At 70.4% G+C, this 44,050-nt stretch carries 37 protein-coding genes and 2 tRNA genes; 14 read left to right on the forward strand and 25 right to left on the reverse strand.

What is annotated here, in order from left to right; all coding sequences use genetic code 11:
- Window positions 1-81 precede the first annotated feature (81 nt).
- Window positions 82-1,290 carry a DUF445 domain-containing protein gene (locus ACWEF6_RS32410; RefSeq protein WP_449686411.1) on the reverse strand — a complete coding sequence of 403 codons (1,209 nt, stop codon included), beginning with the start codon at window positions 1,288-1,290 and terminating at the stop codon, window positions 82-84.
- 39 nt (window positions 1,291-1,329) lie between these two features.
- Entirely contained in the window at window positions 1,330-2,505 is a 1,176-nt protein-coding gene (locus tag ACWEF6_RS32415) for a DUF445 domain-containing protein (protein ID WP_449686441.1), read from the reverse strand.
- A gap of 161 nt (window positions 2,506-2,666) precedes the next feature.
- Here ACWEF6_RS32415 and ACWEF6_RS32420 point away from each other — a divergent pair, with 161 nt between their 5' ends.
- A complete protein-coding gene (locus ACWEF6_RS32420; protein WP_449686412.1) occupies window positions 2,667-3,593 on the forward strand; it encodes a hypothetical protein in 927 nt (308 codons plus the stop codon).
- Window positions 3,594-3,742: 149 nt separating this feature from the next.
- On the forward strand, window positions 3,743-4,393 hold the full coding sequence (locus ACWEF6_RS32425; protein ID WP_449686413.1) for a class II aldolase/adducin family protein: 651 nt from the start codon (window positions 3,743-3,745) through the stop codon (window positions 4,391-4,393).
- Here ACWEF6_RS32425 and ACWEF6_RS32430 read toward each other — a convergent pair.
- From ACWEF6_RS32430 to ACWEF6_RS32495, 14 genes are all read right to left on the reverse strand, one after another.
- Complete coding sequence (locus ACWEF6_RS32430) at window positions 4,390-5,043, reverse strand: HD domain-containing protein (RefSeq protein ID WP_449686414.1); 654 nt, start codon at window positions 5,041-5,043, stop codon at window positions 4,390-4,392. The genes ACWEF6_RS32425 and ACWEF6_RS32430 overlap by 4 nt on opposite strands.
- Window positions 5,044-5,116: 73 nt before the next feature.
- Window positions 5,117-5,755 (reverse strand): hypothetical protein, encoded by a 639-nt coding sequence (locus ACWEF6_RS32435; RefSeq protein WP_449686415.1) that lies wholly within the window; start codon window positions 5,753-5,755, stop codon window positions 5,117-5,119.
- Between the two features lie 2 nt (window positions 5,756-5,757).
- Entirely contained in the window at window positions 5,758-6,771 is a 1,014-nt protein-coding gene (locus ACWEF6_RS32440; RefSeq protein ID WP_449686416.1) for a hypothetical protein, read from the reverse strand.
- A gap of 183 nt (window positions 6,772-6,954) precedes the next feature.
- Window positions 6,955-7,536, reverse strand: a complete 582-nt coding sequence (locus ACWEF6_RS32445; RefSeq protein ID WP_449686417.1) for a transglutaminase domain-containing protein — start codon at window positions 7,534-7,536, stop codon at window positions 6,955-6,957.
- 73 nt (window positions 7,537-7,609) lie between these two features.
- Window positions 7,610-8,215 (reverse strand): histidine phosphatase family protein, encoded by a 606-nt coding sequence (locus ACWEF6_RS32450; RefSeq protein WP_449686418.1) that lies wholly within the window; start codon window positions 8,213-8,215, stop codon window positions 7,610-7,612.
- 182 nt (window positions 8,216-8,397) lie between these two features.
- Window positions 8,398-9,831 carry an MBOAT family O-acyltransferase gene (locus ACWEF6_RS32455; RefSeq protein WP_449686419.1) on the reverse strand — a complete coding sequence of 478 codons (1,434 nt, stop codon included), beginning with the start codon at window positions 9,829-9,831 and terminating at the stop codon, window positions 8,398-8,400.
- Between the two features lie 53 nt (window positions 9,832-9,884).
- Entirely contained in the window at window positions 9,885-10,841 is a 957-nt protein-coding gene (gene rlmB / locus ACWEF6_RS32460) for a 23S rRNA (guanosine(2251)-2'-O)-methyltransferase RlmB (RefSeq protein ID WP_449686420.1), read from the reverse strand.
- 29 nt (window positions 10,842-10,870) lie between these two features.
- Window positions 10,871-12,259 (reverse strand): cysteine--tRNA ligase, encoded by a 1,389-nt coding sequence (gene cysS / locus ACWEF6_RS32465; RefSeq protein WP_449686421.1) that lies wholly within the window; start codon window positions 12,257-12,259, stop codon window positions 10,871-10,873.
- 43 nt (window positions 12,260-12,302) lie between these two features.
- Complete coding sequence (locus ACWEF6_RS32470; RefSeq protein WP_449686422.1) at window positions 12,303-12,989, reverse strand: HAD family hydrolase; 687 nt, start codon at window positions 12,987-12,989, stop codon at window positions 12,303-12,305.
- A gap of 22 nt (window positions 12,990-13,011) precedes the next feature.
- Entirely contained in the window at window positions 13,012-13,407 is a 396-nt protein-coding gene (locus ACWEF6_RS32475; protein ID WP_449686423.1) for a PPOX class F420-dependent oxidoreductase, read from the reverse strand.
- A 10-nt stretch (window positions 13,408-13,417) separates the two neighbouring features.
- The gene (locus tag ACWEF6_RS32480) at window positions 13,418-13,813 is read right to left on the reverse strand and encodes a PPOX class F420-dependent oxidoreductase (RefSeq protein ID WP_310968961.1); all 396 of its coding nucleotides are present in this window, start codon (window positions 13,811-13,813) and stop codon (window positions 13,418-13,420) included.
- A 28-nt stretch (window positions 13,814-13,841) separates the two neighbouring features.
- Entirely contained in the window at window positions 13,842-14,309 is a 468-nt protein-coding gene (gene ispF / locus ACWEF6_RS32485) for a 2-C-methyl-D-erythritol 2,4-cyclodiphosphate synthase (RefSeq protein WP_449686424.1), read from the reverse strand.
- On the reverse strand, window positions 14,306-14,920 hold the full coding sequence (locus ACWEF6_RS32490) for an IspD/TarI family cytidylyltransferase (protein WP_449686425.1): 615 nt from the start codon (window positions 14,918-14,920) through the stop codon (window positions 14,306-14,308). The genes ispF and ACWEF6_RS32490 overlap by 4 nt, the downstream gene beginning before the upstream one ends.
- Window positions 14,921-14,977: 57 nt before the next feature.
- Complete coding sequence (locus tag ACWEF6_RS32495; protein WP_004559016.1) at window positions 14,978-15,469, reverse strand: CarD family transcriptional regulator; 492 nt, start codon at window positions 15,467-15,469, stop codon at window positions 14,978-14,980.
- 286 nt (window positions 15,470-15,755) lie between these two features.
- Between ACWEF6_RS32495 and ACWEF6_RS32500 the strand changes: the two genes are divergently transcribed.
- Window positions 15,756-16,445: a hypothetical protein gene (locus ACWEF6_RS32500; protein ID WP_449686426.1), complete on the forward strand. Its 690-nt coding sequence runs from the start codon at window positions 15,756-15,758 to the stop codon at window positions 16,443-16,445.
- 404 nt (window positions 16,446-16,849) lie between these two features.
- Entirely contained in the window at window positions 16,850-18,208 is a 1,359-nt protein-coding gene (gene radA, locus ACWEF6_RS32505; protein WP_310968947.1) for a DNA repair protein RadA, read from the forward strand.
- Here the strand turns inward: radA and ACWEF6_RS32510 are convergent, their stop codons facing one another.
- Both ACWEF6_RS32510 and ACWEF6_RS32515 read right to left on the reverse strand, forming a co-directional pair.
- Window positions 18,209-19,318 (reverse strand): CU044_5270 family protein, encoded by a 1,110-nt coding sequence (locus ACWEF6_RS32510; RefSeq protein WP_449686427.1) that lies wholly within the window; start codon window positions 19,316-19,318, stop codon window positions 18,209-18,211. It abuts the gene before it with no gap.
- Window positions 19,311-19,904 (reverse strand): RNA polymerase sigma factor, encoded by a 594-nt coding sequence (locus ACWEF6_RS32515; RefSeq protein ID WP_310968944.1) that lies wholly within the window; start codon window positions 19,902-19,904, stop codon window positions 19,311-19,313. The genes ACWEF6_RS32510 and ACWEF6_RS32515 overlap by 8 nt, the downstream gene beginning before the upstream one ends.
- 157 nt (window positions 19,905-20,061) lie before the next feature.
- On the opposite strand from ACWEF6_RS32515, the gene ACWEF6_RS32520 reads away from it, so the two are divergent.
- Window positions 20,062-20,655 carry a C39 family peptidase gene (locus ACWEF6_RS32520; protein WP_449686428.1) on the forward strand — a complete coding sequence of 198 codons (594 nt, stop codon included), beginning with the start codon at window positions 20,062-20,064 and terminating at the stop codon, window positions 20,653-20,655.
- Here the strand turns inward: ACWEF6_RS32520 and ACWEF6_RS32525 are convergent.
- From ACWEF6_RS32525 to ACWEF6_RS32550, 6 genes are all read right to left on the reverse strand, one after another.
- On the reverse strand, window positions 20,652-21,926 hold the full coding sequence (locus ACWEF6_RS32525) for an alpha/beta hydrolase family protein (protein WP_449686442.1): 1,275 nt from the start codon (window positions 21,924-21,926) through the stop codon (window positions 20,652-20,654). The genes ACWEF6_RS32520 and ACWEF6_RS32525 overlap by 4 nt on opposite strands.
- Window positions 21,927-21,974: 48 nt before the next feature.
- Entirely contained in the window at window positions 21,975-22,541 is a 567-nt protein-coding gene (locus ACWEF6_RS32530; RefSeq protein WP_449686429.1) for an ArsR/SmtB family transcription factor, read from the reverse strand.
- Between the two features lie 113 nt (window positions 22,542-22,654).
- Window positions 22,655-23,182: a hypothetical protein gene (locus ACWEF6_RS32535; protein ID WP_449686430.1), complete on the reverse strand. Its 528-nt coding sequence runs from the start codon at window positions 23,180-23,182 to the stop codon at window positions 22,655-22,657.
- A gap of 87 nt (window positions 23,183-23,269) precedes the next feature.
- Window positions 23,270-25,801: a trehalose-phosphatase gene (gene otsB, locus ACWEF6_RS32540; protein WP_449686431.1), complete on the reverse strand. Its 2,532-nt coding sequence runs from the start codon at window positions 25,799-25,801 to the stop codon at window positions 23,270-23,272.
- A gap of 36 nt (window positions 25,802-25,837) precedes the next feature.
- Window positions 25,838-27,280 carry an alpha,alpha-trehalose-phosphate synthase (UDP-forming) gene (locus tag ACWEF6_RS32545; RefSeq protein WP_310968938.1) on the reverse strand — a complete coding sequence of 481 codons (1,443 nt, stop codon included), beginning with the start codon at window positions 27,278-27,280 and terminating at the stop codon, window positions 25,838-25,840.
- Window positions 27,281-27,361: 81 nt separating this feature from the next.
- Entirely contained in the window at window positions 27,362-28,861 is a 1,500-nt protein-coding gene (locus tag ACWEF6_RS32550) for a threonine/serine ThrE exporter family protein (protein ID WP_449686432.1), read from the reverse strand.
- 180 nt (window positions 28,862-29,041) lie between these two features.
- Between ACWEF6_RS32550 and ACWEF6_RS32555 the strand changes: the two genes are divergently transcribed.
- Window positions 29,042-29,114: transfer RNA gene (locus ACWEF6_RS32555), tRNA-Thr, on the forward strand.
- Window positions 29,115-29,331: 217 nt separating this feature from the next.
- On the opposite strand, the gene ACWEF6_RS32560 is transcribed toward ACWEF6_RS32555, so the two are convergent.
- Window positions 29,332-30,474: a Fic family protein gene (locus tag ACWEF6_RS32560; protein ID WP_449686433.1), complete on the reverse strand. Its 1,143-nt coding sequence runs from the start codon at window positions 30,472-30,474 to the stop codon at window positions 29,332-29,334.
- A 228-nt stretch (window positions 30,475-30,702) separates the two neighbouring features.
- On the opposite strand from ACWEF6_RS32560, the gene ACWEF6_RS32565 reads away from it, so the two are divergent.
- The 8 genes from ACWEF6_RS32565 to ACWEF6_RS32600 all read left to right on the forward strand — a co-directional run.
- Window positions 30,703-31,281, forward strand: coding sequence for a hypothetical protein (locus tag ACWEF6_RS32565; RefSeq protein ID WP_449686434.1), 579 nt, complete (start codon window positions 30,703-30,705; stop codon window positions 31,279-31,281).
- Window positions 31,282-31,286: 5 nt separating this feature from the next.
- On the forward strand, window positions 31,287-33,296 hold the full coding sequence (locus ACWEF6_RS32570) for a flotillin family protein (protein ID WP_449686435.1): 2,010 nt from the start codon (window positions 31,287-31,289) through the stop codon (window positions 33,294-33,296).
- Window positions 33,293-38,149, forward strand: a complete 4,857-nt coding sequence (locus ACWEF6_RS32575) for a DNA repair ATPase (protein WP_449686436.1) — start codon at window positions 33,293-33,295, stop codon at window positions 38,147-38,149. The genes ACWEF6_RS32570 and ACWEF6_RS32575 overlap by 4 nt, the downstream gene beginning before the upstream one ends.
- A 308-nt stretch (window positions 38,150-38,457) precedes the next feature.
- Window positions 38,458-38,529 (forward strand) — tRNA-Glu (locus ACWEF6_RS32580).
- Window positions 38,530-38,699: 170 nt separating this feature from the next.
- Complete coding sequence (locus ACWEF6_RS32585) at window positions 38,700-40,802, forward strand: hypothetical protein (RefSeq protein WP_449686437.1); 2,103 nt, start codon at window positions 38,700-38,702, stop codon at window positions 40,800-40,802.
- 138 nt (window positions 40,803-40,940) lie between these two features.
- A complete protein-coding gene (locus tag ACWEF6_RS32590; protein WP_449686438.1) occupies window positions 40,941-41,804 on the forward strand; it encodes an alpha/beta fold hydrolase in 864 nt (287 codons plus the stop codon).
- Between the two features lie 590 nt (window positions 41,805-42,394).
- Window positions 42,395-43,792, forward strand: a complete 1,398-nt coding sequence (locus ACWEF6_RS32595) for an MFS transporter (RefSeq protein ID WP_449686439.1) — start codon at window positions 42,395-42,397, stop codon at window positions 43,790-43,792.
- A gap of 14 nt (window positions 43,793-43,806) precedes the next feature.
- On the forward strand, window positions 43,807-44,050 hold a 244-nt coding region (locus ACWEF6_RS32600), incomplete at its 3' end, for a TetR family transcriptional regulator (RefSeq protein ID WP_449686440.1).

Genomic DNA, 44,050 nt, shown 5'->3' on the forward strand with positions numbered 1-44,050 from the left:
ACTGCCGATTTCGGCCCCCCCCCCCCCCCCCCCGCCACATTGGGTGCGCTGGACGCACCCAACGCCACATTGGGGCGCTTGTCAGCCCAGCATCAGCAGGACCTGCAGCTCGCCGACCACGAACCCGATCACCCCGCCGACGGCGATCAGCTTCCACTCGTCCTGGCGGAACGCCGGCCGTAGCAACCCCTCGAACTCCAGCGGCGTCAACGCCAGCATCCGCTGCTCGATCACCTTCGCGACGTCCATCGCCTCGGTGAGGTACCCCTCGGCGTAGCGGGCCGTGTCCGGCAGCTGCTCCAGGGCCTTCCGCGCCGCCGCCTGCTTCATCTCCTTCAGCCGGGTGCCGCCGACGGTCCAGGCCAGGGGCATCTGCGCGTCGACCGTTTCCGACACCAGGTGCTCCACCCGGGCGGCCAGGCGGTCGGCGCGGGGGCCGCGCAGGATCGCGTCCAGCAGGTTCTGGACCGTGAGGACCTCCTTCGCGATCAGCTCGCCGTACTGCCGCGCGACCTCGGCGCGGCGGCGCTGGAACTTGCCCTGGAAGATCACCCGGCCCACCCGCACCGGCTCGCGGGGCACGAAGATCAGCTTGATGGCCAGCCAGTCCGTGCACAGCCCGATGACGCCGCCGAAGACCGGCAGCACCCACGGCTCGCGGGTGAACGCCCACACGATCGTCTGGACCAAGCCGAGCCCGAACCCGAAGTAGATCCCCATCCGGGCGATGAACGCCATCTCCGGGCGGGACGTCTCGCGGATCAGCCGGACCAGCAGCGCGCGGTCCCGGGTCAGCCGCTGGACCGTCATGTGCTGGACGTCGAGGACCTCGTCGAGGTTCTCGCGGACGTCGTCGAGGAACTCCCGGACCAGCCGCGGTGCCGACGCCTGGACCTGCTTGATCAGCATTTCCTGCGCCAGCGTCGGCAGGACCTCCCACAGCCGCGGGTGGTGGTCGGCCAGCACCTCGCGCGCGGTGTGGTCGACCGCGCGCAGCAGCGGCTGCTCGAGCTCGCTGGTGATGATGACGGGGTCGATCCGCTCGAGCACCTCCCGGAGGTCGAGCAGGTTCGCCGTGAGCAGCTCGGTCGCGACCGCGGCCATCCGCCCGCCGTGTTTCGGGACGACGCCCTGCCAGCCGAGCAGCGGCGGGAGCCCGACGAAGTCGAGGGGCCGGAACATCATCTCGATGGCCACGCGCTTGGTGACGTACCCGATCAGCGCGGCCACGAACGGCATCGCCGCGTAAAGCGGCCAGTGCAGGGCGAGGTCGTGCAGGACAGCGTCCATTCCGGCCTCCTCGCGATCCCGAGATCGAAACCGTACCGGCTACCCGAGCAGGGCGAGCACCTGCAGTTCCCCGACGAGCCCGCCGATCACCGCGCCGACGGCGATCAGCTTCCACTCGTCCTGCCGGAAGGCCGGCCGCAGCAGCTGCTCGAACTCGAGCGCGCTCAGCCGCTTCATCCGGTCGACGATCGTGTTGCGCACGTCGAGGGCGTTGACCGCGTAGTCCTCGGCGTGCCGGATCGTCTCCGGGACGCGCTCCGCGGCCTTCGCCGCCGCCGTCTGCTTCATCTCCTGGAACCGTTTCGTGCCGACGGCCATGGCGACGAACGGCTTGACGACGCTCGCCTGCGCGTCGATCGTCTTCTGCACCTCGCGGGTGATCAGCGCGAACAGCTTGTCGGACTTCGGGCCGCGCAGCACCGCTTCCAGGAGGTTCGGGATGGTGATGATCTCGCGCGCGATCATGTCGCCGTAGTCGGCGGCCACCTGGTCGCGCCGCTTCTGGAAGACGCCCTGCCAGGTGTAGAGGCCGAAGAACCGCTTCGGCTCGCGCGGCAGGAAGATCATCTTCAGGGCCAGCCAGTCGGTGAGCCAGCCGATGCCGAGGCCGAACAGCGGCAGCACGATCGGCGACTTCGTCAGCGCCCACACGACGAGCTGGACGCAGCCGAGGGCGAACCCGAACGCGAGCCCCGAACGGGCGATGAACCGCATTTCGGGCCGGGAGATGTCCCGGATCAGCCGGTTCAGCAGCGCCTTGTCGCGGACCAGGTTCGTCACGACCATGTGCTTGAGGTCGAGGACGTCCTCGATGTTGCCGGCGATCTCCCGCATGATCTTCGTGATCGCCTTCGGCGCCTCGGCCTGGACGCGCTTGAGCAGCAGCTGCTGCGCGCTGTTCGGCAGGACCTCCCACAGCCGCGGCTGGTAGGTCTCCATCACCTCGCGGGTGACGTCCTCGACGACCCGGAGCAGCGGCTGCTCGATCTCCTTCGCCACCTCGGCCGGGTCGAGCCGGGCGAAGATCTCCTTCGGGTCGACGAGGGTGGTCGTCAGCATCTCGGTGGCGGTGGCCGCCATCCGCTCGGCGTTCGCGGGCAGCACGCCCTGCCAGCCGAGGAACGGCTTGACGCCCACGAACTCGAGCGGCCGGAACATCATCTCGATGGCGACGCGCTTGGTGACGTAGCCGATCAGCGCCGCGATGACCGGCATGGTGACGTACACCTGCCAGTGCGTGCCGAAGTCCACGCGCGCACGTTAGCGGCTCGGTGCCAGGCCGGGTGGAATGCCATGCGTCACGACGGGTTACCGAAATCGTGATGCATCCTTTTGGCGGTACGCATCGAAGGTCCCCGGCTCATTAAGGTGGCCCGATGGTCGCGCCTGAGAAGCCCCAGTCCGCCCCGAAGACCGCCCAGTTCGCCGTGGGTGTCCGCGGGTACAACCAGCGTCAGGTAGACGAGCGTCTCGCCGAGCTGACCAAGGAGCTTCGCGAGACATCCCGCAACCGCGACGACGCCGTCGCGACGTCCGCGGATCTGACGAAGGCCCTCGCGTACGCGCAGAAGGAGCTGGCCGAGACGAAGGCCGCCCTGGCCAGGATGAGCTCGAGCCCGTCCGGCGCGGGAGCCATGGCCGAGCGCGTCCGCATGATGATGCAGCTCGCCGAGGAGGAGATCGCGGACCTCCGTTCGGCGGCGGAGGCGGACGCGGCTTCGACCCGCGACCAGGCGGACAAGTACGCGCACGAGACCCGCCGCACGGCCGACAAGCTGGCGAAGGACGCGGAGGAAGAGCGCGCGCGCCTGCTGTCGCAGGCCAAGGGCGAGATCGAGAAGCTGAACGCGGCGGCCGGGGCGAAGAGGGTAGAGCAGGCGGCGGCGGCCGAGAGGGCACGCAAGGAAGCGGACGCGGCAGCCGAGGAGGCGGCGGCGGCGCTGCGCGAGGAAGCGGACCGGAAGGCGGCGGAGGAGCTGGCCGCGCGGAAGAAGGCCTTCGAGGAGGAGTTCGCGCGGAAGAAGCAGGAGACGGAGGCGGCCCTGGCTTCGGCGCAGGCGTCGCAGGCTTCGGCGGACCAGAACCGGAAGCTGGCCCTGGACCTGAGGGCCAAGGTGGCCGACCGAATCGCGGCGACGGATGAGGCAGTGAAGGAAGCCATGCGCTTGCTGGCACCGCCGGAGGACGCTGCCTCGGCCGAGAAGCCGGCTGCAGCTCCGGCTCCGGCTGCGAACGGGGACCGGAAGCCGGCTCCGGCGCCGAAGGCTTCTCCCGCTTCTCCCGCGGCTCCGGCCAAGGCTTAGTCGCCCACACCGGGCTGGGTTGCCCACGGATCACGGGAGCCCAGCCCACCCGGCACAGCGCGTGAATCCCCCGGCCGGGGAGGTGGCCGACACTCGGGGGTGACTGGCAGTCTGCAGATGCCGATCACCCACGAGACAGGACCCTGCGCATGATCCTCGAGACCGAGCGGGCCGCCGTGTGCGCCTATGCGCGCCGGATGGTCGGTGACGGCCTGGTCGTCGGCACCTCCGGGAACGTCTCCGTGCGGGGCGGTGATCTCGTCGCCGTCACGCCCACCGGGGTTCCCTACGCGAGCCTCACCCCCGCCGACATCCCCGTCGTCGACCTCGGCGGGCAGGTCGTCGACGGGGCGCTCAAGCCGACCAGCGAACTCCCCATGCACCTGTCCGTTTACTGGGACGTCCGCGATCCCGACGGTGAGCCCGTGACCGCCGTCGTGCACACGCACTCGCCGCACGCCACCGCCGTCTCCACCCTGGTGCGCGAGGTTCCTCCGATCCACTACATCGTCGCCACCGTCGGGCCCTCGGTGCGCGTTGCGCGCTACGCCACCTACGGCACGCCGGAGCTCGCGGCCGCCGTGCTGGAGGCGCTCGAAGGACGCCGGGGCTGCCTCATGGCCAACCACGGCACTCTCACCTACGGCGACGGCCTCGAAGCCGCCTACCACCGGGCCCAGCAGCTCGAATGGGCCTGCCGCGTGTGGCTGCTCGCCCAGAGCGCCGGCCGGCCCAGCCTGCTGCCGCCGCCCGAGGTGGCGAACGTCGTCGAACGGCTGCGGGGCTACGGGCAGGGCTAGGACGCCACCGCGTCCAGCAGCTCCGCCACCGTCGGGTCGTCGACCGCCTCCTTGATGCACTGCCACAGCTGCAGGTTGGCCGTCGCCCAGTGGGAGTACGTCGCCGCCGCCTCCGGGTTGTAGAAGTAATAGCCCTCGTCATGGACGTCGCACTGTTCGCCGACGATCTTGTCGGCCAGCTCGCGCAGGCTCAGGCCGTTTTCGCGCAAATACCGGTGCGCCAGCACCACCGGCGTCACCGGCAACGCCTTGAACAACGTGTCCGCGTCGCTCAGGGCCTGCGCTTCCAGCGAAATGTCCCGGCCGCGGGTGGCCATTTCGGCTTCGTCGACGATCTCGTCGATCCACCGCGCGATCCGCGGCGGGACACCGCATTCGGCGAGGATTTCCAGCCGCAGGCTGCGGCCCGCCGCGGCCGGTGAGTTCCGGAGCACCAGGTAGTTGACGTCGTGCACCAGCGCGGCGACCTGCACCACCGCCTCGTCGGCGCCGTTGTGCCGGGCGAAACCGGCCGCCTTCGCGCGGACGAAACTGACGTGGTGCCAGCCGTGGAACTGCAGCCGGTCGGCGTACTGCCGGCAGAGCCGGTGCACCCGGTTCTCGACGGCGTCGACGATCACGTGGTCGATCGTGCTTTCCTGCGTGCGCATACACCTCTCCCATCCCGGCCGTGGTGTTCAGACGGGTGGAGTAATGGTAAGCGCCGCTGACGCCGGTGTGTAGCTAGATGCGGTCGGCCAATTCCCCCAATCGGACCTCGACCGGAACGTGACGATGACCGATTCCGCTGGCCGGATCGAAAGACAAGCTGAAACTGCTCACCGGGCGTGATTTAACGAGGAAAGTCATCGTTCCGGTGGCCGCTTCGGGGATCCGGTGGAATTCGTCGGCCAGCATGGTGGCGCACGCGCCGGCCGCGCAGAGCGTCCGGCGCCGCAACCGCGCGGACGCGATCAGCCCGGTGCCGGCGTCGATCGTCGTCTCGTACCGCTCGTGCAGGTAGTCACCACGGAGGATCGTGGTGCAGAAGTGGTACCGGTGGTTGTGCACGGAATCGGCGTACCCCTCCCGCCAGTCCTGCTGCGCCTTGTATTCGTGCAGCCAGAAGGAAAACGGGTCGGACGGCGAATCGAGCAGGCACCAGGCGAAGTGGGTGGTCGTTTCGCGGGACGAGCGCAGGACCTTGGTGGCCTGCGCGGCGGACAAAGCGCGCAGCTGCGTGCGCAGTTCGTCCCGCAGGCCGGACTGGGCGGCCCACGGCCGGAACCAGCCGTCGACCGCGCGCCAGTCCGCGGCGAGCGGGAATCCGGCCGTGCGCAGGCGCGTGGCCAGTTCGGACAGGGGGGACAGGCGGGTGAGCAAGGTCAGCTCCCTAGCTCGGCGACTGCGGAGAACTCCGCGCGGAAGGCGTGGAACTTGCCCTCCAGCTCGCGGAACTGCTCCTCGGACAACGGGGATCCGGTGATCTTCTCGAACAGCGCGAGGAAATCCGTCCGCGTCGTCGCGGACGTGATGCGGAAGTGGCGGCCGGTCCGGGACTGCGAGACGCGCACGAATTCGGCGCGTTCCATGTTGTAGAGGAAGGAACCTTCGGTGAATCGCAGGGACCGCGGGTACAGCTTCGTGGCGCCGCGGACGTCGCTGTAGAGCGACACCCACACGCTGTCGTCGAACATCTCGAGCCGGTCCAGCGGCGGGTCGGCGACCACGGTGATGTCGACCGACGCGCAGCGGCTGCGCGCCAGGAAGAGGCCGACGAGCCCGATCTTGATCTCTTCGTCGAGCCGGCTCTGGATCTGCTCGGAGTCGACGTCGGCCGCCTCACGGCGCAGCAGGTAGCGGGCGCGCCCGCTGATCGAACTCGCGTCGCGCGGATCGGCGATGACCGCCCGCAGTTCCCGCTCGGTGCGGGAAAGCAGCAGCCGGGCGGCCGCGTGGCGACCGGAGAACCCGCGGAAGAAGTACTGCCGGGTCGCGTCGAGGTCGGCCATCAGCGCGCGGTTGAACGCGGGGTCGGGATCGGTCGTCGCCTCGAAGACGTCGGTCGGGAAGAACTCCTTGTTCAGCGCGCGGTACTCGGCGCTCAGGTCCTCCAACGCGCGCCGGCTCTCCTCGATCACCGGGGTCACGAGCGCCTTCTGCGACGCGCTCGCGGTGATCAGGGTCTGGCCGAACCCGACGATCGCGGAGATCAGGGTGCCGGTGCCCAGCGACGTCACCAGGTTCTTCCCGGTGCCGGGGTCCATCAGGCCGGCGATCCACAGGCTCAGGCCGGCGACCACGACGAGCACCGTGAGGAGCAGGCTCGTCCTGGTCCAGAAGATCTCTTGCAGTGGGGTACGGCGGAGGCGTCCGCCAGCCGCGGCCACGTGCTTCACCTCCCTCGAACCACCCGAACGGACGTATGCGTAAAGTGTCTGTTCGAGCGCGGGGAGTCACTTTACGCCCGTCCCGGGGTGTGCGAAATAAGAAGTTCGGGGGACAAGACTGACGGACAGACGTCACTCTCGGCAATAATTTACCGGATCGGCCGGTTTTCCGAAAATGCCGGAAAACCATGATCAAAGCGTGCGGGGCAGGCTGTTTTCGTACCAGCCGGGGCCTGGTGCGGCGGTCATCAGGAAATCCACCACGGCCGGTGCGGGGGCCGGGTGGATCTCCGGGTGATCGCGTTCGCCGGCGGCGGTGTCCACCGGCCAGGCCAGTTTTTCCGCGTCGAGCGAAAACTCGCCGCCGGCGCCGGTGCGGTTGCCCCGCGCGTCCAGCCGCGACCACTTACCGTGCAGGTGAACGGCATTCAGCCCGTGCAGCGCGGAGAGCTCCTGGTAGCAAAACCCGGCCGGAATCCCTTGTGCGCGCAGCAAAGCGGCGAGCAGGTGGGCCTTCGCGTAGCAGATCCCGACGCGCTCACGCAGGACGTCCGAGGCCCGCCAGGTGACGCGCGGGTCGGCGGCGTCGATGACGTGTTCGACCTCGTCGCGCACGAAGAGGAACGCGGTTTTCGCGGCTTCGACGGGATCGCCGTCCACGGGACGCAGGGTGCCGGCCAACGCCCGGATCGACGGGTGTCCGTGATCGACGACGGCGTCGGCCGCGAGGTAGTCGCTCAGCCGATCGGACGTCGGCGTTGGCGCGGGATTCATCCGCGCATCCTGACACGCTGGGCCGTTCGGGCGAGAGCCGATTTACGCGGTGGTCACTTCTTGTGGTCGCCGATTACGGAACGTAAAAGTCGGGCGGAAAGCCGGTCCAGCGGAGTTCGGCGGGGAGGTGGCTCAGGTCGTTGTAGGTCAAGAGGGCCGCGGGGCGTCCCGGCGAGTACTGGATGACGGTGAGGCCGGCGTTGGCGTGGGTCAGGGTGAGCCACCGCCACGGCGGGGCGTCCTGCGCGGCGCGGACGAGCCAGCCGACGAGGAAGTTGTGCGTGACGAGCACGTCGTACCGCGGCTCGGCCCCGGGAACGGGCCCGCTGAACCGGCGTTCGGCTTCGGCGGCGAGTTCTTCGTCGGCGGGCGGGAGTTGACGGGCGAAGGCCAGCAGGAGGTCGCCGGAGGTCTCGGGGAGCTCCTCGCGCTTCGGCGTGTACGGGACGAAGTCGCCTGCCGCCTTCTCGGTGTGGACGGGGACGCTGGGCAGCTGACTCGCGATGAGGTGGGCCGTTTCGGTGGTGCGGAGGAGCGGGCCGTGGTGGATCGCCGTCACCGGGACGTCCCGGAGGCGTCGCCCGAGGAGGACGGCCTGGCGCCGACCCGCGTCCGTCAGTCTTCCGTCCGGCGCCGCCTCCGCGTGGCGGGTGAGGAAGAGGTAGCGGGTGGTCAGCACCCGGTCAGGGTGTCACGGTTAAGCCGTTCGGGTCAGTGTTTCGGCTCGCTCAGGCGATGGGGACGAGGGCGCTGGCTCGGGACGAATTGTCGGCAGGGTTCACCCCTCCCGCCCGAACGCCGGATTGTTCAGCGGCCGCGTATCGGTTCGGCAGGGGGTGTGGTTGGCGGGGATGCTTTTGCTCAGAACTGGTAGTACAAGAACGGGCTGAACGTTCCTGTCGCGATCAGGATTGCCGCGTACAGCAGGCCCGCCGTCATCACTCCGATTCTCAGCGCCGTTGCCGGGCGGCTTCGGCTCGACTCGAGCAACGGGCCCGTCACCGGGTGGGCCGGGAGGGCGAACACCGCCAATGCCGCCAGCAGCAAAACCAGGCGCTGGTTGGTGAACGCCTGCTCCACACTGGGCCCCAGGCCGGAGAAGTCGGGGATCAGCATGTGGCCGATCATCGACAGCGCGTGTCCGATGTCCGGGGACCTGAAGAACACCCAGCCGAACACCACCAGCAGCATCGTCAACGCTCGGCGCAGGTGGCGTTTCCAGGGCGTTGACGGGTCCAGGTCCAGGCCGAACCGGCGCTCGATCACCAGGAGCGCTCCGTGGTAGCAGCCCCAGACCAGGAACGTCCATTGGGCTCCGTGCCAGAAGCCCGTCAACACGAACACGATGCACAGGTTCCGGTACGTCTTGGCCGCTCCGTGGCGGTTGCCGCCCAGGGGGATGTACACGTAGTCGCGGAACCAGCGGCTCAAGCTCATGTGCCAGCGGCGCCAGAACTCCGTGATCGTCACCGAGGAATACGGCCTCGCGAAGTTCTCCGGCAACCGGAAGCCCAGCATGCGGCCCAGGCCGATGGCCATATCGGAATAACCCGAGAAGTCGAAGAACAGCTGGAGCGTGTAGCCGATCGCACCCAGCCAGGCCGTTGCGAACGTCATCTGGTCCGGGGGGACCTTGAAACACGCGTCCACCAGCGGGCCCAGCGAGTCCGCGATGATCGCCTTCTTGCACAGGCCCAGTGCGAACCTCGGGAAGCCCGCCGCGATGTCGTCCAGGCGATGGGAGCGCAGCTGGGGCAGCTGGTCCGCGATCTCCCGGTACCGCACGATCGGGCCCGCCACCAGCTGCGGGAACATCGCGATGTACGCCGTGAACGCCACCGGGTTGCGCAGGGCCTGGCGCTCCCCGCGGTAGATGTCGACCACGTACGAGATGTGGTGGAACGTGTAGAACGAGATGCCGATCGGCACCACCAGGCTCGCCACCGGCACGCTGCCGCCGAACCAGTGGGCCACCGCCGCGATCTGCTGGGTGGCGAAGCCCGCGTACTTCCAGATCAGCAGTACCGCGACGTCCAGCGCCACCACCGCGATGAGGATCCGGCGCCGGCGGACGCCGTGGACGTCCCACGGGCTGGGCGCCAGGAGGGGGCCGACCAGGAAGTTGACCACCATGCAGCCGAGCAGCAGGAACACGAACGCGCCCGCACCGATCGTGTAGAACAGCAGGCTCGCCACCGCGATGATGCCGTTCCGCCAGCTCCGCGGGCACACCAGCACGGCGATGAGCACCGCCGGCATGAAGTACCACAGGAAGAGCGGCGAAACGAACGACATCGGGTCCCCTCGGTTTATCCGACGGTGACCTTAACCCGGCTGGGTGACCGGGGTCAGACCCGCCCGGCGGCACGACGGCGGCGCGCCACCTCCGCGAGCAGGACGCCCGCCGCCACCGAGGCGTTCAACGACTCGACGCCCGCCGCCATCGGGATCGACACCGTGGCGTCGCACGTCTCGCGGACCAGGCGGGACAGTCCGCGGCCCTCCGAGCCCAGCACGATGACCAGCGGGTCCGCCGCCAGCTCCAGCTCGTCGATGTCGACCGACCCGTCGGCGTCCAGGCCGACCAGCATCAGGCCTTCGTTCGCCCACGCCTTGAGCTGGCGCGTCAGGTTCGTCGCCACCGCGATCGGCAGCTTCGCCGCCGTGCCCGCGCTCGTGCGCCACGCCACCGCGGTCATGCCCGCGCTGCGCCGCTCCGGCAGCAGCACGCCCTGCGCCCCGAACGCGGCCGCCGAGCGGATCACCGCGCCCAGGTTGCGGGGATCGGTGACGCCGTCCAGCGCGACGAACAGCGGCGTCTGGCCCGAGTTGCGGGCCACCGCCATCAGGTCGTCCGGGTGGGCGTACTCGAACGGCGGAACCTGCAGGCCCAGGCCCTGGTGCATGGCCCGGTTCGTCTTGCGGTCCAGCTCCTCGCGCGGGATCTCCAGGATGGAGATGCCCTTGTCGCCGGCCAGCCGGACGGCCTCGTTGACGCGCTCGTCGATGTCGATGTTCAGCGCGACGTACAGCGCCGTGCCCGGGACGTCCGCGCGCAGCGCCTCGACCACCGGGTTGCGCCCGGCGATCAGCTCCGGCTTGTCGGCCTTCCGCTGCCGGGCCTGGTCGCGCTTGGTCTGGGCGTTCGCCTGGCGGTAGGCCTTGTGCCCGGGACGGTCCTCCGCCTTCGGGGTCGGCCCCTTGCCTTCGAGGGCCTTGCGGCGCTGACCGCCCGAGCCGACGACGGCACCCTTCTTGGTGCCCGTCTTGCGGATCGCGCCCTGGCGCCGCGAATTGCCTGCCATGGTGAAAGTTCCTTGCCTAGAAAGCCGGTTCAGTCGGACTTCACAGTCCACTGAGGACCGTTGGGGGTGTCCTCCACCACGATGCCCGCCTGCGAAAGGCGGTCACGGGCGGCGTCCGCGCGGGCGAAGTCCTTCTCGGCCCGGGCCTGCTGGCGCTCGGCCAGCAGCCCTTCGACGATCCGGGCCAGCGCTTCCTGGGTGGGCGTGTCGGAACCGCCCGCCTCGGACCAGCGCGCGGACAGCGGGTCGAGGCCGAGCACGTCGGTCATCGCGCGGACGGCCGCGGCGAATTCGAGTGCCTTGGAGGTGTCGCCCGCGTCGAGGGCGGCGTTACCGTCCCGGACCGTGGTGTGGACCACGGCGAACGCCTGCGGGGTGGCGAGGTCGTCGTCGAGCGCGTTCGCGAACGCCTCGGGGATCGTGCCGATCGTCACTTCGCCCGCCTGGGCGGCGCGGCGCAGGAACGTCTCGATCCGCCGGTAGCCCTGCGCGGCCTCGGAGACCGCCGCGTCGGAGTACTCGATCGTCGACCGGTAGTGCGGCTGGACCAGGTAGTACCGCAGCTCCGGGGCCCGGTAGCGGTCCAGCATCGCCGGGATCGACACGGTGTTGCCGAGCGACTTCGACATCTTCTCGCCCGACATGGTCACCCAGGCGTTGTGCAGCCAGAACCGCGCGAAGGCGTCGCCGGCCGCGTTCGACTGGGCGCGCTCGTTTTCGTGGTGCGGGAAGACCAGGTCGATGCCGCCGCCGTGGATGTCGAACTCACGCCCGAGGTACGCCGTCGCCATCGCCGAGCACTCCAGGTGCCAGCCCGGCCGGCCCTGCCCCCACGGCGTCGGCCACGACGGCTCGCCCGGCTTCGCGCTCTTCCACATGGTGAAGTCGCGCGGGTCGCGCTTGCCGCGGGTCGGCGTCTCGCCCTGCTGGACGTCCTCGAGGACCTGGCCGGAGAGCTTGCCGTAGTCGTCGAACGACTTGACCGAGAAGTAGACGTCGCCGTCCGCGACGTAGCCGTGGCCGCTCTCGATGAGGCGCTCCATCAGCTCGACCATCTGGGTGACGTGCCCGGTCGCGCGCGGGTTGATCGACGGCGGCAGGCAGCCCAGCTGCTCGTACGCGGTTTCGAAGGCGCGCTCGTGCGTCGCGCCCCACTCCCACCAGGGCCGCTCGTTCTCGGCGGCCTTGGTCAGGATCTTGTCGTCGATGTCCGTGACGTTGCGGACCAGCAGCACGTCCAGTCCACTGTGGACGAGCCAGCGGCGCAGGACGTCGTAGTTCAGGACGCCGCGGACGTGCCCGATGTGCGGCACGCCCTGCACGGTGGCCCCGCACACGTAGATCGACGCTGTTCCGCTACGGACGGGGTGGAACTCCCGTACGCTCCGGGTCGCTGTGTCGAAAAGGTGAAGGGCCACCCTCAAAGGGTACGGGGTCGGGCGAGAGGAATATCTCTGGCCCTCAGCCGGCGCCGTGGGTGCGCAACGCCGTGAGCAGGGCGTCCGGCCGCTCGGCCGTGGGCAGCGGGTCGACCAGCGCGAACTCGCAGCCCAGGGCGCGAGCGCCGCCATCGGCTTCCTCGCTGTCGCCGACCATCAGCGTCTCGGTCGCCGGGACGCCGAGCGACTCGACGGCCTTGCGGAAGATCTCCAGCTCCGGTTTGACCGCGCCGACCTCGAAGGACAGCACGAAGGCGTCGACGTAGGCGTCCCACCCGCGGGCGGCGAAGGCGGGCCGGATGTCGAAGGCGATGTTGCTCAGCACGCCGACCTTCAGGCCCCGCTCGGCAGCGGCCTTGAGCGCGGCTTCGGTGTCCGGGTACGGCGTCCACTGGCTGGGATCGATGAGCCGGTCGTACAGCGCCTTCGCCTGGTCCGCGTGCGGGACGCCGGACTTCTTGAGCACCTCGAGGTACACCTTCCGGTGCAGCTCGGGGTCCCGGTCCCGGTGGTGCCACGCGTGCAGGTGCTCGGCGTCGAGCTCGACGACCTGCCCGACCGGGGCGGTCATCCGGCGCATCAGCTCGGCCTGCGCCTCGATGTCGAGCGGGTCACCGTTGTGGTTCGTCAGTGCGGTGAGCCAGGACTCGTCCTGCTCGAGCCGGAAGAGCGTGCCGGAGAAGTCGAACAACACCGCCCTGATCGTCATGGTTTCCACCCTAACCGGACCCTCAGGCCGAATGCCCTGTGATGTGTTCGGGGACAACCCGCACCAGCACGCGCACGACGTCGGCCGGCTCGGGCGGGAAGTCCTTGCCGACGTACTTGCGCGAGAGCTCGTCGATCAGCTCGCGGCCACCCTCGACGGTGACCTCGGCGCGCCCGCGGATCTCGACGTAGTTCTCCGGATCGGCCAGGTCGAAGACCGAGATCGACACGCGCGGGTCGCGCCGGATGTTGCGTTCCTTGCGGCGGCCCTGGACGGTCGCGAAGACGACGGTGTCCCCGTCCCGGCGCGCCCAGACGACCGAGCTCTGCGGGGAGCCGTCGGAGTTGGTCGTGGCGACGACGGGGTAGTTGGTGCCGTCGAGGAGGGCCTTGGTGGCCTCGTTGAAAGTCACAGCCATGGTCTGGACCCTATTTCACGTTGCCGGCGATCTTCTCGGTTTTCAGGCGCACGACCACCCGCTGGACATCGGCGCCCTCGGGCGGCGGATCCTCGGCGAGGTACTTGTGGCTGAGTGTCTTGGGCAGCGTCTTGCCGGGGTCGGGGGTGATGGTGACGCGGCCGCGCAGCTGCGTGTGCCGGTAGGGGTTCTCGGCGTCGGTGATGGAGACGCTGATGCGGGGATCGCGCCGCAGGTTGCGGACCTTCCGCCGGTCCTCGGTCGCGCTGAAGACGAGCTCGCCGTCGTCGAGCCCGACCCAGACGACGGAGGTCTGCGGGCTCCCGTCGGGATCGAGGGTGGCGACCGTGGCGAAGTTCTTCCCGTCGATCAGCGCGCGGACGTCGTCCGAGAGAGTGAGGGCCATATCACGCCGAACGGGCGCGGGTGAGGGCCTATTCCGCCGCGAGCAGCAGCGCCGTCGCGAAGGCCGCGATGCCCTCGCCGCGGCCCGTCAACCCGAGGCCGTCCGAGGTTGTGCCCGACACGCTCACCGGGCCGCCCACCGCCTCCGACAGCACCTTCTGGGCCTCGTCGCGCCGCTTGCCGACGCGCGGGGAGTTGCCCACGATCTGGACCGTGGCGTTCGCCACCCGCCAGCCCGCCGCCTCGATCAGGCCGCGGACCTCGGCCAGCATGTCCGTCCCGTGGGCGCCGTCCATGCGGGGGTCGCCCGTGCCGAACACCGCGCCCAGGTCGCCGAGGCCGGCCGCCGACAGGAGGGCGTCGCACAGCGCGTGCGCTGCGACGTCTCCGTCCGAATGGCCCGCGCAGCCGTCCGCCTCCGGCCACAACAGGCCCGCCATCCAGCACTCGCGGCCCTTTTCGACCGGGTGGACGTCCACGCCGTTGCCGATCCTCACAGCGTCTCCTCGTTCTTCGGTGCCGCCGCGATCGCCTCGGCCAGGGACAGTTCGAACTCGGTGGTGACGCGCATCGCGTCCGGGTGGCCCTCGACCGTCGCCGCGCCGGCCGGCGCGAGATCGGGCCGGAACGCCCCGAACGCGTAGCCCACCGGAGTCTGGAGGGTGCGCAGGCGCGAACGGTCCTGGGTGCCGACGATCAGCGAAGCCGCGTCGGTCACCTTCACCGTGTCTGCCATCGGCAGCACCGGCACGACGACCGGCTCGCCGTCACGGACCGCGCTGATCACGTCACGGACTGTTTGCGCATGGATGAAGGCCCGCAGCGCGTCGTGGAGGAGTACAACTGAGTCACGGGCGAGTTCGGGCTCGACGGCGGCGAAGGCCTGCCGGAGTGTGCCGGGCACCACCCGGCAGCCGAGACCGCGGACGGCCTCGGAAAACGACGAAGCACACCGTTGGGGGGCCGCTACGAGCACCAGATCGATCTCCGGTACGCCGAGCAGCCCCCGCACGGTGTGCGTGAGTAGCGCCTCACCATGGACCGGCGTGAGAGCTGACTCTCCGTCGGAGGCATGATGTGCGACGGTCACGATCGCGACGACGTTCATCGGTACGCGATCGTAGAGGCACCCACCCTCCCGCAAGGGCAGGGCACCTGGCGGTGCTCAGACCGTCGCGGTTTCCAGAACTTCGTCGAGGAGGACCTCAGCCTTGTCCTCGTCGGTGCCCTCCGCGAGCGCGAGCTCGCTGACCAGAATTTGCCGCGCCTTCGCCAGCATGCGCTTCTCACCGGCTGAAAGTCCGCGGTCCTTCTCTCGCCGCCAGAGGTCGCGCACCACTTCGGCCACCTTGTTCACATCGCCGGAGGCGAGCTTCTCGAGGTTGGCCTTGTACCGACGAGACCAGTTGGTGGGCTCTTCGGTGTGCGGAGCACGCAGAACGTCGAAGACCTTGTCCAGTCCTTCTTGCCCGACGACATCGCGGACGCCGACGATTTCGGCGTTGTCTGCGGGCACGCGAACCGTGAGATCCCCTTGCGCGACCTTGAGGACGAGGTACTTCTTTTCCTCGCCCTTGATCACACGGGTCTCGATGGCTTCGATGAGTGCGGCACCGTGGTGCGGGTAGACGACGGTCTCTCCGACCTTGAAAACCATGTGTCCTCTGCCCCTTTCGCTGACTCCATCCTAGCACGGGCCGCCAGTGCCCACCTAGCGGGCCGGACTCGTCCTCGCAGGTCAGCGGCCTGGCCGGGGGTTGACAAACGTCGGACCCCCGTGCTCACGCAGGTAGCGGGGAAGCGTTTCGTCACAGGCTGGGAATTCCTTTGTGGACGGTTGATCTTGGTCGCCGCGCCCCGGCAACGCACACCCGTTCCGCGGCGGAGATCGACCCCGGCTAGTCTTCGGGGCGACGAGGCCGTGAAAAGGGAAGGACTGCGACGTGAGGCTGCAGAATCGTCGCGTGCTCGGCGCGGGCGTGCTGGCGCTCGGTGCCGCGCTCGTGCTCGCCGGGTGCGGGGCCGGCCAGATCACCCAGACCGACTCGCAGCAGCCCGCGGTCAACGGCACGCACGCCCAGGTCAAGACCATCGACCTGCGCAACGCGGCCGTCCAGTACCCGACGTCGGGCCCGGGCTACGCGGCCGGCGCCACCCCGAAGCTGACCCTGACGATCGTCAACCGGGGCGCCCAGGACGACTCGCTCGTCTCGGTGACCACCGAAGACGGCACCCAGGCGACCATCGAGGGCTCCAAGACCGTCGTCGCCATGCACTCGCTGGTGATCGGCCCGGACGACGCCGTCGAGTCGACGAACGAGGTGCAGTCCACCGGCGCGCCAACGTCGTCGCCGAGCACGCCGACCTCCACCGCCACGCCGACCGGCAGCAGCTCGGCCACCAACAGCCCGGGCAACAACCTGACCGCGACGGCCACCTCCGAGGTCCCGTCGTCCGGCCCGGCCGCGACGCCGACCGCACCGGAGAAGATCGGCCAGGCCACCGTGACGCTGCCCGCGCTGAAGCAGCCGCTCTGGCCGGGCCAGGTCATCAAGGTCACGTTCGTCTTCCAGAACGCCGGGCCGGTGACGGTCGAGCTGCCGGTCGCGGCGCCGGCGCACGCCAAGGAGTAGGTCGCGCCCGCCGCCCGCCGATGGTGAGTGGCCCGGGTCGGGGACTCCGGAAGGAGTAGGTCCGCCCGCCGATGGCGAGCGGCCCGGGTCGGACTCCGGGGGTAGGTCCGCCCGCCGATGGTGAGCGGCCCGGGTCGGGACTCCGGCCCGCCGCCCGCGGCTGGTGGGTTCGACCGGCCCGCCGCCGGGCTCCCACGCCGACCGCCTCTCCGAGGCAGGTCCGGCCGGGCCTTTCGGGCTTCGGCAGAACCTTCTGGTGTGCGCTGCCCATGGTCGGCGCGCTCGGCCGGGGTGGCCGCCGAGTTCTCGGATGAGCGCCTTCCGGCGAGCGGATTCCTCCTCCGCCGAGAGGCTCCGGGCCGGGGGTCCCCGGTTTTGTCGGTGGTCGCCGATAGCCTCGCGGGGTGAAGAAAGGGACCACCTACCGCTGCGGGAGCTGCGGGTACGAAGCGGCCAAGTGGCTGGGCCGCTGTCCGGAGTGCCAGGAATGGGGCTCGTTCGAGGAGCGCGGCGCACCCGCGAAGCCGGCCATCCAGCGCGTCGCCGCCGGGGCGCCGAGTGCGCCCGCGCGGCCGATCGGCGAGGTCGACGTCGAAGCCGCGCGCGCCCGGCGAACGGGGGTGCCGGAGCTCGACCGGGTGCTCGGCGGTGGCCTGGTGCCGGGTGCGGTGGTGCTGCTCGCCGGTGAGCCCGGCGTTGGCAAGTCGACCCTGCTGCTCGAAGTCGCCTACCAGTGGGCGAAGACGGTCGACCGGTCCCTCTACGTCACCGGTGAGGAATCCGCGGGCCAGGTCCGGTTGCGCGCCGAGCGAACGGGCAACGTCCACGAGCGGATGTACCTGGCCGCCGAGAGCGACCTTTCCGCCATCCTCGGGCACGTCGACGACGTCAAGCCCGGCGTGCTGATCGTCGACTCGGTGCAGACCATGGCGTCGCCGCAGGTCGACGGCTCGCCCGGCGGGGTGACGCAGGTCCGCGCGGTGACGTCCGGGCTGGTCGCGCTGGCCAAGGAGCGCGGGCTGCCGGTGGTGCTCGTGGGGCACGTCACGAAGGACGGCTCGGTGGCCGGCCCGCGCGTGCTGGAGCACCTGGTGGACGTCGTGCTGCAGTTCGAGGGCGACAAGCACTCGACCCTGCGGATGGTCCGCGGCATCAAGAACCGGTTCGGCGCGGCCGACGAGATCGGCTGCTTCGAACTGCAGGAAGAAGGCATCGTCGGGGTGCCGGACCCGTCGGGGCTGTTCATGAGCCGCACCGCCGAGCCGGTGTCCGGCACGGCGATCACCGTCTCGCTGGAGGGCAAGCGGCCGCTGCTGGGCGAGGTCCAGGCGCTGGTGTCGTCGACGGCGGCCCCGCAGCCGCGGCGCGCGGTCAGCGGCCTCGACTCCGCGCGGGTCGCCATGGTGCTCGCGGTGCTGGAGAAGCGCGGCGGGCTCAAGCTCGGCGACAAGGACGTCTACGCGGCCACCGTCGGCGGCATGAAGATCACCGAACCGGGCATCGACCTGGCGCTCGTGCTGGCGCTGACGTCGAGCTTCGGCGACGTCGCCCTGTCGCCGCGGCTCGTCTCGGTGGGCGAGGTCGGGCTGGCGGGCGAGATCCGGCGCGTGCCGAGCGTGGGTCGCCGCCTGGCGGAGGCGGCCCGGCTCGGGTTCACGCACGCGCTGGTTCCGCCGGACTCGGGCAAGCCGCCCGCCGGGATCCGGGTGCTGGAGGTCGCGAACGTCGCGGACGCGCTGAACGCGGCCGGCCATGCGCGCTGATCACCCGGAGGTGCGCGTGATGTCGTAGAAGTACTGCGCGTCCGGGGCGTCGTGCCGGTCCGGGCCCAGGGGGAACCGCGTGGTCGTGGTGTTCGGCGCCACCGAGTTCGGCGGGGGCACGCCCGTGCTGATCGGCACCTCGGTCCGGCCGGTGATCACCGTCGCCGGTGAGATGTCCGCGGCCAGCAGCCGCGCGGTCGCGGGGTCGACGAACAGCCGCACGCCGGTCTCCTTGGCCACGTAGACGGTGGCCGGCCGGTTGTCCGGCGTCGTCCGCTGCGGGACGACGAGGATGTTCGGGATGGCGGCGAGCGCGTCGATCAGCGCGAACCGGACGTCCGGCCGGAGCAGGCCGGTCGCCAGCGCGCTGCGCGCCATGCCGAGCGACTCCGTGGCGGAGTGCGCCCGGCCCTGCCCGGGATCCTTGACGTCGACCGTGTCGAACCGCAGCCGCTTGAGCAGCTTCTCCGTGTCGGGGACGAGGGAAGCGACGAACGCGGCGTCCGGGCTCAGCCAGTTCGTGAACGGCGTGTTCCAGAACGGCTTGCTCTCCCCGGAAAAGTTCGGCCGGCCGGGGAACACCCCACCGGGCCCGTACTCGTCGACGGGCTCGGGGAGCGGTTCGGCGGACCGGCCGTCCGCCCAGTGCGGCTGCGCCGCCAGCGTCGTGCGCCGGTGCCACACGCCGGTGGGGTCGGCCGGGATCCAGAGCTCGACGCGCCGCTCGGCCTTGATCGCGAACGTCTTGCCGAAGTACGTCGTCCAGTCGCGCTGCTCGGCGTAGTGGAACTCACCGGGTGCGAGCGGGCGGTCGGGATCGGCGGCGGGCCCGGCGGGCCGCGACGTCTCCGGCGGGTCGGGCGCCCACACAGCGGCGGCGACACCGAGGCCGCCGACCAGGGTGACGACGGCCGCGGCCACCGCGAGCCACCGCCACGCCCCGCTCGTGCGCGGTCGGGCGGGCGGAGCCTCCTCGACGCCGGCCGCCGCGAGCAGGGACGCGCGGGCGAACGCGAGCCCGTCGTCTTCGCCGACGTCGCTGTTCAGGTCCTCGAGCGCCGCGTCGAGTTCGGCTTCGGACCAGATCTTCCGGACGTTGTCTTCACGCAAGGTCCTGCACCTCCTCGGGGGTCGGGGCGTTCGTCCTGAGCCAGCGTCTGATCCGGTGCAACCGCGACCGGACGGTACCCGGCGGGATGCCCAGCGCCTCGGCGACCTCGGCCGGCTCGAGCCCGGCCCACGACACGAGCAGCAGCGTGTCGCGGTCGGCCGGGCTGAGCCGGGCCAGCGCACCGGCCAGCTGCGCGGCCCGCACCTGGGCGTCGACCTGCTCGGCGACGCGGCCGTCGTGGCCCGCGTGACTCGCTTCGCCGGTCCTCGCGAGCCGCGCGGTGGCCTGCAGCCCGCGCAGTTCGGACCGCACGTGGTGGCGCAGCAGGTTGGTGGCGATGCCGTAGAGCCACGACCGGGCGGTGCCCAGCTCGGGCCGGTAGGACTCCCGCCGCCGCAGCGCGACGAGGAAGGTCTCGGCGACGAGGTCGTTCGCCGGTTCGGCCCCGACGCGGCGGGCCAGGTACCGCCGCAGCTGCGCGGCGTGGGCGTCGAAGAGCCGCCCGAACGCCGGCCCGGGCTCGGGTCCGCCCAGGTCCGGACGGTCGTGCCCCCAGAGCTCCGAGCCCTCGTGGATCACCTGCATGCCCCCAGTTGCCCGCAGCGTTCGCGAGCGTTCACGGCCGAACCTACTTTCGTCGTGATCCATCCAGGGCCAGGTGAGGGACAAACGTCGGATCTTGCCGAGATCATCCACAGGTGAGGCGCTGGCCAACCGGCGTCGCAACTGGGGAAGGACCGTCATGCGCAGATTCCGCCTGGGCTTCGTCACGCTCGTGGCCGCGATGGGGCTCGTCGCCCTGCCCGCCGCGGCCGAGGCCACCACCGAAGCCGTCCTCAACATCCAATACCAGGTCCAGGAAACCGGCTACTGGTGCGGGCCGGCCGCCACGCGGATCGCCCTGTCCGCGCGGACGTCGAACCTGCCGAGCCAGGGCACCCTCGCCGCGCAGCTCGGCACCACCACCAACGGCACCGACTGGATCGGCCAGGTCACCGGCGTCCTGAACCGGGACCTCGGCACCTCCTGGTACGAGACCAAGGAAATGCCGAACGACCCACCCACCCAGGCCCAGCGGGACCTGCTCTGGCGGGACATCGTGCTGGACATCAACAACGGCTACCCGATCGTCGCCAACATCGTCGCGCCCGCGAACAACCACCCGCCGGGCTACCCGAACTACACGATTTACCACTACTTCACGGTCATCGGGTACGACAGCTCCGACATGACCGTGAAGATCGCCGACCCGGCGAACTTCGGCGGGAACCAGATCTACTGGCTGACCTTCAACCAGCTCGCGACGCTGATCCCGCCGAAGGGCTACTCCGCCTAGACGCCCAGCAGGCCCCAGTAGATCGCCCACGGGACGAACACCACGCCGCCGGCCAGCAGAAGGCCGAGCCGGAAACCGCGGTTCCGCCACCACGCCACCGCCGTGCCGATGGTGGCGGCCACCGCACCCAGCGACAGGAGCTGCAGGGCCAGCCACGGCAGCGGACGGCCGGCGACGACCGGACCCAGGCCCTTGCCCATCGACAGCTGGATCAGCACGTCGACGACCAGGAACCCGAGCACGGCGAGCAGTCCGGTCGCCGACAGCCAGCGGGCCGGCCGTGCGGCGGCCCCGCGCCGGACCAGCGGGTACCAGGCGAACGCCACCAGCAGGAACGCCAGCACGGCGAGCTGCAGCCACGTCGACTCGTACCAGGCGAGCGGGGTGACGGCGGTGCTCGGCCGATCCTGCGCCGGCGGTGCGTCGGCCGTCGACGCGCTCGGCGGGTTCTTCACCCAGCTGCCCACGAGTTCGAGGTAGCCGGGCGCGTACCCGGGCAGCTTGTCGAAGCCGTCGGTGGTCCGGCGCAGCTGGTGCTGCGCGTCCGGGAACACCCGCAACGTGTGGTGTGCCACCGATTCCCGGAAGATCCGGACCGCTTCCCCCGGCGGCGTCAGGATGTCCTTCGCGCCCCACACGCCGAGCACCGGCTGGCGCAGGCTCTTCAGCACCGGCACCGGGTCGTAGTGCGCCTCCGGGAACACCCCGCCGCCGGACAGCTGGCGCAGCATCGTCGACGACGCCATCCGCACGAGCGAGCCATCCATTCCCAGCCGCCGCAACTGGTTCTCGACCGCCCACGACTGTTGCCGCGACGGCTCGACCCCGTTTGCGCCGAGTGTCACGACGAAGGCGACGTCCGAAGAACGCGCAGCCGCCAGTGGCGCCACCCAGCCGCCTTCGCTCAGCCCCCAGACGCCGACCCGCGCCGGATCGACGTCGGATCGCTTGCGCAGTACCGAAACAGCGGCGAGCGTGTCGTCCGCGAGGGTCGAGTACGACCGTTCGAACTGCGAATAGCCTTCGGTGCGCTTGTCGTAGATGAGGGTGGCGATGCCCTGCCGTGCAAAGGATTCGGCCTGATCGCGGTAGTCGTCCCGGCGGTGTTCCCCCGAGCCGTGGACCATCACCAGGCCCGGCAGCTTCTTGCCGCCGGGCGGCGCGACGACCGTGCCGTGCAAGGTCACCCCGCCGTTGGTGAAGGTGACGTCGTCGTTGGTCACGTCCGCGGCCGACGCCGGTGGCGCGAGCGCCGTGACCGCCAAGATCACCCCGGCCAGTAGAACTGCCTTTCGCATGGAAAACCCCCTGGTGTCATGTCATTCCCCTGGATCCGGGAACGCGAGCCAGCGCACGAGCACGCGCCGCGCCTCCGGTGACCGGTCGTCCTCGCTTCGCCAGTACCGGCGGAACAGCTCCATGTAGTCGTCCCAAAACTGCTTGAGCTCGTCCGTGGTGAGCCAGGTACCGCCGCGCGCGTAGAGCAGTGCGTCCGGCCAGTCGCCGGGCAGCTCCTCGCGCGTTTCCGCGTACCGGTTGAGCTTTTCGAGGTCGTCCTCGAACCCCTGCCGCTGCATGTCGTCGAACAGCATCCGGGATTCGGCGCTCTGCTCACTGCGGCGCGGCCACCGGATGTCCCGCGGCCGCGTCCGCCACCACCGTTCCTTGCCCCGCGCGAGCTCCGGGACGTCTTCGACGAACCCGAACCGGGCCAGCTCTCGCAGGTGGTAGCTGGTCGCGCCGGTGTTTTCACCCAGGGCTCGGGCGAGCTTCGTGGCCGTCGCCGGCCCCGTGGAGAGCACGCCGAGGATCCGGCGGCGCAACGGGTGCGTGACGGCTTTGAGGGCGTCCGGATCGAGCTGTTCCGGTGGTGGAGCGCTGGTCATGGCCCCACTGTAGCTGTGCAGAGAAAATTGTGCAAAGAAATCTTTGCAAGCCGCAGCAGGCGGGTGCCCGGGTCGTGGATCGGCATCGAGTGTCTACAGAGGACGAACGCCGCTCACCAGATCGGGTGGTCGCTGTACTTCCTGAGCGTCTGCACGGACGGCCGCACGTACAACGTCCCCGCCAGGAAGCCCATGGTGGCGAAGGCGAGTGTCGAGAACGTCGTCAGCAGATCGGGCGCCTGCAGCTCCGCCGTGTCGCGCCACACCCGGAACACGATCGGGACCGCGAACGAGCCGAAGATCAGCACCAGCGTCAGCACGTACGTGAGCCGCAGGGCGCTGCGGGTCGCCGTGGCGCTGGCCACCACCAGGTAGTCGCCGCGGAGGCAGCGGCGGCACGTCAGGACCAGGACCGCGATCGCCAGCACGCCCAGCGGGGGCAGCACCGCCGCGGCCTTGCCGAGGAGGGTGTCCGGGAACGCGTGGCCGTGGACGATGCCCTGGAGGAACGTCGTGAGGCCGAACAGGAGCGCCATCCCGGCGATCATCGAGCAGCCGACGACCACCGAACCCCAGCGCACCCGCTCGGCGAACCGCGGGGGCAACGGCACGAACTCGACCTGGCCGAAGGTCCCCTGCACCCGTCTCACCTCCGAAAGCCGTGAAGGCCACAGTAAGGGACTAACTGTCCCTCGACGTGGCCTTCACGGACTTTCGGACCGAAAGGGCTAACTGGCCGCCAGCAAGTTGGCGCAGCGGATGAGCCCGATGTGGGAATAGGCCTGCGGATGATTGCCGAGGGACCGTTCCGCGATCGGGTCGTACTGCTCCGGCAGCAGGCCGGTCGGGCCCGCCGCCGCGACGATCTGGTCGAACAGCTCCTGGGCCTCGGTGCGCCGCCCGGTGAGCAGGTACGCCTCGATCAGCCACGCCGCGCAGATGTGGAAGCCGCCCTCGCCGCCGGGGAGGCCGTCGTCGCGGCGGTAACGGTACACAGTGGACCCACTGCGCAGCTCCGCCTCGATCGCGGTCACCGTCTGCTGGAAGCGCTCGTCGGCCGGGTCGATCAGGCCGGTGAGGCCGACGAACAGCGAGGCCGCGTCCAGGTCCGTGCCGTCGTAGGCCGTGGTGAACGCCTGGACCTCGTCGTTCCAGCCGTGGGTGAGGACGTCCGCCTTGATCTCCTCGCGCAGGCCGTGCCAGTTGCCCGGGATCTCCCGGCCGTACTGCTCGCCCAGCGCGATCGCGCGGTCGATGGTCACCCAGCACATGACCCGGGAGTAGACCCGGTGGCGCGGCACGTGCCGCTCCTCCCAGATCCCGTGGTCGGGCTCGTTCCAGCGCCGCGTCACGGCTTCCGCCATCGCGCGGACCATCTGCCAGTCCTCGTCGCGCAGCTCGTGGCGCGCCTCCGCGAGCGTCCGGACGAGCTCGACGACCGGGCCGAAGACGTCCAGCTGGACCTGGTGGTTCGCCAAGTTGCCGACGCGAACCGGGCGCGAACCGGCGTAACCGGGCAGCGATTCGATAACCGCTTCGGCGCCGATGACGCTGCCCGCGAGGGTGTACAGCGGGTGCAGGCGCTCCGGGCCGGCCAGCGTGGCGAGCACGCCGTGCAGCCAGCGCAGGTAGCCCTCGGCCTCCTCGATCGAGCCCAGGTGCACGAGCTCCCGCACGGTCATCGCGGCGTCGCGGATCCAGCAGTAGCGGTAGTCCCAGTTGCGGACACCGCCGATCTCCTCCGGCAGCGACGACGTCGCCGCCGCCAGCACGCCGCCGGTGTCGGTGTTGACCAGGCCGCGCAGCGTCAGCGCCGAGCGCAGCACCAGGTCGGTCTGCACCTTCGGCAGCTGCAGCTTCGACGTCCACTCGCTCCAGTAGCGGCCGGCGCGGTCCCGGCGTTCCACTTCGGACAGTTCGTGCGGGCCGAGGTCGGTGGTGCCGCAGCGCAGCTCCAGCACGACCGGCTGGGTCGGCGTCGGCTGCACCAGCGCGGACGCGGTGTCGTGCAGGCCGTCCGAGGTGATGGTCCACTCGACGCCCGGCGAGTACAGCACGAACGGCTCCGACGTGCCGAGCACCCGGACACCGCCTTCGGTGACCTCGAGCTTCACCGGCACGCCGCCGAACTCGGGCCGCGGCGCGAACTTGACGCTCGCCGCCGCCTCGCCCGAGATCACCCGGACCAGGTCCGTCCGGTGCGGGGCGCTTTCCGGCTCGAGGTAGTCGGTGACGAGCAGGCGCGACCAGCGCGTTTCGACCGTCATCGTGTTCGGCAGGTAGCGCTGGCCGAGCGGGAGGCCGTTGCGGTGCGGCTTGATGGAGAAGTGGCCGGCCCCCTCGCCGCCGAGCAGGTCGGCGAACACCGCGGGCGCGTCCGGGCCGGGGTGGCACAGCCAGGTCAGCTTCGCGTCCGGCGTCAGCAGCGCGACCGAGCGCTCGTTGGCCAGCATCGACAGCCGCTCGATCGGCGGGGCCGACTCGCCGTACAGCCAGTTCCGGCGTTCCTCGAGGAGGAAGCCGAGCACCAGCGCCACGTCCACGGTGTCGGGCACGCGGAACCCGGCGAGCGTCTCGCCGTCGCCGACCTTGATGCCCAGGTCGGGGCCGGACAGCCGGGCGAAGGCCTTCTCGTCGGTGACGTCGTCGCCGAGGAAGATCGCCGCCGTGGCGCCGACCTGGTGACGCAGGATGTCCAGTGCGTGGCCTTTGTCCGTTTGGACGACCGCCAGCTCGACCACTTCCTTGCCGTCGGTGGTCGAGACGCCTTCCCAGGTGGATGGTCCGGAGTGGACGGCGGCGAGCACGCGACGGCCGGCCTCGTGCTCGGCCCGGCGGACGTGCACCGCGATGCTGGCCGGCTTGACCTCCAGCGACACGCCCGGGACGTCCAGCACGAGCTGCTCGAGCTCGGACTCCAGCCGCCGGTGCAGCCCGCGCGCCTTCTCGTCGAGGGCGTGGATGAAGCCGATGTCGAACTCGGAGCCGTGGCTGCCGACGAGGTTCACCTCGGAGGGCAGCCGCGAGAGCGTGGCCAGGTCGCGCAGCGCACGGCCGGAGATGACCGCCGTGGTGGTCTCGTGCAGACCGGCGAGCGATCTGAGGGCCCCGACGGACTCGGGCAGCGGGCGTGCCTCGTCGGGGTTGAGGGTGATGGGTGCCAGCGTGCCGTCGTAGTCGCAAGCGACCAGCAGACGCGGCGTGCGAGCGATCTGGACGATCGCGCGCCGCAGCTCGGCGGGCAGGGCCTCGGCAGTCAACACTCCTCCTCAGGAGCTCGTGCGTGGTCGTTCGGGTTAGTCGACCCCCTCGGCACCCAACGCCTGCAAGAACGAGCGCGCCCAACGATCGACATCGTGCGTGAGGACCTGGCGACGCATGGCGCGCATCCGGCGACGGCCCTCTGCCGGGTCGAGGGTAATGGCAGCCACTAGTGCGTCCTTCACCCCGTCCAGGTCGTGAGGGTTCACGAGGAATGCGCTAGAGAGCTCGGCGGCCGCGCCCGCGAACTCGGAAAGCACCAGCGCTCCGCCCAGATCGTGCCGCGCGGCGACGTACTCCTTGCACACCAGGTTCATGCCGTCGCGCAGTGGGGTCACCACCATGACATCGGCAGCGGAGAAGAACCCGGCCAGCTCGGTGCGGTCCACGGACTGGTGCAGGTAGTGCACGACCGGGTGGCCGACGCGGGCGAACTCGCCGTTGATCCGGCCGACCATCTGCTCGATCTCGCCGCGCATCCGCTGGTAGTGCTCGACGCGCTCGCGGCTCGGGGTGGCGAGCTGGACGAACGTGACGTCGTCCGGCTGCAGCCGGCCCTCGTGCAGCAGCTCGTGCAGCGCCTGCAGCCGCAGGTCGATGCCCTTGGTGTAGTCGAGCCGGTCCACGCCGAGCAGGACCGTCTTGGGGTTGCCGAGGTCGCGCCGCAGCTGGGCGGCCCGCTCCTGGACGCCCTTGGTGCGGGCGAGGCTGTCGAGGCCCGCGGCGTCGATGGAGATGGGGAAGGCGCCGACCCGCACGGTCCGGTCGCCGACCTGCATGGTGCCCGGCCGCGACCGGACGCCGACCGCGCCGCGCGTCGACTCGAGGCCGATCAGCTGGCGGCACAGCCAGAGGAAGTTCTGCGCGCCGCCGGGGCGGTGGAAGCCGACCAGGTCGGCGCCGGTGAGGCCGCGGATGATCGCCGCGCGCCAGGGCATCTGCATGAACAGCTCGACCGGCGGGAACGGGATGTGCAGGAAGAAGCCGATGCGCAGGTCCGGTCTCAGCTCGCGCAGCATCGCCGGCACCAGCTGGAGCTGGTAGTCCTGGATCCACACGGTCGCGCCCGGGGCGGCGACCTCGGCGCTGGCCTGGGCGAACCGGCGGTTCACCTTGACGTAGCTGTTCCACCACGCGCGGTCGAACACCGGGCGCTCGACGACGTCGTGGTAGAGCGGCCAGAGCGTCGCGTTGGAGAAACCTTCGTAGTAGTCGCGGACTTCGTCGGCGCTCAACGAAACCGGGTGCAGCACCAGGCCGTCGTCGTCGAACTCGTCGACGTCGACGTCGGGGACGCCGGGCCAGCCCACCCAGGCGCCCTTCCTCGACCGCAGGAACGGCTCCAGCGCCGACACCAGCCCGCCCGGGCTGGCCGTCCACCGGCGCTCGCCCTCGGCGGTGCGTTCGAGGTCCACCGGTAGCCGGTTCGCCACCACGACGAAATCGGCCTGGTTCGCGTTCTCCTTCTGGTCACTCACGTCGCCTGCTCCTCGCGTCTGGGTCGCGGCCCCAGAGTGAAACCCTATCGCGTGAGCGATGAACATTCGGTGACCGCGGTGTTACTCCAAGCTCCGTTCCGTCGGCTCGAGCGGACCAGCCATGCGTGGTCCGGCGAACCGGCGCTCCAGCCTGCCCAGGCCGGTGCGCACCGGCTGGGCGAGCCATTCCCCGAGTACCACGCCCGCTGCCAGGGCAAGCCCGATTGCGACGGCCGTCATGAGCGTCGAGATGTTGCCGCTCGGCTCCACCCCGATTTGGTATAGACCACGGTAGGTCGAGAGGCCGGGAAGCAGGGGAGTGATCCCGGACACGGCGACCACCAGTGGAGTAACGCCGAGCCGCCGCGCGAGCACGCCGCCGCAGAACCCGACCAGCGTCGCGGCCACCGCGGACGAGCTCACGCCGTCCAGCTTGGCCAGCATGAGCGAGCCGTAGACGGCGGCGCCGATGCCGCCCGCGGCCGCCGCGACCAGCATGGCGCGCATCTTCGAGTAGCTCGCGAGCGCGAAGCAGGCGGAGGCGCCGGCCCCGCCGAGCACGACCAGCGGCAGCTGCTGCGGCGTCGACCCGGTCACCTCGGGCAGCGGGGTGCGCGGCAGGCCGAGCATGACGGCGATCCGCAGGGCGAGCACGACCCCGGCGATCAGGCCCGCCGACATCAGCGCGGTCTCCATGGTGCGGCCGGCGGCGGTGACGTTGTAGCCGGTGATGGCGTCCTGGACGGCCGAGACGGTGGACAGCCCGGACAGCAGCACGGTGACCGCGGCCGCGACGACCAGCGTCGGTTTGTCCGTGGTCAGGACGTTGCTGCTGACGATGAGCATGGCCGAGAGCGTGGCGACCAGGCCGCCGACCACCTGCTGGAAGAAGAACGGCAGCCCGTACCGGTTCACCACCCGGCCGACCCGGTCGATGACGCCGCTGATGACGAACGCGACGAGCGCGATGTCGAACCCGCCGCCGAGCAGGATGGTGACGAACGCGGCGACCCCGCCCCAGGACAGCGTCGCGACCCAGCGCGGGTAGGGGTGCGGCGCCGAGGTGATCCGCTCCAGCTCGGTCTGCGCCTGCTCGGCGCCCATGTGCCCGCGAACGATCTTGCGGACGAGCTTCTCGGTCTCGGTCAGCCGGGTGTAGTCGAGGCTGCGGCTGCGCACCACGCGCAGAGCGGTGATGGGCGTCAGGTCGGTGCCGCGGTGGCAGGTCACGGTGATCGACGTGAAGATGACGTCGACCTCGCAGTGCGGCAGCCCGAGCGCGCCGGCGATGGCGATGATGGTCGCGGTGACGTCCGAGGCGCCGGCCCCGCTGGCCATCTGGACCTCGCCGATGCGCAGGCTCAGGTCGAGCACGAAGTTGACGGTGGCCTCGTCGGGCAGCTGCGGCCCCATGGCCTCTTCGGCGTCGACGGCGGGGAACTCCCCGGTCGGCGCTTCGAGGACGTGCCAGGGCCGCCTCTTGAGCAGGTTGGGGCGGTGGACCCGGGGGCGCTGAGCGGGGGGTTCCAGCAGCGGCCATCTGGTCGCCCGGCCCCCGTTGGTGCGCTCGTTGATCTTCATGATCCATCCACCTCCTCGCTCGTTCCCCGAAGACCATCGACGGCCACCCGCCGACCGTTGCACGGATCATGGAGTGGCGTCCACCACGTCCCTCCATAGTGGCCTGGACCTGCGGATCCCGCTCCGCGAATCGATCACCGGAGAGGGCTCGGTACACTGGCTGCGGCGTCTCGGCGCCAGGCCGGTATAGCTCAGCTGGTAGAGCATCTGTCTTGTAAACAGAAGGTCAGGGGTTCGAGCCCCCTTGCCGGCTCCTTCATTTCCAGAACGAAAGCGTTTCGCGACTGGACGATGGCGCGCTCAACGCCTGGTGAGTGCGACCGTCGCGCCGACGGCAGGGTTGGCGGTCGCACTTGTGCTGGCCGTCGCCGTGCGCGACACGGCTGTTCAGGGTGAGTCGGCTCCGCTGAGGGGAGCCGTCACCTTGGCGTGTGCTTCGGCGGCTGCGGCCGCGGTTTGTCCAGGGCCTGTCAGTCCGCGAAGGGGTCGGTCGTGTCCTTCGGACCGCGCGCCGCTCGCACGCGCTCCCTGATCTCGACCAAAGGTGGCTTGGCGACGTAGTGCCGCCCTCGCTTCTCGCCTTCGGCTTCGAGAAGGCCGGCGGCCACGAGGGCGCGCAAATCGCGGCTGGCTGTGGCTTCCGTGATTTCTTCGGGGCTGTCTTCGAAGTAGGCACGGTAGGTGGCATTGCGCACGCGGAGGCCGATCATCGCGTCGAACAAGGCCATGGCACTCCGCTCGGGAAGGCCGCGGCCCTGGACGAGCGTTTCCAGCTCCGCCCACATGCGTTCGCTTTCCTTGACCCGCTGGAGCATCGTGCGTGCCTGGCGCAGGTGCGCGGTCAGCGTGAACCGGATCCACGGGCGGGCGTCCCGCCGGGGTTGCCAAGACCCGCCGCCCACCTCGCCGAGCACGTCATAGTAGGCCTGTGTGTTCTGGCCCAGGTACTCCTCGATGCTCATGAACACCGGGCTCAGCACCCCACTCCGGGCCAGGACGAGGCTTTGCAGGCAGCGGGCCATGCGCCCGTTCCCGTCGCGGAACGGGTGCACCATGACGAGGTTCAGGTGGGCCATGGCGGCCCGGACGATGTCCGGGCACTCGGTTCCGGTGTTCAAGCCCGTGGCCAGTTCCCGCATCAGGGCCGGCACCAGGCTCAAGTCCGCGCCCTCGTGGACGATCTCGCCCGTCGTGTCGTTCCGGACGTAGATGCTCCCGGCCCGCCATCGGCCCGGGCGGTTCTTCAGCGCGTAGTTCGTCATCATGTAATGCAGGCTCTTCAGCAACTGGTCGCTGTACTCGAAGTCTTCGTCTTCGGCCAGCTGCAGCACGTAGGTCATCGCTTCGCGGTAGCCGGTCAGTGCCAAGCGGGTTTCTTCGTCGACTTCGAGCGGTTCCTCGCCGGCGGCTACGTCGACCGCGTCGTCGAGCCCGGCTTCATAGCCTTCGATGCTGTTCGAACCTTGGATGGCCCGCGCAAGGGATACCCGGCGCAGGGAACCCGCCCAGCGCCGAGGCTCGGTCAAGTGGAAGCGCAGGGCCGTCTTGAGCTCCTCGACCTGCGTCAGGACCTCTCGCTCGCATTCGTCGAGCTCCGGCGTTTCGAACAACATGCTTGTAACTCGGATAGCCACGATCGTTGTGATGGTCAGCTAACCGCCTCCATGTTGGATACTATACCAACACTCTGGTGGTAGGGTATCGAGGGTAGGTGACTTAACCGACGAGACGAACGACACCGCGGCGAGATGAGCTCGTGTCCGAAATGTTCGTCCCCGCCTCCTCCTGCCGGTTATAGTCGCTGGCCAGGGCCCCGCGCCGCCGGGGCCTTCCATGGGGGGATGGAAACGATGAGCGGGTTCGTCGCCGCGGCGCTGGCTTTTCCGGCCGTGCTCTTCAGCTTCCTGCTGGTCGTCGTGATCGGCTACTGGGGGCTGGCCCTGCTCGGCGTCTTCGACGTCGAAGACGGGGAGATCGGGTTCTTCGGCGGGGTTCCGCTGTCCATCTCGCTGTCGCTGCTGGTCGCCTTCAGCTGGTTCCTCAGCCTCGTCGGTGCGGTCCTCATCGAAGGTGCGCCCCTGCGGATCCTGCTCGGCTTCGGCGTCCTGGCCGGCGCGCTCGTGGGCGGGGCACTCGGGACGCGGCTGATCATCGTGCCGCTTCGCCGGGTCTTCGCCGGAGTCGAGCCGACGCGGCGGGACTTCGTCGGCCGGGTTGCCGTCGTTCGGACGTCGAGTGTCACCGAGGACTTCGGGCAGGCCGAAGCCGCCGCTGCCGACGGCTCTTCGGCGATCGTCCAAATCCGACTGGCCGGCGAAGGCAACCTCGGCGTCGGCAGCCGCGTTGTCCTCTACGACTACGACGCCGAAGGAGAGTTCTTCTGGGTCAGCCCCATGGAACTCGAGGCAGAAAAGGACTGAACTGAATGGATGCCATCGGCCTGGGGGCCGGCGTGTTGATCGCCGTCGTGGTCCTGATCGTCCTCGTGCTGCTGTTCGTCGTGAGCCGGCTGTTCCGCAAGGTGCCGCAGGGCAAAGCGCTGATCATCTCCAAGGTGCGCAAGGTCGACGTCACCTTCACCGGCGCGGTCGTGCTGCCCGTGCTGCACAAGTCCGAGGTCATGGACATCTCGGTGAAGACGATCGACATCGAGCGCACCGGCCAGGAAGGCCTGATCTGCCGCGACAACATCCGCGCCGACATCCGGATCTCGTTCTTCGTCCGCGTCAACAAGACCGTCGAGGACGTCGTGAAGGTCGCGCAGGCGATCGGCACCGAACGCGCCAGCGATCAGGGCACCCTGCAGGAACTGTTCAACGCGAAGTTCTCCGAAGCGCTGAAAACCGTCGGCAAGCAGCTGGACTTCGTTGACCTCTACACCAAGCGCAACGAATTCCGCGACCAGATCATCCGCGTCATCGGCACCGACCTCAACGGCTACAGCCTGGAAGACGCGGCCATCGACTACCTCGAGCAGACCCCGATGGCGTCGCTCGACGCGGCGAACATCCTCGACGCGCAGGGCATCCGGAAGATCACCGAACTGACGGCGATCGAGCACGTGCGCACCAACGAATTCCGCCGTCACGAAGAAAAGGAGATCACGCGCCAGAACGTCGACGCGCGGGAAGCGATCCTCGAGCTGGAACGGCGTCAGGCCGACGCGGAAATCAAGCAGCGCCGCGAAATCGAAACCATGCGGGCGCGCGAAGAAGCCGAAATCACGAAGGTGCAGGCCGAGGAACGGCTCAAGTCGCAGGCCGCGCAATTGCGCACCGACGAGCAGCTCGGCATCCAGCAGCAGAACCAGCAGCGCGAAATCGAGGTCGCCGGCAAGAACCGCGAACGCGTCATCGCCATCGAGTCCGAGCGGATCGAGAAGGACCGCCTGCTCGAGGTGATCGGCCGCGAGCGCGAAACCGAGCTGTCCCGGATCGCCAAGGACAAGGAGCTCGAGACCGAAAAGCGGTCGATCGCCGAGGTGATCCGGGAGCGAATCGCCGTCGAGAAGACCGTCGCCGAGCAGGAAGAGAACATCAAGAAGCTGCGCGTGGTCGAGGAGGCCCAGCGCACCCGCGAGGCGGTCGTCATCCGCGCCGAGGCCGAAGCGCAGGAGAACCTGGTCAAGGGCATCAAGGCCGCCGAAGCCGCGGAGCAGGCCGCCAAGTACAAGGCTCGCGAGGAGCTGACCCTCGCCGAGGCGCGCCAGCAGGCCGCCGAGCTGGAGACGCGGGCCAAGATCCGGCTCGCCGAGGGCATCCAGGCCGAGGAGGCCGCCGCCGGCCTGGCCGCCGCGCAGGTGCGCGAGCGCGACGCCGTCGCGCTGGAGAAGGTCGGCCGCGCCGAGGCGATCGTCGAGCGCGAGAAGACCGTCGTGGTCGCCGAAGCGCTGCGCGACAAGCTGAAGGGCGAGGCCGAGGGCCTCACCGAGAAGGCCGCCGCGATGGCCGCGCTCGACAGCGCGAGCCGGGAGCACGAGGAGTACCGGCTGCGCCTGGACGCCGAGAAGGAGATCCGGCTGGCCGCGCTCGACGTGCAGCGGGACGTCGCCGAAGCGCAGGCCGTCGTGCTCAGCGCCGGCCTGGAGAAGGCCGACATCGACATCGTCGGCGGCGAGACCGCGTTCTTCGACCGGATCGTCGGCTCGATCGGCCTCGGCAAGAGCGTGGACGGCTTCGTCCAGCACTCCGACGTCGTCGGCGCGCTCGCCCGGCCGTACGTCGACGGGTCGGCCAGCTTCACCGACGACCTCGCCAAGCTGATCGGCGCGGTCAGCACCGAGGACGTCAAGAACCTGACGCTGTCGGCCTTCCTGGCGAAGCAGCTGCAGGCCGGCGGGCCGGACAGCGACAAGCTCCGTGAGCTGATGACCACGGCGCAGCGGCTCGGCCTCGCCGAGACGTCGGTCGCCACCGTCGTCGCCGCGAAGCAGTGACGGCGGCCGAGACGGAGCTGGACGCGGGCACCTACGAGGTGCTCCGCGTCCGGCTGGCCGCCCAGGCCGCCGAGCTGGCGAAACGCGCGGACGAGCTCAACGCGCGGCGGCTGGAGGTCTTCGGCAGCGCGCAGCTCGCGCTGGTCGGCACCGAACGCATCCGCACCGCCAACAACTGCGTGCCCCGGGACATCGTCGCCGTCGACGGGCGGATGTTGTTCGGCTACAACGTTTTCATCGGCCTGAAGCCCGAGACGGCGGTCGACGACGTCTTCTCGCTGCAGCGCTTCAGCCGCGACGAAGACGCGTTCCGCTTCGACGACGTCAGCGCCGAGGAACTGCCCGAACTGCTGCGTGACGAGCAGTTCGGGCGGGACTTCGGCGAGCTCTACCGGTACTACCGCCAGGCCAAGCTGCTGCAGCTGCGCCGGCTGGACGGCAAGCTGCTCGCGGTGTTCCAGATCGGCCCGCGCACCGAGGACATCCGGGTGCTGCGGTGGGCGATCGCGGCCGACGGCTCGGTGTCCTATCTGGACAGCCGCGGCGAGCGCGACCACGTCTTCCCGCCGTCGCACGACTTCGAGTGGGTCGAGACGACCCGCGAGGACCATGTCCTGGGCCGGCACCCGCACATCTCGATCGAGGACGAGGTGTTCGTCGAAACCGTCGGCGGCAACCTGACGGTCAAGGTCGAGAACAACACCGAGACCGGCGCCGGCGTGTACGCCGAGCCGGTGGACGAGCCGCTGCAGAGCCTCGCCGACGCCGAGGTCTCCTACGCCCGGATCGGCCCGCTGATCCTGCTGCGCATGCTGCCGTACAAGGAAACCGAGTACCGCTACCTGGTGTTCAACACGCGCACCCAGGACGTCGTGCGGCTCGACGGCATCGGGCAGGCCTGCCAGCGGCTGCCCGAGGACCACGGCATCATCTTCCCCGGCGGCTACTACCTCGACACCGGCGTCAGCAAGACGTTCGACACCACAGTGGACGGTCTCGAGTTCGAGCGCGTGATCCGTTCGCCCAACGGCGAGGACGTGTTGTACGTCTTCCACGCGCGGGCCGAGGGGCGCTCGCTCCTGCTGCCCTACAACGTGATCCGCAAGGAGGTCGCCAACCCGATCCCGTGCCACGGGTACTCGCTGTTCGACGACGGCACGATGATCCTGTTCCGCGCGCTGTCCGACGAACCGAGCCGGGTGCACCCGATGCAGGTGTGGCGGACGCCGTTCCAGTCGGACACCTACGCCGCGGCGCAGCCGGCCGGCACCGGGCCGCTGGAGCGGGTCGGGAACGCCGACCTCGTCCGCGGGATCTCCGACTGCCTGTCGATCACCCGGATGATCGGGGAGATGGCGCCGTCGGCGGCGGTGTTCGAGGCGCTGATCGCCGCCTGCGCCCGGGTCTTCGACCACTACCACTGGCTGGGCGAGACCGAGCTGGGCGACCTGCGTTCGCCGCTGTCCGACGTCCGGGTCACCGCCGAGCAGGTGCTGGACGAGTTCGAGACGGTCACCTCGCTCACCGCGCAGGCGGCCGAGGCCGTCGACACCGCGGCGGCCGACACGGCGTCGCTCGTGCGGCGCGTGCGGGGCGAGGCGCTGAACGCGGCGGACGCCTGGGTGCGCCGCCTCGCCGAGATGCACCGGGCGCGCGGGCGGCTGGTCACCGTGCGGGAGCTGCGGTACGCCGACACCGCGCGCGTGGACACGCTGATCGCGGACCTGGACACCGAGTTCGCCGAGGCCGCGCAGCGGGCCGTGCGGTTCCTGCAGGGCGAGGAGGCGTTCACCGGCTACCACGCCGAAGTGGACGGTCTCATCGCCGCGGCGGGCGCGATCAAGACCGTCGCCGAGGCCGGCCCGGTCGCCGAGCGGCTCGACGAGCAGTCCGCCGGCCTGGAGGTCCTCACCGACGTCGTGGGCGGGCTGGACATCGCCGACGCCGTCGTCCGGACGAAGATCCTGGAGCGCGTCGGCGAGGTGATCGGCGCGGTCAACCGCGCCCGGGCGACGCTCGACGCGCGCCGCAAGGAACTCCTGGAAACCGAGGGCCGGGCCGAGTTCGCGGCCGAGTTCGCGCTGCTCGCGCAGGCCATCACCGGCGGGCTCGCGGTCGCGGACACCCCGGAGCGCTGCGACGAGCAGCTGGGCCGGCTGCTGCTGCAGCTGGAGAACCTCGAATCGCGGTTCGGGGAGTTCGACGACTTCCTGACCTCGCTCGGGGAGAAGCGCACCGACGTCTACGAGGCGTTCTCCTCGCGCAAGCAGGCGCTGCTCGACGAGCGGGCGCGCCGGGCGGACAGGCTGGTCGAGTCGGCCGGGCGCATCCTCGGCAGCGTGACGCGCCGGGTCGGGTCACTCGGCTCGGCCGAGGAGATCAACACCTACTTCGCGGCCGATCCGATGGTCTCGAAGCTGCGCAGCGTCGTCGAGGACCTGCGGGCGCTCGGCGACCAGGTGCGGGCCGAAGAGCTGGAAGGCCGGGTGAAGGCCGCTCGCCAGGAGGCCGGCCGGGCCCTGCGCGACCGGCTCGACCTCTACGGCGAGGGCGGCGAGACGATCCGCCTCGGCCGCAACACCTTCGCCGTCAACACCCAGGACGTCGACCTGACGCTGGTGCCGCACGACGGCTCACTGAAATTTGCGATCACCGGCACCGACTACCGGGCGCCGGTGCGCGACGCCGCGTTCGAGGCGACCCGGCCGTACTGGGAGCAGCTGCTGGTCTCGGAGTCGCCGGAGGTCTACCGGGCCGAGTACCTCGCGACCTCGATCCTCGCCGAACGGCCGGCCGCCGAGCTGGTCGAAGCCGACCTCCTGGAAGTCGTGCGGAGCGTGGCCGGGGAGCGGTACGACGAGGGGTACGCGCGCGGCGTGCACGACCACGACGCCGCCGCGATCCTGGGCGCCCTGCTGCGGCTGCGGTCCGCCGCCGGGCTGCTGCGTTACCCGCCCGCCGCCCGGGCCGCGGCCCAGCTGTTCTGGGCGTTCGGCGCCGAAGAGCGGGCGCGCGCCGCCTGGACGACGCGGGCCGCGTCGCTCGCGCGGGTGCGGGAGGCGTTCGGCGCCACCCCGGCGATCGACGAGCTGTCGCGGGAGCTCACCGACGCGATCACGGCGTTCGCCGGCGGGCTCGGGCTCGACACCGAGTTCGCCGGGGAGTACCTGTTCGAGGAGCTCGCCGTCGCCCCGTCCGGGTTCGTCACCAGCGGTGGCGCGCGGGCGGTGCTGGACAAGTTCCGGCTCGACCGGCGGAGCTTCGCCGAAGACCTGGGTTCGCTCGACGACCTGGCGGACCGGTACCAGCTCGCCGACGCCTGGCTGCGGTCCTTCGCGGACTCGGCCGGGCTGCCGGCCGACGAGCTGCCCGAAGCCGTCGCGATCGAGCTGTGCGACCTGCCGCGGTACGACTCGTCGGCGACGCTGACGGCCACTGTGGACGGTCTGCTCGGCGCGCACCCGCGGATCACCGGGCGGTCGGTGACGGTGCGGCTCGACGAGACGCTCGCCAGGACGCACCGCTTCCGCCGCGATCGCGTGCCGGGTTTCCGCGCGTACCAGCGGCTGCGCAACGAACTCGTGGCCGCCGAACGCGACCGGCTCCGGCTGGACGAATACCAGCCGAAGGTGATGAGCGCCTTCGTCCGGAACCGGCTGCTCGACGAGGTCTACCTGCCGCTGATCGGCGACAACCTGGCCAAGCAGCTCGGCGCGGCCGGTGACGCCAAGCGCACCGACCAGTCCGGGCTGCTGCTGCTCATCTCGCCGCCGGGGTACGGCAAGACGACGCTCATGGAGTACGTCGCCAGCCGCCTCGGGCTGGTGTTCGTCAAGGTCAACGGGCCGGCGCTCGGCCACGACGTCACGTCGGTCGACCCGGCGGACGCGCCGAACGCGACCGCGCGGCAGGAGGTCGAGAAGATCTCGTTCGCGCTGGAGCAGGGCAACAACGTGCTGCTGTACCTCGACGACATCCAGCACACGTCGCCGGAGCTGCTGCAGAAGTTCATCTCATTGTGTGACGCGCAGCGGCGGATGGAAGGCGTGTGGGAGGGCCGCACGCGGACGTACGACCTGCGCGGCAAGCGGTTCGCGGTGTGCATGGCCGGCAACCCGTACACCGAGCAGGGCAAGCGGTTCCGCATCCCGGACATGCTCGCCAACCGCGCGGACGTCTGGAACCTCGGCGACGTGCTGTCCGGCAAGGAAGAGCTCTTCGCGCTCAGCTACGTCGAAAACGCGCTGACGTCGAACACCGTGCTGGCGCCGCTCGTGTCGCGCGAACGGTCCGATGTGGACATCCTGGTCCGGATGGCCCGCGGCGACGGTTCCGCGCGGGCGGACCAGCTTTCGCACGCGTATTCGGCCACGGAGCTGGAGCAGGTCCTCGCGGTGCTGCGGAAGCTGCTGCGGGTGCAGCGGATCGTGCTGGCGAACAACCAGGCCTACATCGCATCGGCGGCGCAGGCGGACGCTTCGCGCACCGAGCCGCCGTTCCAGCTGCAGGGTTCGTACCGGAACATGAACAAGCTCGCCGAGCGCATCGTGCCGGTGATGGACGACACCGAGCTCGAAGCCCTGATCGACGACCACTACGCCGGCGAGGCGCAGACGCTGACCTCGGGTGCCGAGGCCAACCTGCTCAAGCTGGCCGAGCTGCGGGAACGGCTGTCCCCTTCGCAGGCTCAGCGGTGGGCTGACGTCAAGGCGGCATACCTGCGGGAACAGGCGTTGGGCGGCGACGGCGAGGACCCGATGAGCCGCGCGGTCGGCGCGGTGGGCCTGCTGGCCGACCGGGTCGAGGCGGCCATCGGGCGAGCGGCGCAGCAGCTGGCGCGGGAAGAGGCTTAATTGCTTTGACGCGGCTCGGCGCGTCCGGTGATGATGGGTGCCACACGAACCGAGGAGGGCACATGACGACCATGGAATGGCAGCACATGGCGCACTTCTCGGGGCTCCCTGTCATGACGTAGCCGCGTCGTGGTCCAGGGGGCCGCCCGCCGGGAAACCGGGCCGGGCGGCTTTTTTCTTGAAATCGGCGAGCTTGGGAAGCGGCGCGGCCTCCAAAACCGCGGCCAGAGGGTTCGACTCCTTCCGCCGGTGCTCTTTTTCCCGGCATTCGTCTTCGCCGCAACCAGTGCGCGGACGCGAATGCGCTCGGCGCGTTGGTCCAGCGGTACGGATCCCCGGTTCTCACCCGGGAGACCCGGGTTCGACTCCCGGACGCGCTACCTTGGCCGAAGCCGAAGGAGACGAGGCCCCGGGTTGTGGTCCCGGGCGAAGCCGGTGCGAGTCCGGTCGGCCAACCCACGCGTGCGGTTCGGTAACCAGCGGGGCCTCATAAGCTCCGCCGACGTGGTTCGACACCACGGCGCGCGACCACCTACCCGGGGGAACTTCCATGCTGCAGACGATCATCAGCCACACCTTGCGCGTCCCGCGTGCCGCCGCACCGGCCGGCGACGGGTCCGCCGTCGCCCGGCAGCTGGACGTCGTGCTGCTCAGCGTGGGGTTCAAGGCCGATCGCGCGCTGCTCGGCCACCTGTCCACCGTGGCGCCCGGCGCGGCGATGGACCTCGCCGCGGCCGTCGTCGGTGCCGTCCGCGGCCTGGTCGGCGACCACGTGCGGCACAACGCCTACTTCAAGAAGTTCCCGCGCCGCGTGCCGGACACCGTCGAGTTCTGGGTCTCCTGCCTGCGCCACACCGGCGGCGGCGACGTCGTCGACCTGCTCACGCTGCCGGGCTACGGCCGCTACCAGCACAGCTTCGCCGACCTGCTCGCCGCGCACGACGAGCTGGTCGCGTCGATCAAGGACCGGGTGACCGTCGTCCACTTGGGCGGCACGCTCGAGGAAGAAACCCGCGCGCTGTACCGATCCTTGGCCGAGTCCGGCACCCCGCTGGGGGAAGCCGACCTGCAGCTGCTCGCCGAGCTGGCGGTCACCTGCGGCGACGTCGAGCTCGAAGCCGTGCCGGTGCGCGAAAACCGGGCCGTGCTCAACGCGGTCCGGCTGGCGGAAGGCCGGCCGCTGGTCGCGGTCGACACCGTCGTCGACGTGCTGCGCGCGGCGTGCCAGGCCAGCGGCGGCGACGTCACGCTGGCCGAACCGACCCGGTTCCGCAGCTTCCGCCGCCGCGAGCGGCGCATCCTGCTGGCCGCGCTCGACGGCGTGGTCGCGAGCAACGCGGGCAAGCTCGGTGACGTCTCCCGCTTCGCCGAGCGGTTCAAGCGGCTGGGCACCTACCTGCACCCGTACGAGACCACGGCGTACCCGGGCGCGCGCGAGGTGTTCGACGTCGCCCGCGGCGACCGCAAGGTCTCCTCGGTGGCCGGCCGTGCGGAGCGCGCGTTCGCCGACGGCGACGTCTCGCGCGCCGCCGAGGTGCTGACCGCCGCGCCGGGCCTGTTCATGCGGTCGCTGGACCGGCTGCTGCGGCAGGCCGACCCGGTCGACGACGTCCTCGCCGCGGCCGGCACGGTGCTGGGTTCGGTGTCCGGCCGGGTGCTGTGCTCCGTGCGCGAGCACCTGCTGAACCGCGCCACGCCGGACGCCGCTCGCGTGTTCACCACGCGCAGCCGTCGAGCGTGGGTCGCCGGCGACACCCGCCCGCCGCTGCCGCGCGAAGTGATCGCGCGGGTGAGCGAGCTGATCGACGCCGAGCTCTCCGCGCGGCTGCCGGCCGGCGGGCGGCTGGTGGTCGACCCGGCCGTGCTGGACGTCGCGCTCCCGCTGTCGGGGAAGGCGAGCGAGGACGGGTTCGCCGTGCTGCCGCGCGGTTCGCGCACCCACGTCGAGGGGGAAGTGCTGCGGTTCTTCACCTATTGGCGGCAGGCGCGGGAAACGACCGACTTCGACCTGTCGGCGTTGCTGCTGGACGCCCGCTTCCGGTACGCCGGGCACGTGTCGTGGACCAACTACCACGACGGCGGCGCGGTGTACTCGGGCGACCTCACCGAGGCGCCGCACGGGGCGACTGAGTTCATCGACATCCCGCTGGACTCGCTCGGCGCCGCGTACGTCGTACCGCAGGTGAACGTCTTCTCCGGCGAGGGTTTCGACGACGTCGCCGAGTCGATGTTCGGCTGGATGCTCCGCGACCGGGCGCAGGCCGGCGCGCCGTTCGAGCCCCGCACCGTGCGGACCCGCTCGGACCTGCGCGGGCGCGGGCGCGTCGCGCTGCCGATGGTCTTCGGCCGCGACCGGGCCGGTACGTGGACGGCGACCTGGCTGCACCTCTACCTGTCCGGCTCGCCCCGGTTCAACCGGCTCGAGACGAACCAGGCGAGCACGAGCGTGCTGGCGCGCGGCCTGGTCGAGCGGAAGTACCTGACCGTCGGGTACCTCGTCGGGCTGATGCGCGACACCGAGGTGAGCGTGTGGGAGCCCGGTGCGCGGCCGGCCGAGCCGGTCACGTACGTCGGCCTGCACCGGCCGGAGGGGCTGCCCGAGGGGTCGACCGTGCTCACGCTGGAAACGCTCAACCGGTTGGTCCCGGCCTGATAGTCTTTTCGATGCGAGGCCATGAGCGGGCTTCCTTCTCCTCTGTAAACGGCCTAGCCCGCTCGCCTTCCTCGCCTCGGCGGAAATTGTCGGACCCCTCGTCTAACGTCTCGATGAGACCAGACGAGGGGAGTCCCGATGACCACACACACCTTGGAAACACCCGAAGCCGACATCGTCTACGACGTGCACGGCCCGGCGCCCGCCGAGAGCCCGCGGCCACCGCTGTTCATGATCGGGCAGCCGATGACGGCGGAGGGGTTCGGCGCGCTGGCGTCGCACTTCGCCGACCGCACGGTGGTCACCTACGATCCGCGCGGGCTCGGGCGCAGCGTCCGCAAGGACGGGCGAGAGGACCACGTCCCGGCCGTGCAGGCGGAGGACATCCACGCCGTCATTTCCGCGCTCGGCGCCGGGCCGGTGGAGGTGTTCGGCAGCAGCGGGGGCGCGGTCGCCGGGTTCGCGCTGGTGACCGCGCACCCGGAAGCCGTGAGCACGCTCGTCGCCCACGAGCCGCCGATCGTCGCGTCCCTGCCGGACGCGGCCGCGGCCGAGCGGGCCGGCCAAGCGGTGCGGGAAGCTTACGAGGCCAAGGGGTTCGGCGCCGGAATGGCGGCGTTCTTCACGATGACGTCGTGGCAGGGCCCGTTCACCGACGCGTACTTCGCACTCCCACTGGCGGACCCGGTCCAATTCGGACTCCCACCCGAGGACGACGGCCGCCGCGACGACCCACTCCTGACCGAACGCACCCTGGCGGTGAGCGCGTACCGGCTCGACGTCCCGGCCTTGGCCGCGGCCCCGACGCGGATAGTAGTGGCGGTCGGCGAGGAGTCACGGGAGGTGTACACCGGCCGCGCGGCCATCGGAACGGCGACGCTGCTCGGCCAGGAGGCAACGGTGTTCCCCAGCCACCACGGCGGTTTCCTCGGCGGTGAGTACGGCTATGCCGGCCAGCCGGAAGCTTTTGCCGCGAAGCTGCGGGAGGTGCTTGAAAGCTGAGTTCCCGCCCCGCTCGCGCCAGTCATTGACCGGCTCGAGGTTGCGGCGGCGGCGTGCGGCCGCCGGTCGGCTCGAGCTCGGGGCGGCGTGCGTCGCGGCCGGGGCGGCGATCGGCACGACCGGGCTGCGCGGGCGGATGTCGGCGCGCAGCGGCGGTGCCCGTGGCGGCGAGGCTGGCTACCCGACCAGCCGGAGGCTTCGCTGGGCAGTCGGTGAGAGGTGCTCGTGAGCTTCCCGCTTGCGGTGACCATCTGCCGGCTCGAGCTCGGGGCGGCGATTGGCACGCCGGGCCGCTCGTGTGGACGGTGCCGAGCAGCGGCGTGCTGCCGGCTTGAGCTCGCGGCGGCGTGCGTCGCCACCGGGGCGGTGATCGGCGCGGCCGGATTGCGCGGGCGGATGTCGGCGCGCAGCGGCGGTGCCCGTGGCGGCGCCGTGGCTGGCCGAAGCCTTCGTCAACCAACTCCAGGAGGTCCTCAAGAACGAACCCCCACCTCTCCAGCACCCGCCGGACTCAATCAAACGTTTGGTTGACAGAGTCGTCCGGTTGCCTGACGATGGCTGCGTCAAGGTCGTCGCTGGGGAGGTACGTCGTGGAGAAGCACACGCTCAGGTGGTGGGCACTGGCGGTTGCGGTCCTCGCGGTGCTGGTGGACATGATCGACAACCAGATCGTCGCGGTGGCGCTGCCGACCATCAGGCGGGAGCTCGGCACCAGCGAGGCCGCGCTGCAGTGGATTTCGGCCGGCTACGCGCTGGGCTTCGCGCTCACGCTGATCACCGGCGGGCGGCTGGGTGATCGGCACGGGCCGAAGAAGCTGTTCGTGGCGGGCATGCTCGTGTTCACCGCCGCCTCGCTCGGGGCCGGGCTGGCCGGGCACGCCGGTGTGCTGATCGCCGCGCGGGTGGTGCAGGGGGTCGGCTCCGGGCTGATGGTGCCTCAGGTGCTGTCGTTCGTCCACACGGAGTTCGACGAGCGGGAACGCCCGAAGGCGATGGCCTGGTACGCGGCCGCCTTCCCGGTCGGCGGGCTCGCCGGGCCGCTGCTGGGTGGCGCGCTGACCGAGGCCGACCTGTTCGGCGCCGGCTGGCGGGCGATCTTCCTGGTGAACCTGCCGATCGGCGTGCTCGCGCTGGCCGGCGCGCTGGTCACCATGCCCGGCCGGCCGGGGTTCCTCCGGCACCGGATGGACCCCGTCGGGCTGGGGCTGCTGACCGCCGTGTTGTCCGCGATCTTCTACCCGCTGGTGCAGGGGCGCGAGCTGGGCTGGCCGACGTGGTCGATCGCGCTGCTGGTGGCGGCCGTCCCGCTGGCCGGCGTGTTCGCGTGGCACCAGCGGCGCCAGTTCCGCCGCGGCGGCGAACCGCTGCTCCCGCCGGACCTGCTGCGGCAGGTGGCCGGCAGCCAGGCCGTCCTGCTCTGCGTCAACACCGGCGTCGGCGTCTTCTTCGTCCTGACGCTGCACCTGCAGCTCGGGCTCGGCTTCACGCCGTGGGAAGCGGCTCTGACGTTCGCGCCGTCGACGTTCGGCATCGTCGTGGGCAACGTCCTGGCCATGCGCCTCGCCCCGAAGCTCGGGCGCGCGTTCACCGCCGGCGCCGTCGCCGTGCTGCTGGCCGGGCTGGTCGTCCTCGCCGTCCTGGTGTCGCAAGTGGACACTGCGCTGCGCGGCTGGGAACTGGTGGTGCCGGTGATCGCCGTCGGGCTCGGCATGGGTGCGGTGCTGAACGCGCTGTTCGCCACGTCGATGGCGGGGATCCGGCCCGAGCAGGCCGGCGCGGCGTCCGGCGTCGTGAACACCACCGTCCAGCTCGGCACGGCGACCGGCATCGCCTTGTTCGGCACGGTCTTCTTCACCCGGCTGGACAGCGGGTCCGCGTCGGCGACGGCGGGCGCGCTCGCGGTCAGCGCCGGGGTGCTCGTGCTGGCCCTCGTCCTGACGGCGGCGCTGCCTCAAGCGTCTGTTCGACAGAGTCAAGCGGTTGGTTGACGTATAGTCGCGGCGTGACCGCGTCGAAGCCCCGCCGTTCGCCGAAGCCCCAGGAGCGTCAACGGGATCCGGAGCGCACCCGCCGGCTGATCCTGGAGGCGGCGGCCGCGGAGTTCGCGGCGAAGGGCTACGCCGGCGCGCGGATCGCGGCGATCGCGGCGCGGGCCGGGGTGAACCAGCAGCTGATCTCGTACTACTTCGACGGCAAGGAAGGCCTGTACCGGGCGATGTCGGAGGGGTGGGGACAGCGGCAGAGCG

This window comes from Amycolatopsis sp. NPDC004772, assembly GCF_053601215.1.

Bases quoted from the DNA above. Each gene is read 5' to 3' on its own strand.
- ACWEF6_RS32410 (WP_449686411.1), bottom strand. From the start codon at position 1,290: ATGGACGCTGTCCTGCACGACCTCGCCCTGCACTGGCCGCTTTACGCG.
- ACWEF6_RS32415 (WP_449686441.1), bottom strand. From the start codon at position 2,505: ATGCCGGTCATCGCGGCGCTGATCGGCTACGTCACCAAGCGCGTCGCC.
- ACWEF6_RS32420 (WP_449686412.1), top strand. From the start codon at position 2,667: ATGGTCGCGCCTGAGAAGCCCCAGTCCGCCCCGAAGACCGCCCAGTTC.
- ACWEF6_RS32425 (WP_449686413.1), top strand. From the start codon at position 3,743: ATGATCCTCGAGACCGAGCGGGCCGCCGTGTGCGCCTATGCGCGCCGG.
- ACWEF6_RS32430 (WP_449686414.1), bottom strand. From the start codon at position 5,043: ATGCGCACGCAGGAAAGCACGATCGACCACGTGATCGTCGACGCCGTC.
- ACWEF6_RS32445 (WP_449686417.1), bottom strand. From the start codon at position 7,536: ATGAATCCCGCGCCAACGCCGACGTCCGATCGGCTGAGCGACTACCTC.
- ACWEF6_RS32455 (WP_449686419.1), bottom strand. From the start codon at position 9,831: ATGTCGTTCGTTTCGCCGCTCTTCCTGTGGTACTTCATGCCGGCGGTG.
- rlmB (WP_449686420.1), bottom strand. From the start codon at position 10,841: ATGGCAGGCAATTCGCGGCGCCAGGGCGCGATCCGCAAGACGGGCACC.
- ACWEF6_RS32470 (WP_449686422.1), bottom strand. From the start codon at position 12,989: ATGACGATCAGGGCGGTGTTGTTCGACTTCTCCGGCACGCTCTTCCGG.
- ACWEF6_RS32475 (WP_449686423.1), bottom strand. From the start codon at position 13,407: ATGGCTGTGACTTTCAACGAGGCCACCAAGGCCCTCCTCGACGGCACC.
- ACWEF6_RS32480 (WP_310968961.1), bottom strand. From the start codon at position 13,813: ATGGCCCTCACTCTCTCGGACGACGTCCGCGCGCTGATCGACGGGAAG.
- ACWEF6_RS32490 (WP_449686425.1), bottom strand. From the start codon at position 14,920: ATGAACGTCGTCGCGATCGTGACCGTCGCACATCATGCCTCCGACGGA.
- ACWEF6_RS32495 (WP_004559016.1), bottom strand. From the start codon at position 15,469: ATGGTTTTCAAGGTCGGAGAGACCGTCGTCTACCCGCACCACGGTGCC.
- ACWEF6_RS32515 (WP_310968944.1), bottom strand. From the start codon at position 19,904: ATGCAGGTGATCCACGAGGGCTCGGAGCTCTGGGGGCACGACCGTCCG.
- ACWEF6_RS32520 (WP_449686428.1), top strand. From the start codon at position 20,062: ATGCGCAGATTCCGCCTGGGCTTCGTCACGCTCGTGGCCGCGATGGGG.
- ACWEF6_RS32530 (WP_449686429.1), bottom strand. From the start codon at position 22,541: ATGACCAGCGCTCCACCACCGGAACAGCTCGATCCGGACGCCCTCAAA.
- ACWEF6_RS32550 (WP_449686432.1), bottom strand. From the start codon at position 28,861: ATGAAGATCAACGAGCGCACCAACGGGGGCCGGGCGACCAGATGGCCG.
- ACWEF6_RS32560 (WP_449686433.1), bottom strand. From the start codon at position 30,474: ATGTTGTTCGAAACGCCGGAGCTCGACGAATGCGAGCGAGAGGTCCTG.
- ACWEF6_RS32565 (WP_449686434.1), top strand. From the start codon at position 30,703: ATGGAAACGATGAGCGGGTTCGTCGCCGCGGCGCTGGCTTTTCCGGCC.
- ACWEF6_RS32570 (WP_449686435.1), top strand. From the start codon at position 31,287: ATGGATGCCATCGGCCTGGGGGCCGGCGTGTTGATCGCCGTCGTGGTC.
- ACWEF6_RS32585 (WP_449686437.1), top strand. From the start codon at position 38,700: ATGCTGCAGACGATCATCAGCCACACCTTGCGCGTCCCGCGTGCCGCC.
- ACWEF6_RS32590 (WP_449686438.1), top strand. From the start codon at position 40,941: ATGACCACACACACCTTGGAAACACCCGAAGCCGACATCGTCTACGAC.